Annotated in this window: 44 protein-coding genes, 1 tRNA gene and 2 pseudogenes (1 of these 47 cut by a window edge); 33 read left to right on the forward strand and 14 right to left on the reverse strand. The window is 74.4% G+C overall.

Annotated elements, in window-relative coordinates:
- Positions 1–115 precede the first annotated feature (115 nt).
- The 6 genes from C9F11_RS23045 to C9F11_RS23070 all read left to right on the forward strand — a co-directional run bounded on the left by C9F11_RS23045 (position 116) and on the right by C9F11_RS23070 (position 10885).
- Positions 116–313 carry a hypothetical protein gene (locus C9F11_RS23045; protein ID WP_138961056.1) on the forward strand — a complete coding sequence of 66 codons (198 nt, stop codon included), beginning with the start codon at positions 116–118 and terminating at the stop codon, positions 311–313.
- A gap of 381 nt (positions 314–694) precedes the next feature.
- Complete coding sequence (gene topA / locus C9F11_RS23050; protein WP_138961057.1) at positions 695–3517, forward strand: type I DNA topoisomerase; 2823 nt, start codon at positions 695–697, stop codon at positions 3515–3517.
- A gap of 252 nt (positions 3518–3769) precedes the next feature.
- The gene (tmk, locus tag C9F11_RS23055) at positions 3770–7099 is read left to right on the forward strand and encodes a dTMP kinase (protein WP_138961058.1); all 3330 of its coding nucleotides are present in this window, start codon (positions 3770–3772) and stop codon (positions 7097–7099) included.
- 377 nt (positions 7100–7476) lie between these two features.
- On the forward strand, positions 7477–8682 hold the full coding sequence (locus C9F11_RS23060) for a DNA polymerase III subunit delta' (protein ID WP_138961059.1): 1206 nt from the start codon (positions 7477–7479) through the stop codon (positions 8680–8682).
- A 409-nt stretch (positions 8683–9091) separates the two neighbouring features.
- On the forward strand, positions 9092–10699 hold the full coding sequence (locus C9F11_RS23065; RefSeq protein WP_138961060.1) for an alpha/beta hydrolase: 1608 nt from the start codon (positions 9092–9094) through the stop codon (positions 10697–10699).
- A gap of 109 nt (positions 10700–10808) precedes the next feature.
- Positions 10809–10885: transfer RNA gene (locus C9F11_RS23070), tRNA-Thr, on the forward strand.
- A 44-nt stretch (positions 10886–10929) separates the two neighbouring features.
- Here the strand turns inward: C9F11_RS23070 and C9F11_RS48760 are convergent.
- Positions 10930–11103: pseudogene (locus C9F11_RS48760) on the reverse strand (integrase); the annotation flags it as partial.
- 182 nt (positions 11104–11285) lie between these two features.
- On the opposite strand from C9F11_RS48760, the gene C9F11_RS23080 reads away from it, so the two are divergent.
- Complete coding sequence (locus tag C9F11_RS23080) at positions 11286–12833, forward strand: AMP-binding protein (protein WP_138966877.1); 1548 nt, start codon at positions 11286–11288, stop codon at positions 12831–12833.
- A gap of 81 nt (positions 12834–12914) precedes the next feature.
- On the opposite strand, the gene C9F11_RS23085 is transcribed toward C9F11_RS23080, so the two are convergent.
- Positions 12915–13622, reverse strand: coding sequence for a TetR/AcrR family transcriptional regulator (locus tag C9F11_RS23085; RefSeq protein WP_171075822.1), 708 nt, complete (start codon positions 13620–13622; stop codon positions 12915–12917).
- Between the two features lie 130 nt (positions 13623–13752).
- Between C9F11_RS23085 and C9F11_RS23090 the strand changes: the two genes are divergently transcribed.
- Positions 13753–14517 (forward strand): hypothetical protein, encoded by a 765-nt coding sequence (locus tag C9F11_RS23090; RefSeq protein ID WP_138961062.1) that lies wholly within the window; start codon positions 13753–13755, stop codon positions 14515–14517.
- Between the two features lie 133 nt (positions 14518–14650).
- The gene (locus tag C9F11_RS23095; RefSeq protein ID WP_346347337.1) at positions 14651–15331 is read left to right on the forward strand and encodes a methyltransferase domain-containing protein; all 681 of its coding nucleotides are present in this window, start codon (positions 14651–14653) and stop codon (positions 15329–15331) included.
- Here C9F11_RS23095 and C9F11_RS23100 read toward each other — a convergent pair.
- The 4 genes from C9F11_RS23100 to C9F11_RS23115 all read right to left on the reverse strand — a co-directional run bounded on the left by C9F11_RS23100 (position 15301) and on the right by C9F11_RS23115 (position 19914).
- On the reverse strand, positions 15301–16515 hold the full coding sequence (locus tag C9F11_RS23100) for an RICIN domain-containing protein (RefSeq protein ID WP_138961063.1): 1215 nt from the start codon (positions 16513–16515) through the stop codon (positions 15301–15303). The genes C9F11_RS23095 and C9F11_RS23100 overlap by 31 nt on opposite strands.
- 427 nt (positions 16516–16942) lie before the next feature.
- Positions 16943–17587 carry a response regulator transcription factor gene (locus C9F11_RS23105; RefSeq protein WP_138961064.1) on the reverse strand — a complete coding sequence of 215 codons (645 nt, stop codon included), beginning with the start codon at positions 17585–17587 and terminating at the stop codon, positions 16943–16945.
- Positions 17551–18804, reverse strand: coding sequence for a histidine kinase (locus C9F11_RS23110; RefSeq protein ID WP_249401848.1), 1254 nt, complete (start codon positions 18802–18804; stop codon positions 17551–17553). The genes C9F11_RS23105 and C9F11_RS23110 overlap by 37 nt, the downstream gene beginning before the upstream one ends.
- Before the next feature lie 174 nt (positions 18805–18978).
- Entirely contained in the window at positions 18979–19914 is a 936-nt protein-coding gene (locus tag C9F11_RS23115) for an alpha/beta hydrolase (RefSeq protein WP_138961066.1), read from the reverse strand.
- 213 nt (positions 19915–20127) lie between these two features.
- Between C9F11_RS23115 and C9F11_RS48765 the strand changes: the two are divergent.
- The 6 genes and pseudogenes from C9F11_RS48765 to C9F11_RS23140 all read left to right on the forward strand — a co-directional run.
- Positions 20128–20880 (forward strand): annotated as a pseudogene (locus C9F11_RS48765) (BTAD domain-containing putative transcriptional regulator); the annotation flags it as partial.
- A 48-nt stretch (positions 20881–20928) separates the two neighbouring features.
- The gene (locus tag C9F11_RS23120; protein WP_249402216.1) at positions 20929–24024 is read left to right on the forward strand and encodes an ATP-binding protein; all 3096 of its coding nucleotides are present in this window, start codon (positions 20929–20931) and stop codon (positions 24022–24024) included.
- On the forward strand, positions 24014–24400 hold the full coding sequence (locus tag C9F11_RS23125) for a hypothetical protein (RefSeq protein WP_138961068.1): 387 nt from the start codon (positions 24014–24016) through the stop codon (positions 24398–24400). Before C9F11_RS23120 ends, C9F11_RS23125 begins: the two co-directional genes overlap by 11 nt.
- 92 nt (positions 24401–24492) lie before the next feature.
- Positions 24493–25311, forward strand: a complete 819-nt coding sequence (locus C9F11_RS23130) for a response regulator transcription factor (protein ID WP_138961069.1) — start codon at positions 24493–24495, stop codon at positions 25309–25311.
- A 64-nt stretch (positions 25312–25375) separates the two neighbouring features.
- Positions 25376–27334 (forward strand): HAMP domain-containing sensor histidine kinase, encoded by a 1959-nt coding sequence (locus C9F11_RS23135; protein WP_249401849.1) that lies wholly within the window; start codon positions 25376–25378, stop codon positions 27332–27334.
- A 626-nt stretch (positions 27335–27960) separates the two neighbouring features.
- A complete protein-coding gene (locus tag C9F11_RS23140; protein ID WP_138961071.1) occupies positions 27961–30972 on the forward strand; it encodes a BTAD domain-containing putative transcriptional regulator in 3012 nt (1003 codons plus the stop codon).
- Between the two features lie 53 nt (positions 30973–31025).
- On the opposite strand, the gene C9F11_RS23145 is transcribed toward C9F11_RS23140, so the two are convergent.
- Positions 31026–32732, reverse strand: coding sequence for a bifunctional 3'-5' exonuclease/DNA polymerase (locus C9F11_RS23145; RefSeq protein ID WP_138961072.1), 1707 nt, complete (start codon positions 32730–32732; stop codon positions 31026–31028).
- A 119-nt stretch (positions 32733–32851) separates the two neighbouring features.
- Here C9F11_RS23145 and C9F11_RS23150 point away from each other — a divergent pair, with 119 nt between their 5' ends.
- Positions 32852–33691 carry a nitrilase-related carbon-nitrogen hydrolase gene (locus C9F11_RS23150; RefSeq protein ID WP_138961073.1) on the forward strand — a complete coding sequence of 280 codons (840 nt, stop codon included), beginning with the start codon at positions 32852–32854 and terminating at the stop codon, positions 33689–33691.
- A gap of 162 nt (positions 33692–33853) precedes the next feature.
- On the opposite strand, the gene C9F11_RS23155 is transcribed toward C9F11_RS23150, so the two are convergent.
- Positions 33854–36046, reverse strand: coding sequence for an FtsX-like permease family protein (locus tag C9F11_RS23155; protein WP_138961074.1), 2193 nt, complete (start codon positions 36044–36046; stop codon positions 33854–33856).
- Between the two features lie 84 nt (positions 36047–36130).
- Between C9F11_RS23155 and C9F11_RS23160 the strand changes: the two genes are divergently transcribed.
- The 3 genes from C9F11_RS23160 to C9F11_RS23170 all read left to right on the forward strand — a co-directional run bounded on the left by C9F11_RS23160 (position 36131) and on the right by C9F11_RS23170 (position 40095).
- The gene (locus C9F11_RS23160; RefSeq protein WP_138961075.1) at positions 36131–37387 is read left to right on the forward strand and encodes a DUF2786 domain-containing protein; all 1257 of its coding nucleotides are present in this window, start codon (positions 36131–36133) and stop codon (positions 37385–37387) included.
- Position 37388: 1 nt separating this feature from the next.
- The gene (locus C9F11_RS23165; protein WP_138961076.1) at positions 37389–37766 is read left to right on the forward strand and encodes a MerR family transcriptional regulator; all 378 of its coding nucleotides are present in this window, start codon (positions 37389–37391) and stop codon (positions 37764–37766) included.
- A gap of 196 nt (positions 37767–37962) precedes the next feature.
- A complete protein-coding gene (locus tag C9F11_RS23170) occupies positions 37963–40095 on the forward strand; it encodes an FUSC family protein (protein WP_138961077.1) in 2133 nt (710 codons plus the stop codon).
- A gap of 134 nt (positions 40096–40229) precedes the next feature.
- On the opposite strand, the gene rpsN is transcribed toward C9F11_RS23170, so the two are convergent.
- Both rpsN and rpmB read right to left on the reverse strand, forming a co-directional pair.
- A complete protein-coding gene (gene rpsN / locus C9F11_RS23175; RefSeq protein WP_138961078.1) occupies positions 40230–40535 on the reverse strand; it encodes a 30S ribosomal protein S14 in 306 nt (101 codons plus the stop codon).
- Positions 40535–40771, reverse strand: a complete 237-nt coding sequence (gene rpmB, locus C9F11_RS23180) for a 50S ribosomal protein L28 (protein WP_138961079.1) — start codon at positions 40769–40771, stop codon at positions 40535–40537. The genes rpsN and rpmB overlap by 1 nt, the downstream gene beginning before the upstream one ends.
- Positions 40772–40843: 72 nt before the next feature.
- Between rpmB and rpmG the strand changes: the two genes are divergently transcribed.
- The 5 genes from rpmG to C9F11_RS23205 all read left to right on the forward strand — a co-directional run bounded on the left by rpmG (position 40844) and on the right by C9F11_RS23205 (position 43557).
- Complete coding sequence (gene rpmG, locus C9F11_RS23185; RefSeq protein ID WP_030361075.1) at positions 40844–41008, forward strand: 50S ribosomal protein L33; 165 nt, start codon at positions 40844–40846, stop codon at positions 41006–41008.
- Between the two features lie 5 nt (positions 41009–41013).
- The gene (locus tag C9F11_RS23190; protein ID WP_138961080.1) at positions 41014–41301 is read left to right on the forward strand and encodes a type B 50S ribosomal protein L31; all 288 of its coding nucleotides are present in this window, start codon (positions 41014–41016) and stop codon (positions 41299–41301) included.
- Positions 41301–42443: a GTP-binding protein gene (locus C9F11_RS23195; RefSeq protein WP_138961081.1), complete on the forward strand. Its 1143-nt coding sequence runs from the start codon at positions 41301–41303 to the stop codon at positions 42441–42443. Before C9F11_RS23190 ends, C9F11_RS23195 begins: the two co-directional genes overlap by 1 nt.
- A gap of 196 nt (positions 42444–42639) precedes the next feature.
- Positions 42640–42975: a metalloregulator ArsR/SmtB family transcription factor gene (locus C9F11_RS23200; RefSeq protein ID WP_138961082.1), complete on the forward strand. Its 336-nt coding sequence runs from the start codon at positions 42640–42642 to the stop codon at positions 42973–42975.
- Between the two features lie 342 nt (positions 42976–43317).
- Positions 43318–43557: a DUF397 domain-containing protein gene (locus tag C9F11_RS23205; protein WP_171075823.1), complete on the forward strand. Its 240-nt coding sequence runs from the start codon at positions 43318–43320 to the stop codon at positions 43555–43557.
- A gap of 202 nt (positions 43558–43759) precedes the next feature.
- Here C9F11_RS23205 and C9F11_RS23210 read toward each other — a convergent pair whose 3' ends face one another.
- Positions 43760–44275 carry an ATP-binding protein gene (locus C9F11_RS23210; RefSeq protein ID WP_138961084.1) on the reverse strand — a complete coding sequence of 172 codons (516 nt, stop codon included), beginning with the start codon at positions 44273–44275 and terminating at the stop codon, positions 43760–43762.
- Positions 44276–44591: 316 nt separating this feature from the next.
- On the opposite strand from C9F11_RS23210, the gene C9F11_RS23215 reads away from it, so the two are divergent.
- The 6 genes from C9F11_RS23215 (at position 44592) to C9F11_RS23240 (ending at position 50430) form a co-directional block, all read left to right on the forward strand.
- Positions 44592–45503 (forward strand): helix-turn-helix transcriptional regulator, encoded by a 912-nt coding sequence (locus C9F11_RS23215; protein ID WP_138961085.1) that lies wholly within the window; start codon positions 44592–44594, stop codon positions 45501–45503.
- A 61-nt stretch (positions 45504–45564) separates the two neighbouring features.
- The gene (locus C9F11_RS23220; protein WP_138961086.1) at positions 45565–47022 is read left to right on the forward strand and encodes an aldehyde dehydrogenase family protein; all 1458 of its coding nucleotides are present in this window, start codon (positions 45565–45567) and stop codon (positions 47020–47022) included.
- 149 nt (positions 47023–47171) lie between these two features.
- Positions 47172–47720: a DinB family protein gene (locus tag C9F11_RS23225; RefSeq protein ID WP_138961087.1), complete on the forward strand. Its 549-nt coding sequence runs from the start codon at positions 47172–47174 to the stop codon at positions 47718–47720.
- A gap of 67 nt (positions 47721–47787) precedes the next feature.
- The gene (locus tag C9F11_RS23230; protein ID WP_138961088.1) at positions 47788–48435 is read left to right on the forward strand and encodes a PadR family transcriptional regulator; all 648 of its coding nucleotides are present in this window, start codon (positions 47788–47790) and stop codon (positions 48433–48435) included.
- A 196-nt stretch (positions 48436–48631) separates the two neighbouring features.
- Entirely contained in the window at positions 48632–49594 is a 963-nt protein-coding gene (locus C9F11_RS23235) for an ATP-binding cassette domain-containing protein (protein WP_138961089.1), read from the forward strand.
- Positions 49591–50430 (forward strand): ABC transporter permease, encoded by an 840-nt coding sequence (locus C9F11_RS23240; RefSeq protein WP_138961090.1) that lies wholly within the window; start codon positions 49591–49593, stop codon positions 50428–50430. Before C9F11_RS23235 ends, C9F11_RS23240 begins: the two co-directional genes overlap by 4 nt.
- Before the next feature lie 237 nt (positions 50431–50667).
- Here C9F11_RS23240 and C9F11_RS23245 read toward each other — a convergent pair whose 3' ends face one another.
- Positions 50668–52080: a glutamate decarboxylase gene (locus C9F11_RS23245; protein ID WP_138961091.1), complete on the reverse strand. Its 1413-nt coding sequence runs from the start codon at positions 52078–52080 to the stop codon at positions 50668–50670.
- Between the two features lie 167 nt (positions 52081–52247).
- Between C9F11_RS23245 and C9F11_RS23250 the strand changes: the two genes are divergently transcribed.
- Both C9F11_RS23250 and C9F11_RS23255 read left to right on the forward strand, forming a co-directional pair.
- Positions 52248–53015, forward strand: a complete 768-nt coding sequence (locus C9F11_RS23250; protein WP_138961092.1) for a MerR family transcriptional regulator — start codon at positions 52248–52250, stop codon at positions 53013–53015.
- A gap of 176 nt (positions 53016–53191) precedes the next feature.
- A complete protein-coding gene (locus C9F11_RS23255) occupies positions 53192–54415 on the forward strand; it encodes a VTT domain-containing protein (RefSeq protein WP_138961093.1) in 1224 nt (407 codons plus the stop codon).
- Between the two features lie 14 nt (positions 54416–54429).
- Here the strand turns inward: C9F11_RS23255 and C9F11_RS23260 are convergent, their stop codons facing one another.
- Both C9F11_RS23260 and C9F11_RS23265 read right to left on the reverse strand, forming a co-directional pair.
- Positions 54430–56088, reverse strand: a complete 1659-nt coding sequence (locus tag C9F11_RS23260; protein WP_138961094.1) for a threonine/serine exporter family protein — start codon at positions 56086–56088, stop codon at positions 54430–54432.
- A 183-nt stretch (positions 56089–56271) separates the two neighbouring features.
- On the reverse strand, positions 56272–56763 hold the full coding sequence (locus C9F11_RS23265) for an inorganic diphosphatase (protein ID WP_138966881.1): 492 nt from the start codon (positions 56761–56763) through the stop codon (positions 56272–56274).
- Between the two features lie 85 nt (positions 56764–56848).
- Here C9F11_RS23265 and dacB point away from each other — a divergent pair, with 85 nt between their 5' ends.
- Positions 56849–57671, forward strand: the 5' portion of a protein-coding gene (gene dacB, locus C9F11_RS23270; protein WP_249401850.1) for a D-alanyl-D-alanine carboxypeptidase/D-alanyl-D-alanine-endopeptidase. Its footprint extends 701 nt past the window's final position; the window shows 823 of its 1524 coding nt (coding positions 1–823); the start codon lies at positions 56849–56851; the stop codon falls past the right edge of the window.

Raw genomic sequence — 57671 nt, forward strand, 5'->3', positions numbered from 1 at the left:
GTCCGCCGCCCCTCGTTCACCCGGATTTCGTGGTTCCGCCGCCTGGGCGTGCCAGCGTCCGCAGCCGGGGCACCCGTGAGGTGCCACGTACGGGACGACACGGGGAGGCCAGGCCATGGAGAGCGGACCAGCGATCTTCGCCGGGGCGGTGTTCGCGCTGTTCGGCGCGGCGCTGCTGCTGTGGACCGGCACCCGGGTCGCCCACCGCGCCCCGGTGGCGCACGGCGTCCAGCAGACGGCCGCCGCGACCCTCGCCGCCGTCGCGGGCTTCGGCGCCCTGGCCTTGGCGGTGTGGTCCTTCACACGCGTGTGAGGCCCGCCCGGGGCGCGCCGGGCCCGGGAACCGGGGGCCACGCCCCTGGGATCCCGCCCTCCGTCGGCCTCCGGCCGGACGTGCGGCGCGACGGACGGCCACCGGCCGCGACCGTCCGGGAGACCCGGTCGGCCGAGGGGCCCGGCGAGCCCCGGCGCGGAGCACCGCTCACGGCCCGGGGCCAGCCCAGGCGGCAGGAATGGCGGTAGTCGGGTTACCGTTCGAGTGGCCGTTGCGGGCTTTTCCCGTTTGACACGGGGGCGGGATGTACCGTCACACTCCGCAGCGACAGCGCAACCGCAAGCGCAGTCACGGCGGCCCCCCAGGGGGGCGCCGGGCACCGCACTGCCAACCGAGCGTCGACCGGAGAGAAGAGCGAAGTTGTCCCCGACCAGCGAGACCGCACAGGGCGGCCGCCGACTCGTCATCGTCGAGTCGCCTGCCAAGGCGAAGACGATCAAGGGCTACCTCGGCCCCGGCTACATCGTCGAGGCGAGCGTCGGGCACATCCGTGACCTTCCCAACGGCGCCGCGGAGGTCCCCGAGAAGTACACGGGCGAGGTCCGCCGCCTCGGCGTGGACGTCGAGCACGACTTCCAGCCCATCTATGTCGTCAACGCCGACAAGAAGGCCCAGGTCAAGAAGCTCAAGGACCTCCTCAAGGAGTCCGACGAACTCTTCCTCGCCACCGATGAGGACCGCGAGGGCGAAGCCATCGCGTGGCACCTCCTCGAGGTCCTGAAGCCCAAGGTCCCGGTCAAGCGCATGGTGTTCCACGAGATCACCAAGGACGCGATCCAGGGCGCCGTCCGCAACCCGCGCGAGCTCAACCAGCGCATGGTCGACGCTCAGGAGACCCGCCGCATCCTCGACCGCCTGTACGGCTACGAGGTCTCGCCGGTGCTCTGGAAGAAGGTCATGCCGCGGCTCTCCGCGGGCCGCGTGCAGTCCGTGGCGACCCGGCTCGTCGTCGAGCGCGAGCGCGAGCGCATCGCCTTCCGCTCCGCCGAGTACTGGGACCTGACCGGCACCTTCGGCACCGGCCGCGCCGGTGACCCGAGCGACCCCTCGCAGCTGGTGGCCCGGCTGACGACGGTCGACGGCAAGCGCGTCGCCCAGGGCCGCGACTTCGACTCCCTCGGGCAGCTGAAGAGCCAGAACACGCTGCACCTGGACGAGGCCAACGCCCGTGCCCTCGCCGCCGCCCTGGAGAACACGGACTTCGCGGTCCGCTCCGTCGAGTCCAAGCCCTACCGCCGCTCTCCGTACGCACCGTTCCGTACGACGACGATGCAGCAGGAGGCCTCGCGCAAGCTCGGCTTCGGCGCGAAGGCCACCATGCAGGTGGCCCAGAAGCTGTACGAGAACGGCTTCATCACCTATATGCGTACGGACTCCACGACGCTGTCCGACACGGCGGTCACGGCGGCCCGCGCACAGGTCACGCAGCTGTACGGCGGCGACTACCTGCCGGACAAGCCGCGCACGTACGCCGGGAAGGTCAAGAACGCGCAGGAGGCGCACGAGGCGATCCGCCCGTCGGGTGATCGTTTCCGCACGCCCGCCGAGACCGGTCTGACCGGCGACCAGTTCCGCCTCTACGAGCTGATCTGGAAGCGGACCGTCGCCTCCCAGATGAAGGACGCGACGGGCAACTCGGTCACCGTGAAGATCGGCGGCCGGGCCGCCGACGGCCGGGACGCCGAGTTCAGCGCGTCCGGCAAGACCATCACCTTCCACGGCTTCCTCAAGGCCTACGTAGAGGGCGCCGACGACCCGAACGCCGAGCTTGACGACCGCGAGCGCCGCCTCCCGCAGGTCTCCCAGGGCGACGCGCTGTCCGCCGACGACATGTCCGTCGACGGCCACGCCACCAAGCCCCCGGCCCGCTACACCGAGGCCTCCCTGGTCAAGGAGCTCGAAGAGCGCGAGATCGGCCGCCCGTCGACGTACGCGTCGATCATCGGCACGATCCTCGACCGCGGCTACGTCTTCAAGAAGGGCACGGCCCTGGTGCCGTCCTTCCTGTCCTTCGCCGTGGTGAACCTCCTGGAGAAGCACTTCGGGCGGCTCGTCGACTACGACTTCACCGCCCGTATGGAGGACGACCTCGACCGCATCGCGCGCGGCGAGGCCCAGGCCGTGCCGTGGCTGCGCCGGTTCTACTTCGGTGAGGGCGAGGGCACGGGCGGTGCCGCGGACGCCGGGAACGGCGACGGGGACCACCTCGGCGGCCTCAAGGAGCTCGTCACCGACCTGGGCGCCATCGACGCCCGCGAGGTGTCGTCCTTCCCCGTCGGCAACGGCATCGTGCTGCGCGTCGGCCGCTACGGCCCGTACATCGAGCGCGGCGAGAAGGACTCCGAGAACCACCAGCGCGCCGACATCCCGGACGACCTGGCGCCCGACGAGCTCACCGTCGAGTACGCGGAGGAGCTGCTCGCCAAGCCGAGCGGCGACTTCCAGCTCGGCACCGACCCGGAGACGGGCCGCGAGATCGTCGCCAAGGACGGCCGCTACGGCCCGTACGTCACCGAGGTGCTCCCCGAGGGCACCCCGAAGACCGGCAAGAACGCGGTCAAGCCGCGCACGGCCTCGCTCTTCAAGACGATGTCCCTGGACACGGTGACGCTCGCCGACGCGCTCAAGCTGATGTCGCTGCCGCGCGTCGTCGGCACCGACGCCGAGGGCGTCGAGATCACCGCGCAGAACGGCCGCTACGGCCCGTATCTGAAGAAGGGCACGGACTCGCGCTCCCTGGAGACCGAGGACCAGCTCTTCACCATCACGCTCGACGAGGCCCTGGAGATCTACTCCAAGCCCAAGCAGCGCGGCCGCGCCGCCGCCAAGCCGCCGCTCAAGGAGCTCGGCGAGGACCCGGTCAGCGGCAAGCCGGTCGTCGTCAAGGACGGCCGCTTCGGCCCGTACGTGACGGACGGCGAGACCAACGCGACGCTGCGGGCGGCCGACTCCGTGGAGGACATCACCCCCGAGCGCGGCTTCGAGCTGCTCGCGGAGAAGCGGGCCAAGGGCCCCGCGAAGAAGACCGCCAAGAAGGCCGTGAAGAAGGCCCCCGCCAAGAAGACGGCGGCCAAGAAGACCGCTGCCAAGAAAACGACGGCTAAGAAGACGGCCGCCAAGAAGACGACGACTACGAAGAAGGCCGTCGCCAAGAAGACGGCCGCCGCGGAGGCCACCGACTGACCGGTGCCCTGCCGCCTGACCGGGAGGCCACCGACTGACCGGTGCCCTGCCGCCTGGCCCGGAGGCCACCGGCTGAACGGGAACCCCTTCCCGGCTGACCGGCGATCCACTCCTGCCGAGCCCCTGACCGTTCCCGGTCAGGGGCTCGCGTCGTACCGAGCGCCCCGGCGCCCTTCCGGTACTCCCCGTGGGCGACGCCCGTATGTTCGGGCGTCGCCGCTGTGAGGGCCTGCCTCCAGATAGGCTGGACGGATGACGCGTGCCGAACAGCCACCCGCCATGACCACGGTTCCCGACGACTCCCTGGCCGCGGATTCCCGCGAGCGCGCGGTGCGTGCCCTGCTGCGCGTACCGCAGCTGAAGCGGTTGTGGAGCGCGCACCTCGTCGGGAGCGTCGGCGACGGCCTGGCGCTGCTCGTCCTCGTCGTCCTCGGGCTCCAGTCGGCCATCGCCGAAGGAGCCTTCGGCGGCGGCTACCGCGGCGTCGCGATCGCCGTGACCGCCGTCTTCGGGGCCCGCGTCCTGGCGACGCTGCTCTTCGGGGCGGTCCTGCTCGGCCCGCTGACGACCCTCACCTCGCCCGACGGGCCCCTCGACCGCCGCTGGACCATGATCGGCGCCGACGGCGTGCGGGCCGCGCTCCTCGTCTGCGCGCCCCTGTGGAGCGTCTGGACGCCGGACAACGCGCTCGCGCTGCTCCTGGTCACGTCCTTCGTCGTCGGCGTCAGCGAGCGCTTCTGGACCGTCGCCCGCGAGAGCGCCGCGCCCGCCCTGCTGCCCAACCCGCCGCCGGAGGGCGCCGCCGTGCGCCCGCTGCCCGACCACCTGGACGCGCTGCGCCGCCTGTCGCTGCGCACGGGATTCGCGGCGCTGCCCCTGGCCGCCGTCGCCCTCGTCGCGGTCGGGCTCGTCAGCAACGTGCTCGGCTCGGGCGTCGACTGGTTCGAGCGGCACCAGGCGGGGCTCGCCTCGTTCGTCGCCGCCGGGCTCTTCGCCGCGTCCGCCTCCGTCGTGTACGCCATCCGGCTGCCCGGCACGCAGACGCCGCGCCCGCGCAGCCCCCTGGAGGGCCTGCGCAGGCCCCGTACCGGAAGCGGCACCGACAAGGGCCGCACCGGCGCCATCCCGCTGCTCGTCGCCGCCTGCACCGCCGTCGCCGGGGCTGTCGCCGGGGCTGTCGCGGTCGCCGTGCTGCACGCCAAGGACCTCCAGGGCGGGCCCGTCACGTACGGCCTGTTCGTCTTCGCGCTGACCGGCGGCACGGTCGCGGGCATCCGCCTGGCGCCCGCGCTGCTGCCCTCGCTGTCGCGCCGCCGGCTGTTCGCCCTCGCCATCGCCGTGACCGGCGTCGCCCTCCTTGCCGCCGGGCTCGTGCCGGACCTGACGAGCGTGCTGCTGATCCTGCTGCTCGCGGGTGTCGCCGCGGGCGTCGCCGCCAACACCGGGCACGCGCTCCTCGACCAGGAGGTCGAGGACTACCGCAGGGCCCGCACCACCGAGCACCTCCAGGCGGCCGTACGCCTCTTCGTGGCGCTCGCCGCGCTCGTCGCGCCGCTGCTCGCCGCCGTCATCGGGCCGCACCGCATGGTCAACGGCAAGTTCGTGTTCGACCACGGGGGCGCCTCCTTCACGCTGATGCTGGTCGGCGCGCTGCTCCTGCCGGTGGCCGCGCTCGTCCTCGCCAAGGTCGACGACCGGCAGGGCGTACCGCTCCGGCACGACCTGCGGGACGCGCTGCGCGGCGGCGACGACCCGGTGCAGACGCCCGCCGACTCCGGCTTCTTCATCGCCCTGGAGGGCGGCGACGGCGCCGGGAAGTCCACCCAGGCCGAGGCCCTCGCCGACTGGATCCGGGCCAAGGGCCACGAGGTCGTCGTCACGCGCGAGCCGGGCGCCACGCCCGTCGGCAAGCGGCTGCGGTCGATCCTGCTCGACGTGTCGTCGGCCGGCCTCTCGCACCGCGCCGAGGCGCTCCTGTACGCCGCCGACCGAGCCGAGCACGTCGACACCGTCGTACGGCCCGCCCTCGCCCGCGGAGCCGTGGTGATCTCCGACCGCTACATCGACTCGTCCGTGGCCTACCAGGGCGCGGGCCGCGACCTGTCCCCGACCGAGGTGGCCCGCATCAACCGCTGGGCCACCGGCGGCCTCGTCCCGCACCTCACCGTCCTGCTCGACGTGGCGCCCGAGGCCGCGCGCGAGCGCTTCACCGAGGCGCCCGACCGCCTGGAGTCCGAGCCCGCCGAGTTCCACGCGCGCGTGCGGTCCGGCTTCCTCACGCTGGCCGCCGCCGACCCCGGCCGCTATCTGGTCGTCGACGCCGCCCAGGAGCCGGAGGCCGTCACGACGGTCATCCGGCACCGGCTCGACGTCGTCCTGCCGCTCTCCGAAGCAGAGGTCAAGGCCCAGGAAGAGGCCCGCCGCAAGGCCGAGGAAGAGGCCCGGCGGCGCGCCGAGGAAGAGGCGGCCCGCAAGGCCGAGGAGGAGCGCAAGGAGCGCGAGCGTCAGGAGCAGCTCGCCAAGCTGCGCGCCGAGGAGGAGGAGCGCAAGCGGCGCGAGCTGGAGGAGGCCCAGCGCCGCGAGGCCGAACGCCAGGCGGAGGAGGCCCGGCAGCGCGCCGAGGAGGCCCGCCGCAAGGCCGAGGAGGAGGCCCGGCGGCGCGCGGAGGAAGAGGCGGCGCGCAAGGCCGAGGAGGAAGCGCGGCGGCGCGCCGAGGAGGAGGCCCGGCGCAAGGCCGAGGAAGAGGCCCGGCTGCGCGCCGAGGCGGAGGCCCGGCGCCTGGAGAAGCAGCGCAAGGCGGAGGAGGCGCTGCGGCGTGCCGAGGAGGCACGGCGGCTCGCGGAGGCGGCGGCGTCCGCCGCGGCGTCCGCGACGGTGACGGCCTCGCCGTCGGAGGCACCGCCCGCTCGGGGCCGGGCCCCGGGCCAGGCTGCGGCGGCTCGCTCCGCCGGGGCGGGGGCCTCGCTGGACAAGAAGCCCGCCGGGGCGGGGGAAGCGCCCTCGGCCTCGGCCGGGCAGCCCTCGGACACGCCCTCGGCCGGGCAGTCCTCGGCCGACGACCGGCCGACCTCGCCGGACAACGAGACCACCGTAACGACGCCGGTCGTGGACCCGAAGGCGCTCGGCGCCGCCGACGAGACGGCGAAGCTGCCGCAGGCCACGCAGGGTGCGGCCGATGAGACGACCGTGCTCCCGAAGGTGACCGTGGACGGGGCCGCCGATGAGACGACCGTCCTTCCGCAGGTGACCGTGGACGGCTCGGTGGACGGCTCGGCGGACGAGACGACCGTCCTCCCGGCCGTACGGGACGACGTGGCGGACCGGGTGCCGCCCGGCTACTTCCGCGACGAGCGCGCCCAGCCCGGCACGCAGTCCGCCGCGCAGTCCGCCGCGCATGATGACCTCGGCCCGAACGACCGGACGCGCGAGCTGCCCCAGGTCGACGAGAACGGCACCCCGCGCCGCCAGCGCTCCGAGTGGGCGGAGGAAACGCCGATGGACGACCTGCCGTCGCTCGCGGACGAACTCCTCGGGTCGCACGAGGACGAGCCGGAGGACCGGGGCAGGCGCCGCCGCCGTTGACCGCACGACGCCGCGGAAGCGCAGGTCAGCGGGTGCGCGGTCGGAGTTGTCAGTGCCGTGCCCCACAATGAATTCCGACAGTGCGGCGTGATGTGCGACGTGTGACGTACGACGTGCGTGGTGACGGTGGCGTGTCAGCGGCTGCGGCGGTGACGGTGGTTGCTGACGGACGGTGCCGGTTGCCGCGTACGACGGTGACATGCGTGCGGCAGTGACGGCGTGCGGCGGTAGCGTCCGTAGGCGGTGGCGCCCGCGTGACGGTGGCGTCCGCGCGGCGGTGACGGTGTGCGGCAGTGACGGCGTGCGGCGGTGGCCTCCGTGGGGGCGGCGTCCGTGTGACAACTATCCGTGCGACAGCTAGGCGAAGGCGGTGACCCGTGCCGGTATGGGACGACCTGGTGGGCCAGGAGAAGGTGAGCGTCCAGCTCGCGGCCGCCGCGCGTGACGCCGACACCCTGGTCACCGCGGCCGCCACCGGCGCCCCCGCGCCCGAGGCCTCGAAGATGACGCACGCCTGGCTGTTCACGGGTCCGCCCGGCTCCGGCCGCGCCGACGCCGCGCGCGCCTTCGCCGCCGCCCTGCAGTGCGTGAGCCCCGACCGCGCGCTCGGCGGCGAGCCCGGCTGCGGCTTCTGCGACGGCTGCCACACGAGCCTGATCGGCACCCACGCGGACGTGGAGGTCATCCGCACCGACCTCCTGTCCATCGGCGTCAAGGAGACCCGCGAACTGGTCCGCCGCGCCCAGCTCTCGCCCGCCGGAGGCCGCTGGCAGGTCATCGTCCTGGAGGACGCCGACCGCCTCACCGAAGGCGCGGGCAACGTCCTCCTGAAGGCCGTGGAGGAGCCCGCCCCCCGCACCGTGTGGCTGCTCTGCGCGCCCTCCCTGGAAGACGTGCTGCCCACCATCCGCTCCCGCTGCCGCCACCTGACGCTGCGTACGCCGTCGGTGGACGCGGTCGCCGACATGCTCGTACGCCGCGACGGCATCGAGCCCGCCGCCGCCGCGGCCGCCGCCCGCGCCACCCAGGGGCACATCGGCCGGGCCCGCCGCCTGGCGACGGACGAGCGCGCGCGGCAGCGCCGGGCCGCCGTGCTCAAGCTGCCGCTGCGGGTCGAGGACATCGGCGGCTGTCTGCGGGCCGCGCAGGAGCTGATCGACACGGCCGCCGAGGAGGCCAAGCAGGTCGCCGAGGACGTCGACGCCAAGGAGACCGAGGAGCTGAAGGCGGCGCTCGGCGCGGCGCAGGGCGGCCGGATGCCGCGCGGTACGGCGGGCGCCATGAAGGAGCTGGAGGACAAGCAGAAGCGCCGCAGGACCCGCACGCAGCGCGACAGCCTCGACCTGGCCCTGATCGACCTGACCGGGGTCTATCGGGACGTCCTCGCGCTCCAGTTGGGCTCCCGCGTGCCGCTGGCCAACACGGAGGTGCAGGACATGCTGGAGCGCATGGCGCGCGGCACCACGCCGGAGTCCACGCTGCGCCGCATCGAGGCGATCGGCGCCTGCCGCACGGCGCTGGACCGCAACGTGGCACCGCTGCTCGCGGTGGAGGCGATGACGGTGGCGCTGCGGGCGGGGTGAGCGCGGGAGACGACTGGCGGGGGAGCGGCACGGGTCACTGAGGGGCCACCGACACCGGCCACCGACACGGGGCATCGGTCACCGGTCACCGGCGCAGGCACCGGTCACCGGCGCAGGGCACCGGCCGCCGACACGGGACACCGGCTACCGGCTACCGGCTACCGGCGCGGGACACCGACTACCGGCACGAGGCAGCGGCCACCGGCGGGGCACACGGGATACCGACTACCGGCACGAGGCATCGGCCACCGCGGGGCACACGGGGCGCCGGGCCCCCGGCGCGAGGCAGCGGCCACCACCGCGGGACACCCGCCACCACCACGGCCCACCGGCGCGGGGACTCGTACGGCAAGTCACCCAAAAGGGCACGCATGGTGATCGTGTGACACCGGAGCGTTACTCTCGCCGGATGGGAACCACCAGCCGCGCCCGACACCCCCGTCCCCCAGGCCGCCCCAGAGCGTCCCGCCCCCGCCGGGGCGTCCTCGCGCTGCTGGCCGCCGCGCTGCTCGTCCCCGGCTGCTCGTCGGGCGGTTCGGAGGACCCCTCGGCGAACGTCGCCCTGGCCGCGCTGCCCCGGGCCACTCCGGAGCGTCTGACGTCGTACTACGACCAGAAGCCGCGCTGGCGCGCCTGCGGAGTGCCCGACTTCGAGTGCGCGACGCTGCGCGTGCCGCGCGACTACGCCGCCCCGGACGCGGGTGATCTGCGCCTCGCCGTGTCCCGCAAGCGGGCGACGGGCAAGGCGGGCGACCGCCTCGGCTCGCTCCTGGTCAACCCGGGCGGCCCCGGCGGCTCGGCGATCGACTACCTCCAGTCGTACGCGGCGCTCGGCTACCCCGGCAAGATCCGCGCCCGCTACGACATGGTGGCCGTCGACCCGCGCGGCGTGGCCCGCAGCGAGCCGGTCACGTGCCTGAACGACCGCGAGATGGACACGTACACGCAGACGGACGTGACCCCCGACGACGCGGCCGAGACGAAGGGGCTCACCGCGTCCTACCGGAAGTTCACGGCGGGCTGCGAGCGGCGTGCGGGCGGTCTCCTGAAGCACGTTTCCACGGTCGAGACGGCCCGGGACATGGACGTCCTGCGGGCGGCGCTCGGCGACAAGAAGCTGACGTACGTCGGGGCGTCGTACGGCACGTTCCTCGGCGCGACGTACGCCGGGCTGTTCCCCGACCGGGTGGGCCGCCTGGTCCTGGACGGGGCGATGGACCCGTCGCTCACGGCCCGCCGGATGAACGAGGACCAGACGGCGGGCTTCGAGACGGCCTTCCAGTCGTTCGCGAAGGACTGCGTGCGGCGGGCGGACTGCCCCCTCGGCCGCAAGAGCCCCGCGGACGCGGGCCGCCGCCTGAAGGCCTTCTTCGCGGACCTCGACCGGGCCCCGCTGCCCGCGGGCGACCCGGGCCCGGCCGGTGGCCGCGCGCTCGGCGAGGCGCTCGCCACCACGGGCGTGATCGCCGCGATGTACGACGAGTCGGCCTGGCCCCAGCTGCGCGACGCCCTCGACGCGGCGATGCGCGACCGCGACGGCTCGGCCCTGCTGGCCCTCTCCGACAGCTACTACGAGCGGGACGGCGACGGCGCGTACTCGAACCTCATGTACGCCAACGCCGCCGTGAACTGCTTGGACCTCCCGCCGTCCTTCCGCACCCCCGAGGAGGTGAAGGCCGCGCTCCCCGCCTTCGCCAAGGCCTCGCCCGTCTTCGGCGAGGGCCTCGCGTGGTCGGCCCTGAACTGCGCGTACTGGCCCGTGCGGGCCACCGGCGAGCCCCACCGCATCGAGGCGAAGGGCGCCGCCCCGATCCTCGTCGCCGGCACCACCCGCGACCCCGCCACCCCCTACCGCTGGGCCAAGGCCCTCGCCTCCCAGCTCTCCTCGGGCCGCCTCCTCACCTACGAGGGCGACGGCCACACGGCATACGGCCGGGGCAGCCGCTGCGTCGACGACACGATCAACACCTACCTCCTGGAGGGCCGCGCCCCCCGCACCACCAAGCGCTGCGCGTAACCCCAGCTCACACCCCTCCGCCCGCCCGCCCGGAGGGGTGTACGGAGCACCCCCGGAAACTGTGTAGACTTGCTGACGTTGCTGATCGCACCATAGGTGCGGGACGCGCGCCGCCTTAGCTCAGATGGCCAGAGCAACGCACTCGTAATGCGTAGGTCTCGGGTTCGAATCCCGAAGGCGGCTCCACTGGGACCCCAGGTCAGATTGATTCTGATCTGGGGTTTTCTCGTTCAGCGGATGCGGCGACGTCGGCGCGAGCGGGCCGCGCGTGTGTCGGCGGTCTCAGTTCTGGTCTCAGTGGGGCCCGGATCGGGGGCCGGGGGAGCCGGTACGAAGAACTCGCCCATGCGCCGCATCGCGTCCCTCGACAGGTGAGATCTGCCCTTCACGTACCTGCGGGTCTGACAGTGACTGTCTCGGCCCGGGGCCGTACCGCATGTGTGGGCTGCGGTGGGCTGTGTGTAGTGGACAGATTCGTGGGGGGATCCGTGTGCTGGGGCGTTATGTACGGGGGTGGCGGGGGGCTGCCTACGATGCGCGGACGGTGAGAGGGGTGGGGTGGATGGGTGTCGGTGGGCACGGGGAGATGGGTGCGGGTGGGCGCGGGGAGAGGGAGCCCGTCGGGTTCAGGGCTGTGGCTGCGGCCTGGCCGGAGCGGGTTGCGGTGGTTGAGGCCGACGGGGGTGAGGTGACGTACGCGGAGCTGGCGGGGCGGGTGCATCGGCTGACGCGGGCGCTCGCGCGGCTCGGGGTGCGGTCGGGGGAGTGCGTGGCCGCCATGCTTCCCAACAGCCGGGCCTTCTTCGAACTGCGCCTTGCCACCGGGCAGTCGGGGCTGTACTTCACGCCCTTCAGCCATCACTTCACCACGCCCGAGGCGGAGCATGTGCTCGTCGACAGCGGGGCTCGAGCGGTCGTCGTGGATGTGGGGCTCGTCGAGGTCGCCGGGCCCGCGCTCGACGCCGCGGGGGTGCCGGCCGAGCGGCGCGTCGTGTGGGGCGGCACCGCGCCCGGCTGGGTGGCGTACGAGGAACTGCTCGCCGCCGAGCCCGCCACGCCCCCGGCCGAGCCGCGCGCGGGCGGCGTCATGCTCTACACCTCCGGCACGACCGGGCGGCCCAAGGCCGTCCGCAGGCAGCTGTCGGCGGCGCCCCCCGGGCCGAGCCCGTACGAGCTGGACTTCATGGCCCGGTGCGGCGTCGGTCCCGGGCCCTTCACGCAGCTGTGCGCGGCGCCGCTGTACCACGCGGCGCCCGGCCTGTTCGCGAACATGGCGCTCCAGCTCGGCCACACCGTCGTCCTCGCGGAGCGCCCGCGCACCGAGGACTGGCTGCGGCTCGTCGACCGGCACGCCGTCGACTTCCTGTTCACCGTGCCCACCGTCCTGCACCGGCTGCTGCGGCTGCCCGCCGCCGTCCGTGAGCGGTACGACACCTCGACGCTGCGCGCCGTCGTGCACGGGGCCGCGCCCTGCCCGCCGGACGTGAAGCGGCGCGCCATCGACTGGTTCGGGCCCGTCCTGTACGAGTTCTACGCGGCCACGGAGGGCGGGGTGACCGCCGTGGACAGCGCGGACTGGCTGGCCAGGCCCGGCACGGTCGGCCTGCCGATGGCCGACGTCGACGTCCGCGTCCTCGACGACGACGGGCGGCCGCTGCCCGCGGGCGAGACCGGTGGGGTGTTCTTCCGGCCGGTGATTCCCTTCGAGTACCACCAGGACGTCGAGAAGACCCGACGGGCCATGCGTGAGGGGTACTTCACCGCAGGTGACTACGGGTACCTGGACGGCGACGGCTGGCTCTTCCTGCGCGACCGGCGCACCGACCTCATCGTCTCCGGGGGCGTGAACGTGTACCCGGCCGAGGTCGAGGCCGTGCTGCTCGCGCACCCCGAGGTCGCCGACGCGGCCGTCGTGGGCGTGCCGGACGAGGAGTGGGGGCAGCGGGTCGGCGCCGTCGTGCGGCCCGAGGCGGGCGCGGACGCCGCCGACGGGCTCGCGGAGCGGCTCGTCGCGCACTGCCGGGGCGCGCTCGCGGGGTTCAAGGTGCCGCGGGTGATCGAGCTGCGCGCGGAGGTGCCCCGGTCGGAGGCCGGGAAGGTGCTGCGGCGGGAGATCCGCATCACGGGCGCGTAGTCCTGGATCGGACTCCCTTCGGCGGGAGATCCGTAGCGCGGACCCGTAGTCCCGCATCGGGCCCCCGGCGGGAGCCCCGCGTCAGGCCTCCCTCAACCACGCGGTGACGTCTGCGAGTTCGTCGCGGTACAGCCGTTCCGGATCCGCGATCTGGGGGCGCAGCAGGCCGTCGATCTCCAGGGTGACCAGGCCGTGCAGCCGGCCCCACAGGCGCAGGGAGCGGGCCAGCGTCGCGGGGGCGAGCGCCGGGAAGGCCGCGCGCGCCACCTCCGTGAAGGCCGGGTCGAAGTCGCCCCAGGAGTACGGGGATTCGGCGTCGGGCCGCGCCTTCGCGGATGCCGCCTCCGGCCGCGCCGTCGCCGCGATCTCCACTATGCCCAGGCACAGTTCGTACTCCGCCTCGGTGCTGTCCCGGGTCCGCGCGTGCGGGCTGCGGCCGCTGAAGAGCAGGCGGAACTCCTGCGGGTGCGCGAGGGCCCACGCGCGGTAGGCGAGGCCGTGCGCCAGGGCGCGGTCCACGGGCTCCCGCGCGCCGTCGCGGGCCGTGCGCAGATGCGCGGCGAGGGCGCGGTACGCGTCGGCCGCGAGCGCCGCGAGGAGGGCCTCGCGGGTGTCGAAGTAGCTGTAGAAGGTGCCGGGCGCCATGCCCATGTCCCGCGCGATCCCGCGCAGCGCGACGGCGTCGCTACCGCCCTCCACCAGGTGTTTCAGCGCGGTGGCCTTGATCTCGGCGGTGGTCTGGGCGCGGTGGCGCGCGCGTCTGCTCGCGCCTTCCTTCGGGATGGTCATACACACCATGGTACGGCGGACAAAGATTGAACACTGTTTGGAGTTTGGTCGGTGTTCGGCGTACGGTCGTGGCGTGCGGCGGCGGCGCGACCCGCGCCGGGCGCCACCCACCCCCGCTCCGAGGAGTGTCATGACCACGCATGCGTACGGACCCGGCCCGATCAAGGGCTACGACGTCGGGCCGATCCCCATGGAGGCCGCGTTCACCTCGGACTTCCCGCTCGCGGACGGCGTCGGCGTCCAGGAGATCGTCGACAAGCAGGAGATCGAGCGGCGCGTGATGGACGCGCGGCCCGGCATGTACGCGAAGTACATGCCGAGCCGGTTCGACGCCTTCGGCGGGCAGCACTTCACCGGCGGCCGCTATCTCTTCGAGACGTGGGCCGACGTGCTCGACTACGAGCGGTTCACCAGCCAGGAGCTGGAGTTCGAGCCGGGTGTGAAGTTCTGGAGCCGCCCGTTCTTCCTGAACGTCGAGCGGTACATATGGCGGGTCGCCGGGGCGCACAACTTCACGCCGCTCGACGCGCACCACGTCAGCCGCTTCGAGCGGCTGCGGTACGAGGGCGACGCCGAGGCCGCGCTCGACCGCGCCTGGGCGCGCGTGCGCGACGAGGCCGAGGCGCGGGGCCTGGGCGGCGCCTGGCTCCTGCACCAGCCGGAGCACCGGCTGATCGGCCTGCACACGATCGCCGCGGAGGCCGACGGGCTCGCGGGCGACTCCTGGCTCGCCCCGCTGCTGCCCGCCGCGCTGCGGACCGAGCCCGTCTTCGACCGGACCAGCGCGGTGCTCTCGCTGTGGCTGCCGAGGTCGCGGCGCGCGGGCGGCGCGCCCTCGGCGTACCCGATGTCGCCGCCGCTGCCGCTGCCGACGGTCGCTCCGCAGTGGGTCTAGCGATGTGCTGGATGTGCCGCGTTGTGCCGTCGGTCGCCTGCGGGTTCGTCGTGGCTGGTCGCGCCCACGCGGCGGAGCCGCACAAGGACACAGCCCCGCGCCCCTTCGGGGCACTCCGGTACGGTCCCGTGTCGTGACCGATGTGACTGACATGACTCAAGCCGCGTACCTCGCCAGGACCCGTACCTCCTACGACGCCATCGCCGACGTCGTCCACGAGGAGTGGCGCGACGCGCTGGACTCCTGTCCGCTGTCCCGCGCCATGCTCACCGCGTTCGCCGAGCTGGTGAAGGGGGAGGTCGTCGACGTGGGGTGCGGGACGGGCAAGGTGAGCGCGTACCTGGACGGCCTGGGGGTGGCGACGCGGGGGATCGACCTGTCGCCGGGCATGCTGGCGCTCGCCCGCGCCACCTACCCCCACCTGCGGTTCGACGAGGGCTCGATGACCGCGCTCGACCTGCCGGACGGGGCGGCGGGCGGGGTGGTCGCGTGGTACTCGACGATCCATGTGCCGCCGCGCGAACTGCCCGGCGTCTTCGCCGAGTTCCACCGCGTGCTCGCCCCGGGCGCCCCGCTGCTGCTCGGCTTCCAGGTCGGTGACGAACCCCGCCACTACGACGAGGCGTTCGGGCACGCGGTGGACCTCGACTTCCACCGCTGGCGGCCCGAGCGGATCGCGGACCAGCTGGGGGAGGCCGGTCTCGTCCCGACCGGGCAGCTGGTCCGCGAGCCGTACGAGGGGGAGCGGACCCAGCAGGCGTACGTGCTCGCCGCCCGCGAGCCCTACATCCACACCCCGGTCAGGAAGGCGTAGGCGTCGGTCAGCCTGGCCGGGCCCTGCACGAGCTTGCCCTCGCTCACGACGACGAACTCCTCGCCCCTGACGAGGAAGTAGTGCATCTCGTCTTCGACGGAGACGGCGGTGGCGGTGTCGGGGTCCGTCCGGAAGGCGTCCGGCGCGTGCGGCAGGCGGAGTTCACCGGTGGGGCGCAGGGAGCCGTCGGTGACCACGATCGCGTCGCCGGTGAAGAACGCCACCGTCTCGCCCTTGGCGTCGGCGACGGTGGCCGCCTTCACCGGCAGCTGCTCGCGCAGCTCCCGCGGCAGGATCCGCGGCGTGTCGCTCGCCGACCGCTCGGAGAACTCCAGGAGTTCGTCGCGGATGAGGGCCGCGTGGGTGTGGCCGCTGCCCTTGCGCGCGGTCAGGACGTCCTCGTAGTCGGCGCGGAAGCCCCGGGGCGGCCGGGTGAAGTGCTCGCTGATCTTCTTCGGGCCCGCCTCGATGCCGTGGCGCTGCGAGAAGCGGATGAACTCGTCCCCGCGGAAGCCGTCGAACCGCAGGTACGGCGCCTTGGGGTCGGTCACGACCTTCGCCATCGTCTCGAAGACGCCGCCGCCCGCGTCCAGGACGCCCTTGGCGAGTCCCGTCAGACCGCTGAGGGTGGCGCCGATGGGGCCGCCGTGGCCGGAGACGACCGAGGCGGTCAGGGCGTCGAAGCCCTTCGGCTCGCCGCGCGGGGGCACCCGTTCCAGGCGCCACGCCTGTGTGCCGAGGTCCTCGCCGAGGGCCGGATCGGCCTGCTCCAGGGGCGCGTTCGCCTCGTGGCTGCCGCCCTTCACGGCGAGCGCCTTGTCGCTGTAGCCGTTCGTCAGCGTGTACACGTCCTCGTCGAGCTGCCGGGGGCGCCACAGCTGCGAGGCCAGCAGGTCGTCGCGCGACTCCGCGGCGCACTGCTGCACCGCCGCGCCCGCGCGGCCGCGGCCCGCCATGATGTCCATCAAGTACGTGCTGTGCACGTTCCGCAGCGTCCACGCGCCCTCGCGCGCGCTGTGCGGCCGGGCGTGCCACAGCTGGCCGTGCCGCGCCGGGCCTTCGCCGTGCAGGTCCTCCAGTACGACCTTGGCGCTCTGCTTCGCCCCGGCGCCGGGCTGCACGGTCGCGTACATCCCGCTCGCCTCGTTCTTGATGAGGTAGATGCCCTCGGATAACGCTGCCACGTCGGCCTCCTGGTACGTAGGGCTGGTGCGTCGGGCAGGGTGCGTGGGTCAGCCTAGGAGCGGGGGCCGTGATCCCGATACGGCAGGGTTTCGGACGTTATTGACCCTGCAACGAGGCGCCGCCCGTCCCTCGCGGTGCGCCCCGCTGTGCCCATGAGCGCGCTCCGCGCGCGGGCGCCCCTTCCCGATCCGGGGGCTCCGCCCCCGTGCCCCCGTTTGTCGGCGCTCCGCGCCTCGTCCTCAAACGCCGGACGGGCTGGAAGTTCTCGGTGCGGGCCGCAGACGAGATCCGGTCGGCACCGGCAACCATTCAGCCCGTCCGGCGTTTGAGGACGAGCGCGCCAGCGCGATGAAGGGCGGGGTGCCAGGGGCGGCAGCCCATGGTTCGGGAAGGGGCGGGTCTGGGGCGCACCGTGAGGGTCCCGCGTCAGTGGTTCAGGTAGGCCAGCACGGCCAGGACGCGGCGGTTGGCTGTTTCTGAGGGGGGCAGGGCCAGCTTGGTGAAGATGTTGCCGATGTGCTTGGCGACGGCCTTCTCCGTGATGAACAGGGCCTCCGCGATGCCCGCGTTGGACAGGCCCTGGGCCAGGTGCTCCAGGACCTCGCGTTCGCGCGGGGTGAGCGTGCCGAAGGGCTCGTCGCGGGACCTGCCCGTGACGAGCTCGGCCACGACCTCGGGGTCCATCGCGGTGCCGCCGCCCGCGACGCGTTCGATCGTCGCGACGAACTCGGCGCCGTTGGACACCCGTTCCTTCAGGATGTAGCCGACGCCCTCGGAGCCGGTGGTCAGCAACTCGTGGGCGTACAACGGCTCCACGTACTGGGAGAGGAGGAGGACCGGCAGGCCCGGCACCTCGGTGCGGGCGGCGACGGCGGCCCGCAGGCCCTCGTCGGAGAACGTGGGCGGGAGGCGGACGTCCACCACCGCCACGTCGGGCCGCAGCCCGGTGAGCGCGCCGAGCAGGGCGGGGCCGTTGTCCACGGCGGCGACGACCTCGTGGCCGAAGGCCCGCAGGAGGCGGGCGACGCCGTCCCTCAGCAGGAAGTGGTCTTCGGCGAGGACAACGCGCACGGGACCTCCAGGGTCATCAGGGTGGGGCCGCCGGCGGGGCTGCTCACGGCGAGGACGCCGTCGAAGTGGGCGAGGCGGCGCTCGATGCCGCGCAGGCCGGTGCCGCGGCCGGGGTCCGCGCCGCCGTGGCCGTCGTCGGTGACCGTGACCCGCAGGGAGCCGTCCTCGTACCGCAGGTCGATCCAGGCGCGCCCGGCACCGGAGTGCTTGGCGGCGTTGGTGAGCAGCTCGGAGACCGCGAAGTAGACGGCGGACTCGACCGGGGGTTCGGGGCGGGCGGGCAGGTCGGCCGCCACCTCGGTCCGCAACGGGCTGATCATCGCCAGGGAGCGTACGGCATCGGCGAGGCCCCGGTCGGCGAGGACCGGCGGGTGGATGCCCTTGACCAGGTCGCGCAGCTCCTTGAGGGCGGCCGTGGAGGACTGCCGGGCCTCCGCGAGCAGTGCGCGCACGGCGTCGGGGTCGGACGCCAGGCGGTGCTCGGCGGCGTCGAGGGTCATGCCCATCGCGACCAGGCGGGCCTGCGCGCCGTCGTGGAGGTCCCGCTCGATGCGGCGGATCTCGGCCAGCCGCGTGTCGGCGGCGTCGGACCGGGTCGTCCGCAGGTGCTCGACGCGGGCCGCGAGCAGCGCGGCCTCGTCGGGCGCGAGCAGCACGCGCAGATAGCGGGCGTGCCGCCGGACGACGTACGGGCCCGCCCAGAACAGGGCCAGGGGGAAGGCGAGCGCGGCCAGCACGCCCGCGAGGACCGCCGTGGCCGTGTCGTAGACCGGGATGAAGAGGTACCAGAGGCTGCCCCAGTCGTCGGCGAGACGCGGTCCGAACACGGCGGTGCACATCCCCCACACCCCGCTGAGCAGGAACAGCGTCGGCACGAAGGCCAGCACTCCGCCCACGTACGGGTCCACGGTGACCCAGCGCCAGTCCCGGCGGACCTGGCTGCCCCGGTCGAGCAGCTGGGCACGCAGGTCCGCGGCGGTCTCCGCCCTCGCGTACGCCACGGGCACGTCGACGTCCGACCACTCCTTCGCCAGCGCGCGCTGGCGGTCGGCGAGCGCGCGGGTGGCCCGCACGGCGCCGGGGAGCAGCCGCGGGCCGAGCCCGGTGGTGAGCGCGGCGTACACGACGCCGAGCCACAGCGACAGACAGAAGGCGCGCAGGGACAGGCGCCACAGGGTCAGGGAGCGGCGGAAGCCGGTGAGGCCTATGGGGGTCATGGCGGCCATTATCGAAGGCGGGGCGGCCCGGAGTCGGTGGTGAAAACTCCCCTCTTCGGGGCCGGGGCCGGAGCTGGGGCCGGAGCCTCGGCCGGAGCGGGAGCCGGGCTCGCGTCCTCGGCCCGGGCCGGGCTCGCGTCCTCGGCCGGGGCCCCGGCAGCGGTACGGGACCGCTCAGCGCAGCAGCAGCGCGCGGATCGCCTCCGTGACCGTCGCCGGGGACTCCTCCGCCATGAAGTGGCCGCAGGGCACCGTCCGGTGCACGAGGTCCGGCGCCCACGCGCGCCACAGGCCCGCCGCGTCGAAGCCGAGCGCCGCGCCCCAGTCCTGCTGGAGGACCGTCACCGGCATCCGCAGCCGCCGCCCGGCGGCGCGGTCGGCCGCGTCGTGCTCGACGTCCGCGAAGGACGACGCCCGGAAGTCGGCCACGATGGAGGGGACGGCCTCCCGGCACGCCGACAGATACGCGGCCCGTACGTCGGCGGGCAGCGCCCGCGGGTCCTTGGCCCACAGGTCCAGGAAGTGCCCGAAGAACCCGTCCGGGTCCGCCGCGATCATCCGCTCCGGCAGCCCCGGCGGCTGCGCCATCAGATACAGGTGGAAGCCGACGGCCGCGCTCGTGCCGCGCATCACGTCCCACATGTCGAGCGTCGGCACCACGTCCAGGGACGCGAGGTGCGTGACCGCCTCCGGGTGGTCGAGCCCCGCCCGGATCGCCACGAGGGCGCCCCGGTCGTGGCCCGCGAGCGCGAACCGCTCGTGGCCGAGCGCGCGGGCCAGCGCCACGACGTCCGCCGCCATGGTGCGCTTGGCGTACGTCTGTCCGTCGGCGGCCTCGGCCGGTTTGTCGCTGGCGCCGTAGCCGCGCAGGTCGGGGACGATGACGGCGTGGTCGGCCGCGAGGTCCGCCGCCACGTGGCGCCACATGAGGCGGGTCTGCGGGAAGCCGTGCAGGAGGACGACGGCCGGGCTCGCCGGGTCGCCGCCGACGGCCGCGCTCAGGTGGACGCCGTCGGCCACCGGTACGCGGTGCTCGGCGAAGCCTTCGATGCGGGGTCCGGGCCCGGTGGGTGCGTCGTCGCGGTGGGTGTCGGGGGTGCGGGATGTCATGCGGCCAGCGTGCGGGGCGCGAATCAGCACTGGATCAGCGAGGGATCCGGCGAGGGGCCTGGTTCCGGGGCCGTGCCGGTGCGCGCTGAGCCGTCCGGTTCCTGCGGGTACGTTGAAGGGGTGCCGGAGGAGGAAAGGGCGACGTCGGAGGCGGTGCCGGGGTCCGTGCCGGAGGCGGTGCCGGGGTCCGTACCGGGGTCCGGGCCCGACGCCGTGGCGTTCCAGGTGCTCGGGCCGTTCGGCGCCCGTGACGGCCAGGGGCGCGCCCTCGGCCTGAAGGGCCCGCGGCACCGCGCCGTGCTCGCCCGGCTGATCGTCGCCCGGCGCAGGACCGTCCCCGTGAGCTGGCTCGTCGACGACCTGTGGGACGAGCCGCCGCCGACCGCCGTCGGCACGATCCGCACGTTCGTGGGGGCGCTGCGCAAGGCCCTCGAACCGGGGCGGCCCCGGCGGGCGCCCGCCCGCCTCCTGGTGACGGCGGGACCGGGCTACGCGCTGCTCGCCGCGCCGGACGCGGTGGACGCCTGGCGGTTCGAGACGGCCGTACGGGACGCGGGCCGGCTCCTCGACGGCGGCGGCCCGGTGCCCGTGGCCGCGCTCGCCGCCCTGGACGACGCGCTCGCCCTGTGGCGGGGCCCCGCCTACGCCGAGTGGGCCGAGGCCGACTGGGCCCGCGCGGAGGTGGCCCGCCTGGACGGGCTTCGCCTGCTCGCCGTGGAGCGCCGCGCCCGCCTCGCCCTCGCCGTCGGCCGGGCCGCCGAGGCGGTCCTGGACCTGCAGCCCCACGCCGAGGCCCACCCCTGGCGGGAGGAGGCGTGGGAGCTGCTCGCCCTCGCCCTGTACCGGGCGGGACGCCAGGGGGAGGCCCTCGCCGTGCTGCGCCGGGCGCGCGCGACGCTCGCGGAGGAACTGGGCGTGGACCCGGGGGAGGGGCTGCGGCGCACGGAGGCGGAGATCCTGGCGCAGGCGGCGGCCGGGGCGGGGGCCGGGAGGCCCGGGGGAGGACCGGACGCCATGGCTGGCGGCGTTGGGGAGGTGTCGGCTGCGGCCCTGCGGGATGTGACGGCTCCGGCCGTGCGGGATGTGACGGCCCTGGCCCCGGGGGATGCGTCGACCCTGGCCCTGCGGGATGCGTCGGCCCTGGTCGCACGGGACGCGAAGCCCCTGGCTCTGCGGGATGTGACGGCCCTGGTCGCACGGGACGCGTCGGCTGCGGCCCTGCGGGATGCGGCGGCCCTGGTCGCACGGGACGCGAAGGCCCTGGCTCTGCGGGATGTGACGGCCCTGGTCGCACGGGACGCGTCGGCTGCGGCCCTGCGGGATGCGGCGGCCCTGGTCGCACGGGACGCGAAGCCCCTGGCTCTGCGGGATGCGTCGGCCCAGGCCCCACGGGACGCGACGGCCCCGGTCGTGCCGGATGAGGCGGCTCCGGTCCTGCGGGATGCGTCGGCTCCTGTCGCACGGGACGCGACAGCCCCGGTCGCACGGGATGTGACGGCCCCGGTCGCACGGGATGCGTCGGCCCCGGCCCTACGGGACGCGACAGCCCCGGCCCCACGGGACGTGACGGCTCCGGTCGTGCCGGATGCGGCGGCCCCGGCCCCACGGGACGCGACGGCCCAGGCCCTACGCCACGTGACGCCCCCGGACACGCAGGGCGCGACCGCCCCGCGTGCGGCGGACGGTGTCGTCCTGCTCGGCCGGGGCGTCGAGACCGCCGCCCTCGAAGCCGCCGCGCACGCCGCCCTGCGCGCGGGCCGGTTCACCCTCGCCCTGCTCTCCGGCGAGGCGGGCGCGGGAAAGACCGCGCTGGCCGGGGACCTCGCGGGACGCCTCGGCGCGGCGGGCTGGACGACGGCCCGGGGGCGGGTGCCGGAGGGGGCGGCCGCCCCGGCGGGGTGGCCCTGGACGGAGGCCCTGGCGGAACTCGGCCTTCCGGTAGGGGAGTTGGGTGCCGCCCCCGGCGGGCCCGGCGGCGGCGACCCCGTCGCGCTCCGGCTGCGGCGGCGCCGGTGGGTGGGTGACCGGCTCGCCGCCCTGGCCGCGGGCGGCCGGCCGCTGCTGCTCGTCCTCGACGATCTGCACTGGGCCGACGAGGAGTCCCTCGACCTGCTGGCCGGGCTCGCGACGGCGCCGCCCGCCGCGCCCGTGCTCGTCGTCGGAACGTACCGCGACACCGAAGTCCCGCCCCTGCTCGGCGAGTTCCTGGGGCGAGCGGCACGGGCCGAACCGGTGCGGGTGCGCGTGGGCGGGCTCGCCGAGGGCCCCGTACGGGACCTGGTGGCGGCCGTGTCCGGGCGGGACGTCGACGCCGCGACCGCCCGCGCCGTGTGCCGCCGCAGCGGCGGCAACCCCTTCTTCGTCCGCGAACTGGCCCGGCTCTACGCCGCCGACGGCGCCGCGGCCCTCTCCGGGGTGCCCGTCGGCGTACGGGACCTCGTCCGCGCCCGCCTCGGCACGCTCGGGCAGGAGGCACGCACGGTGCTGCGCCTCGCCGCCGTCGTCGGGGCGGAGGCCGACCTGGACCTGCTGTGCGCGCTCGCCGGTGACGAGGAGGTCGTCCTGGACGCGGTGGAGGCGGCGACCTCGGCCGGGTTCCTCGCCGCGTCCGAAGAGGCCGCCGAACAGGTGCGGTTCGCCCACGCGCTGGTCCACGAGACGGTGTACGACGACCTGTCGCGGCCGCGCCGCGCCCGGCTGCACACGGCGGTCGCCGAGACCCTGGAGCGGCTGCGCCCCGACGCCGTCGCCACCGACGACGCTCTCGCCCACCACTACCTCAGCGCGGGCACGCGCGCCACGGCTGCCCGCGCCGTCACCCACGCGAGCCGCGCGGCCCGCCGCGCCGAGGCCGCGGGGGCGCCGCACCGGGCCCGGCGGCTGTGGGGCGCGGCCCTCGACGCGTACGACCGCGGGGCGGCGGAGCGGGACCCCGCCGAGCGCCTCACCCTGCTCATGGGCCTCGTCCGCGGCCTCGCCGTCACCGGCGGCCTCGCTCAGGCCCGGCGGTACCGGGCCGAGGCGCTCGCCGCCGCCGAGGGCGACCCGGCCCTCACGGCACGCGTCATCGGCGCCTTCGACGTGCCCGGCATCTGGGCCCGCAACGACGACGAGGAGCTGTCCCGCCGCGTCGTGGCCGCCGCCCGGCGGGCCCTCGACGCGCTGCCCGACGACGGGACGCGGGCCCGCCGGGTCACCCGCTGCCGCCTCCTGAGCGCCATCGCCATGGAGACGCGCGGGGACACCACGGGGGCGGGCGCCGCCGCGGCCCGCGCGGCGGAGGCGCTCGCGCGGGACCTGGCCACCGGGGCCGGAGCCGGGGCCGGGGCCGACGGTGAACGCCCGGAGCAGGGCGCCGCGTTGCTCGCGTACGCCCTCAACGGGCGCTTCCTGCACACCTTCCACCGCCCCGGACTCGCCCGCGAGCGCGCCCGCATCGGGGCGGAGCTGGTCGCCCTCTCCGCCCGCCACGGGCTCGCCGGCTTCGAGGTCCTCGGCCACCTCATGCTGATCCAGGCGCACGCCGCCCGCGCCGAGTTCGCCCGCGCCGACGCCGCCGCGGCCGCCGCGGACCGGCTCGCCGAGCGGTACGGCCTGCCGCTCGTGGGCGTGTTCACGTCCTGGTACGCCGCCCTGCGCGCCGCCGTCGCCGGGCGCGCGGAGGAGGCGGAGGCCGCGTACCGCACCGCCGCAGGGCGGCTGCGCGGCAGCGGGATGAGCGGCATGCCGGAGGACGAGCTGCTGCGCCTCGCCCTGCGGTGCCTGGGCTTGACGGAAGATGCCGAGGTGCCCGGCGCGGGACAGCTCCTCGACGTGCGGCTGTGCCTGGACGCCCGTGCCGCCGTGCGCTCCGGGGACAGGGCGGCCATGGCGGACGCGTACCGCCGGTTGCTGCCCGCCGGGGACGAGCTGGCGGGCGCGGGCAGCGGCCTCCTCGCGCTCGGGCCCGTCGCCCAGGAGCTCGGGGACCTGGCCGCGGCCCTGGGACGCCCCGCCGCCGCCCACTACCGCACCGCCCTCGCCGTCGCCGAACGCGCCGGGGCCCCGCACTGGGCGGCCATCGCCCGGACCGCGCTCGCGGCGGTGCGAGGATGCGGCGGTGAACTCTGAAGAGACGTACGCGTACGTACGCTTCGAATCGCCGCGGCGCCACGAACGCGGCCACTTCCCCGGCGTGTTCGCCCTCGCCAACGGGCTCGCGCGGGCCGGGCGCCTGACCGAGGCGCAGCAGCGCTTCTGGCGCGCGGGCAACGACTGGTACGACGCCGCGTACCCGACGCCCGACGCGTCCTTCTACGACCCCGAGCGGTACCCCGGCGCCGTCTCCTGGTTCAAGACCACCGCCACCCACCTCATCGAGCGGCTCCCCGGATACCTGGAGCTCCTCGCCGCGCACGGAGTGCCGTGCCGCGAGGTGCGCTCCGCCGATCCGGGTCGGGTGATCTACGAGGACGACGTCCAGGTCGTCGTCGTACCGCACGGCTGAGCCGTCGTACCGCGCGGCTGCGGGTTATGAGGATCCTGTCAGCGCGCGGACGCGGCGACCGGAATCGTGCGGCGGCCACCTATGCTCGGCGCATGTGCGCATTTGTCCTGGTCGCGGAGGACGACGAGAAGCAGGCCGACCTCATCCGCCGCTATCTGGAGCGTGAGGGGCACACCGTCGGCGTGGCCCACGACGGGCGCACCGCCCTGGAGCGGGTCCGGCTGCACGACCCCGACCTGCTGATCCTCGACGTGATGATGCCGGAGATCGACGGGCTCGGCGTGACCCGCGTCCTGCGCGCGGAACCCGCGCCCGGCACCGAGGCGGCCGGGCGCGGCACCGGCACGCTGCCCATCCTCATGCTCACCGCCCGCTCCACCGAGGACGACCTGCTGCTCGGCCTCGACCTCGGCGCCGACGACTACCTCACCAAGCCGTACAGCCCCCGCGAGCTGATGGCCCGCGTCCGCACCCTGCTGCGCCGCGCCAGCGGGGCCGCGCACAGCCCGGCGCCCGAGGCGGACGCGCGGGTGCTGCGCGCGGGCGGCCTCGTCGTGGACGCGCTGCGGCACGAGGTGACCGTGGACGGGCAGCGCGTGGAGTGCACGCCCGGCGAGTTCGAGCTGCTCGCGGCCATGGCGGCGGAGCCGGAGCGGGTGTTCACGCGCCCGCAGCTGCTCGACCGGATCCACGGCTCGTCGGGGTACATATCCGTCCGCACCGTGGACGTCCACATACTGAACCTGCGCAAGAAGATCGAGGCCAGTCCGCGCACCCCGCGCCGTCTCGTCACCGTCTTCGGGGTGGGATACAAGCTCGTCGCGTACCGGGACCCGGGCGCGGCCCCCTCCGGCCGGACGGCTCCGCCGGGCCGGGGCGGCGACGGGGCGGCAGGCCGTCGTGAGGCGTAGGGCCGGGGCCGGGGAGCGCGGGGCGAGGCCGCCGGGCGACGCCCCGGTCCGTACCCGCGTACCGGTGCGCAAGAGCCTGCTCACGCGGCTGCTCGCGGTGTCCGCCCTCGTCTCCGTGCTGTCCATCGCCGCCACCGCCTGGCTCGCCGCGCAGACCACGTCCGGGGCCATCCGGCAGGAACAGGGCCAGGTGCTCGCCGACGACGCGCGGATCTACGACCGGCTCCTCGGCCTCGCCGCGGGCACCCCCAACTGGCGCGGCGCGGGCCGCACGGTGCGCGAGCTCTCCCAGGAGACGGGGCGGCGCATCGCCCTGACCACCCAGGACCGCGAGGTCATCGCCGACTCGGCGGCGGGCGACAAGGGCGGCGTGCCCGGCGCCCGGCTGCCCGCGCGGGCGTCGGCGGTCGTCGACCCGCTGGCCGTGAACTCGACGCTGGCCGCGGGGCGCGACGCCGACACGGCGGTCGGCCTCGGCGGCGACGCCGGCATCGACACCGGCACGGGCGCCGTCGACCGCATCGACCCGCGCGCCGTGGGCCCCTTCCGGCTCCCCGCGAACGAGCGGGCCGACCTGCGCGCCCTCGCGGAGAAGGTCGTCGGGTGCGCCCAGGACGCCGGTACGACGGTGAAGAGCGTGGAGGGGCCGAGCGGCCGCCCGTACCTGGAGATGGCGGGCGAGAACAGCGAATTCATGGAATACCGGTGCGGCGCCATCGCCCTGAACGAGCCGACGGCCACCGAGCGCAAGGCCCTCGACAAGGTCAGCAAGCTGGCCGGCGCGTGCATGCGCCGCAAGGGCACCAAGCCCGTGAAGCTCGGCCTGACCGTGTCGCGCGGCGGCTCCCCCTGGCTGTACGCGACCGAGCCCTCGCGCGGCAGCGTGAAGTCGCCGGTCGGGCCCCCCAAGGAGGCCGCCGCCGGCGGTGTGGTCCCGGCCCCCGCGCCGTCCGTCACCGGGCCCGACTCGGCCGCCCACGACCCCGTCGCCGCGCTCGCCGCCAACTGCGTGGACAGCGCGCGCCGCGAGCAGCTCGGCCCGTACGTCTCCTCGCCCGCGCTGCTCTTCATCACCAGCCCCGACGGCAGCCGCCCCTCCGCGAGCGGCTTCCGGCTCTCCGGCGCCAACACCACGCGGCTCGTCGGGCTCGCCGCGGCCGTGCTCGCCCTGACCGTCGCCGTCACCGCCTTCGCCGCGACCCGGCTCACCCGGCCGCTGCGCGCGCTCACCATGGCCACGCAGCGCATGAAGACCGGCGAGGCCACCGAGCCGGTGCCCGCTCGCTCGGCGGGCGAGATCAGCCAGCTCGCGGCCGCCTTCAACGACATGGCGGCGCACCGCAAAGCCCTGGAGGAGCAGCGCAAGGCCATGGTCAGCGACGTCGCCCACGAGCTGCGTACCCCCCTTTCGAACATCCGGGGGTGGCTGGAGGCCGCCGAGGACGGGGTCGTCGCCACCGACCCCGAGCTCGTCACCTCGCTCCTGGAGGAGGCGCTGCTGCTCCAGCACATCGTCAACGACCTCCAGGACCTCGCCGCCGCCGACGCCGGGACGCTGCGGCTGCACCGGGAGCCCGCCTGCGCCGCCGACCTCGCCGAGCAGGTCGTGGCCGCGCACCAGGCGCGGGCGGACGCCGCGGGCGTACGTCTCCTCGCCCGAGCGGAGGGCGACCCGTGGCTGACCGCCGACCCGCTGCGGCTGCGGCAGGCCATCGGGAACCTCGTCTCCAACGCGGTACGGCACACGCCCGCCGGGGGCAGCGTCACCGTCACCTCCCGGGTCGTCTCCGGGCGGGTGGCCATCGAGGTCGCGGACACGGGGACCGGGATCTCCGCGGCGGATCTTCCGCACGTCTTCGACCGGTTCTGGCGCGCCGACAAGTCGCGTACGCGGGCCACGGGGGGCAGTGGGCTGGGGCTCGCCATCGTCCGTGACCTGGTGCGGGCGCACGGCGGTACGGTCTCCGCCGCCAGCACCCCCGGCCGGGGCACCACCTTCACCCTCCACTTCCCCATCACCTGACCCCACCCCGCCCCACCGCTACCACGGCGGTCTCTCCCACCCACCCACCCGTTCCTGCCCCGGCGACCGGGCCGGGCCCCGTCCTAGCGGCTTTCCCGCCGCCGTCCCCCCCCCCCAAAAAAAAGGGGGGGCGGGTGGGTGGGGAAAACCAGCCAGTGAGCGGCAGGCGACACCACCGGGTAGGCCGCGAGCACACGCAGCGTGCGGACGAGTGCGGCAGTGCGGCCCATCAAGCCCGTCCGGCGATTGAGGACAAGCGCGTTAGCGCGGTGGTTTGACCTGGGCCGGTGGCGGAGCCCGTCCGGCGATTGAGGACGAGCGCGTTAGCGCGGGGCGTTGAGCCGGGGCCAAGGGGGGAGGGGAGGAGCTGGGGCGGCTGCGCTGCCGGGAGGGGGGGCTCGGCCCCGGCGTGCGGGGCCGGGGCGGCCCAGGTTTGGGCGGACCCGGCCGCGGCGGCGACACTCCCCCGAGCCACGCGCCAAGCGCATGCACCGTCGGGGCCAGGTCCGATGCAGGGATCAGATCAGGCCTCGCCAACAGATGGCTAACATGTGCCCAACGGCCCCCGTTTTGGCGTGGCCGTGACAGCCAACGGGGGCTGCGGGCACTGGGGGAGTAGGGCACGCATGGCAGGCGAGCTGCGGTTCGGGCTCCTCGGCGTGCCCGCCGTGTACGACGCCGCGGGCGAACCCCGCCCGCTCCGCAGCCCCAAGGCCCGCGCCCTGCTGACCGCGCTGCTGCTCGCACCGGGCCGCGCGGTCTCCGCCGACGCGCTCACCCAGGCGCTGTGGGGCGACGCGCCGCCCGCCTCCGCCCGCGCCTCGCTGCAGAACCACGTCACCCGGCTGCGCCGCCTCCTCGACGACCCGGCCCGGCTGCACGCCGTACCGCCGGGCTACCGGCTGCTCGTGGCCGACGGCGAACTCGACGTCCGCGTCTTCGAACGGCACGCCGCCGCGGCCCGCGCGGCCCATGCCGCCCGCGACTGGGACACCGCCGAGGCCGCGGCCGCGGCGGCCCTGTGCCTGTGGCGCGGCGCCCCGCTCTCCGGGCTCTCCACGACCACCGCGGGTGACGCCCTGGTCCAGCGCCTGGAGGAGGCCCGCCTGCTCGTCCTGGAGTGGCGCTACGACGCGGCCCTGGAGCGCGCCCCCGAGCGGGGGGCCGAACTCGCGGCCCTCGTGCCGGAGTTGGCGTCCCTCGTCACCGAACATCCGCTCCGCGAGGCGTTCCACCGCCAGCTCATGCTCCTGCTGCACCGCACCGGCCGCCAGGCGGAGGCCCTGGCCGTGCACCGCGCACTGCGCCGCAGGCTGGTCGAGGAGCTCGGCGTCGAGCCGGGCGACGGCGTCCGCGCGGCCCACCGGGAGATCCTCAGCAGCCCCGGAGCCCCCGCCACCCCCACCGCCCCCGCCGCGCGGCCGGCCCGCGCCGTCCTCGCCGGGGGCCGCCCCACCACGTCGCCACCGGGCCGCGCGCCCCGCCCCGCCCAGCTCCCGCCCGCGCCCTCGCACTTCACCGGCCGCGAGGACACGGCCCGTGAGCTGCGCGAACGGCTCACGGACGGCGGTGCGGGCGCCCCGCCCGTGGTGGTGCTCTCGGGCATGGCGGGCGTGGGCAAGAGCGCTCTCGCCCTGCACGTCGCGCACGGCCTGCGGGAGCGCTTCCCCGACGGCCAGCTCTACGTCAACCTGCACGGCGCCACCCCCGGCGTCGCCCCGCTCACCCCGGGCCAGGCCCTCGCCGCGCTGCTCCGCGACCTCGGCGCCGAGGCCCGGCACGCCTCCGACGACCCGGACGCGGCGGCCGCGCTGCTGCGCTCGCTCCTCGCCCCCACCCGTACGCTCCTCGTCCTCGACGGAGCCGCGAGCGCCGCGCAGGTACGGCCGCTGCTGCCCGGCGGCGCGGGCTGCGGCACCCTCGTGACCAGCCGCTCCCCGCTCACCGCGCTCGACGGCGCCGCCCGCTTCCCGCTGCCCCCGCTGTCCGCCGAGGCCAGCACCGCGCTGCTGCGCGCCGCGTCGGGGCGGGACGACCTCGGCGCGGGGCACCCGCTGGTGCGGCTCACGGGCCGCCTCCCGCTCGCGCTGCGGATCGTCGCAGCCCGGCTCGCCGCCCGCCGCGCGCTCACCCCGGACGCCCTCGCGGGCCTCCTGACGGACTGCGAGGGCCGCCTCCGGCACCTGGAGTACGACGACTTGAGCGTGCGGCGCTCCCTCGACGTCGCCCTGGAGGCACTGCGCACCTCCGACCGCGAGAGCGACCGCGACGCCGCCCGCGCCCTCGGCGTCATCGGCGCGCTCGACCTGCCCGCGTACGGCGCGCCGCTCCTCGCCCGGCTGCTCGGCGCGCCGCGCTGGCGCGCCCAGGCCGCCCTGGACCGCCTCGTCGACGTCGCCCTCCTCGAAGAGACCGCGTACGGCCGCTACGCCCCGCACGACCTCGTACGGGACTTCGCCCGCGCCCACCGCGAGCCCCGCCCCGCGGACGCCGTCGGCACGACGGCCCTGCGCTGGTACGGCGACACCGCCCGCGCGGCGCTGCTCGCGATCGCCCCGGAGAGCCGGGACCGCGAGGACCGCCTCGCCGTCCCCGCGCCCGACGACCCGGCGCCCGCCGCCTCCGCGCCCGACGGCCCGGAGGGCTTCGGCTCCCTCGACGCCGCGTTCGCCTGGGCCGACGAGGAGCTGGACAACGTCGTCGCCCTCGCCGAACGGCACACCGGCGACGCCTCCGGGCTCGTACCGGCCCTGGTGCGGCACCTCTTCCCGTACCTCCAGCGCCGCGGCCGCCTCACCGAGTGGGGCACCCTCGCCGCGATCGCCGTTGACACCGCGCGGCTGCACGGCGACCCGGCCGTGACGGCGCAGGCCCTCACCGACCTCGCGGGCCACCGCTTCATGACGGGCCGCGCGGGCGAGGCCCTGGCCCTGAACGACGAGGCGCTCGCCCTGTGGCGCGGCATCGGCCGCGCGTCCTGCGTGCGCCGCGGCCTGAACCACCGGGGCCTGCTGCTCGACGGCCTCGGCCGCCGCGCGGAGGCCGTGGACGCCCTGACCCGGGCCCTGGACCTCGCCCGCTCCCTGGACGACCCGCTGAGCGAGGCCATCACGTTCAGCCACCTCGGCAACCTCTACGAGCACAGCGACGCCCGGCTCGCCATCGTCCACCACGAGCGCAGCCTCGCCATCGGCGAACGCATCGGCCACGCCGTCGTCCGCCAGTCCGCGCACTGCAACATCGGCTACGCCCACCTCGCCCTCGGCGAACCGGCCGCCGCCCTCGGCCACTTCGAGGTCAGCCTGCGCGTGCACGGCGAGTACGAGGACTGGCACGGCGAGTCCCACACCCGCCTCGGCCTGGTCCGCGCCCTGCGCGCCCTCGGCCGTACCGCGGAGGCGGACCGCGCCTGCGCCCTCCTCCTGGAGCGCGCCGCCCACCGCGGCGACACCCACATGAGCGGCCTGGCCCGCCACCAGCACGGCCTCCTCCTGCACGCCCAGGGCCACCCCCACCAGGCCCAGGAGCAGTGGCGCTCGGCCCTCACCGCCCTGGAGTCCCTGGACGGGGTGAGCCCGAAAGTGGTGGCCGAGCTGCGCGAGCTCACGGGCGGAGCATCGAGCCCGTCCGGCGTTTGAGGACGAGCGCGCAGCGCGAAAAGGAGGCCCGGTCCGAAGCGTGGCCGCACGCGTCACTTGGCATCGGCGTAGCACCGTACGACCCGAGTGGTGAAGGGAAACCGCACCGGGGTCTCGCCGAACGCGATCCGCCCCGCCAGGTCCCCGGCCTCCCGCACGGCCGCCGCGACCTCCTCCGCCTCCTCGGCCGGGCAGTGCACGATCACCTCGTCGTGCTGGAAGAAGACCAGCTCGGCGCGGAGGTGCGCGGTGGCCCCGCGCAGCGCGGCGAGCATGAGCAGGGCCCATTCGGAGGCGCTGCCCTGCACCACGAAGTTCCGTGTGAAGCGGCCGCGGGCACGGGCGTTGGTGGAGGCGTACCCGGGGGTGAAACCGCCCTCCCGGGGGGTGTCATCGGGCTCGGCGGCGGCGTCCTCCTGCGGCAGGCCCGCCTCGCCGAGGGCGTCCTCGCCCGAGCCGGCCGCGGGCGGGCTGGTCCGGCCCAGCCAGGTCCGGACGAGACGGCCCTCCTCGCCCGCGCGCGCCGCGTCGTCGACGTACGCGACGGCCTGCGGGAAGCGGCGGCGCAGCGCCGCCAGGTTCTTCAGGCCGTCGCCGGAGGTCTGGCCGTAGACCGCGCCGAGCAGCGCCAGCTTGGCGTGCTCGCGGTCGCCGGAGAACGCCCGGTCCGACAGGCGCGTGTACAGGTCGTCGGGGCTGCCCGCCACGTCCATCAGGCCCCGGTCGCGCGAGATGGCGGCAAGCACGCGCGGCTCCAGCTGGTCGGCGTCGGCGACGACGAGCCGCCAGCCCGGGTCCGCGACCACCGCGCGGCGGATGACCTTGGGGATCTGCAGGGCGCCGCCGCCGTTCGTGGTCCAGCGGCCGGTGACGGTGCCGCCCGGCGTGTACTCGGGGCGGAAGCGGCCGTCGCGCACCCAGTCCTGGAGCCAGGACCAGCCGTGGGCGGTCCACACGCGGTACAGCGACTTGTACTCCAGGAGCGGGCGCACGGCGGGGTGGTCGATCTCCTCCAGCTCCCAGCGCCGGGTCGAGCGGACCTTGACACCCGCCCGCGCGAACGCCTTGACCACGTCCGCGGGCAGGTCCGGGCGGACCCGGTGCCCGAAGGCCGCCGACACCTCGTCGGCCAGCTCGGCCAGGCGCCGGGGCTCGCCCCCGCCGCCGTACCGCTCGCCGAGCAGCTCGGTGAGGACCTCGCGGTGGACGTCCGCGCGCCACGGCAGCCCGGCCCCGTTCATCTCCGCGGCCACGAGCATGCCCGCCGACTCGGCGGCCGTGAGCAGCCGCATCCGCCCCGGGTGCGCGGTCGCCGCATGCCGCCGGAGCTGCTCCGCGTACACCTCCAGGAGGGCGTCGAAGGGCAGCGGCGCGGACGCGGACGGTTCGAAGAGGGAGTCCTGCGCGCCGGGCACCGCGGCGCGGGGCGGGGGGTCCGGGGGCACGGGTCTTCGTCTGCCGCGCGCCCAGGCGGCCGCCGCCGAACGGGGCTCGCCGAGCCGCCCCTCGTGCCCGAGCAGCAGCGCCTCCGCGGCCTCCACGTCATAGCAGCGCTCGACCCGGACGCCCGCCGCGAGCAGCCGGGGATAGACGTCGGCGGTGGACCGCCACACCCAGCGTCCGACATCGGGGCGCCGCCGCACCGCCCCGGCGAGGTCGTCCTCCCGCACGGCGGGCCCGACGGGCAGCCCGTCGTCCCCGAGCCGTGCCACGAGCACCCCCGGCCCGTCCTCCGCGATGGCCCACCGTTGCGCTTCCACGCCTCGACGATCGCACCCGCCACTGACAATCGGGCCCCGGACCTGGGCGGCCGCCCGGCCGCACCCCGCATGGCCCACCCCGCGTGCCGCCCCCGGCCGCCCCTGCCACGCTCGGTGCCATGCGCGTCGCCCTGGCCCAGACCGACTGCGTGCTCGGCGAGGTGGACGAGAACCTGGAGGTCGCCCGCGAGTGCGTGGCCCAGGCACGGGCCCAGTCCGCCGACCTCGTGGTCTTCCCCGAACTGAGCCTGCACGGCTACCACCTGGGCGCCCTGAAGCGGGACACCTCGCTGCCCGCCGACGACCCGCGCCTGCTCGGCCTGTCCCTGCTCGGCCCGGACGTCCTGGTGGGCCTGCACGAGCACACCAGCCTGCGCGCGTACAACACGTCGGGCTACTACGCGGCGGGCGCCCTGCGGCACGCGCACCGCAAGCTGTACCTGCCGAACTACCTGGCCTGGGAGGAGCGCAAGCACGTCAGCCCGGGCCAGCATCTGCGCGCCTACGACCTGCCCGGCGGCCACGGTCGCGCGGCCACCCTGATCTGCAACGACGCCTGGCAGCCGGTGCTTCCGTGGCTCGCGGTGCAGGACGGCGCCGAGGTCATCGTCGTCCCCACGAACAGCGCGGCGAGCCTCGACCCGGAGGCGATGGACACGGGCCTGTACTGGGACACCCTGCTGTCGTACACGGCCCGCATGCTCCAGTGCTGGGTGGTGTTCGTGAACCGCGTCGGCAACGAGAACGGGGCCACGTTCTGGGGCGGTTCACGGGTCGTGGACCCGCGCGGCACGGTGGTCGCGCAGGCACCCAAGTGGGAGCCGGGCCTGGTCACCGTCGACATCGACCTGCACGAGGCCCGGCGCCAGCGCCGCGCGGTCCCCCTCGTGGCGGAGGCCCGCCTCGGGCTCGTCGACCGCGAGGTCCGCCGCCTCATCGACGAGGGCGGCGACTCCTAGGCAGGGGCCCCGCGGTCATCGCCGCTCCGCGCCCCGTCCTCGAACACCGGAAGGGCTGAAATCCTCCGGCTCGGGCCGTGGGCAGCGGCCCGCCCGGCGTTCGGGCCTTTCCACTGCGGGCAGCCGCCGTCCGCCCGCTGTGGGCAGGTGCCCCGCGGCGATTCAGCCGTCCGGGGCCCGGGTCACCCGCCACGCCCCCGCCACCCCCGTCACCACGGCCACCACCCCGCACACCCCCGCGCACCAGCCCATCGCCGACCAGGGAACCACCACCCCCAGGGGCCCGGGGCCCGGCACCGAAAGGCGCGCGAGGGCCAGCGCGAGGCCGCCCAGGCCGACGGCGGTCACCGCCAGGCCGAGCACCGTGCCCACCGCCACCGCGAGCGCCGCCTCCCCGGCCGCGACGAGCCGCAGCTGGACGGGCGTCGCCCCCGCCAGGCGCAGGGACCGCAGCTCGGGGGCACGTACCGGCGCGGTCATCAGCAGCGTGGAGACCAGGGAGATCGCCGCGTACGTGAGGCAGAGCCCGAGCAGCACGAGCAGCCCGAGCCGGGTCTGGCGCCGCATCCCCGGGTACGTGGCGGCGAGCCAGTCGTCGACCGGCCGCACCTCGCCGCCGCTCGCGCGCAGCGCCCGTGCCACGGCGGCGCGGTCGGCCCCGGCCCCGAGCCGGACGTCGAGGCGGTCCACGGGGGCGGCCGCCGCGTTCGCGGCGGTCACGTACGCGCCGTTGTCGCCGGTGCCGCGCGCGAGGACCGCCACGATCCGCAGCCGGGCCCGCCGCCCGTCGCCGAGCCACACCGGCACCCGCTCGCCGACGCGGTGCCGCTGCCACTCCTCGTCGACGACGATCGAACGGTCGTCGAGGTCGCGCACGTCGCCCGCCACCACCGGCAGCCGGGACACCGCCGCGAACGCCGCCGGGTCGGCCACCGCCCGCGCCCCGGCCCTGACCACCGCCGAGCCGTCGTCCTCGGGCACGAACACGGCGGTGGCGGCGGACGCCGCGACGACGGCGCCCGCGACCGGGCCCACGGGCCGCAGCCCCGCACCGGTGACGACGAGGTCGGCGGCGGTGCGCTGCCGGGCCTCCGCCGCCTTCGCCGCGCCGACCGTCCCCGCCGAGCCGAACAGACAGCCCGCCAGCGCGACCGTGACGAGGACGGGCGCGGCGACGGCGGCCGTGCGGCGCACCCCTGCACCGCAGTTGGCGCGGACGATCCGGGCGAGGGCGGCCGCCCGGCGGACCCGCCCGCTCCGCGCGGCGGCGGGACAGGGGAAGAGGGCCACGACGCGCCGTACGAGCAGCGGCGCGAGCGCGGCGACCGCCGTGGCGAGGAGCATCGGCAAGGTGGTGTACGTCTTGCGCTTGAGCAGGTCCGCGGGGTCCGACCACAGCGTCCACAGGAGCAGCCCGAGCGCCCCCGTGAGCAGCGCGGCGCCCGCGGCGCGGCGGCCCGGCGGCAGCACCACGGTGTCGAGCGACGCCTCGCGCAGCGCCTCCACGGGGCTGACCCGGGCCGCGCGCCGCGCCGCGCTCCAGGACCCCGCCAGAGCGACGAGCAGCCCGGTCCAGAAGGCGAGTTGGTACGGCCACCAGGTCCAGCGCGGGCCTTCGGTCACCGCGAACCACGGCGGTGCGACCTCCGCGTCCACCAGGGCCCGCGCGAGGTGCGGGGCGCCCCAGGCCCCGAGCCCGCAGCCGGTGGCGGCGGCCAGGGCCCCGACCACCAGGGCCTCGCCGAGCAGCCAGCGCCGCACCTGGCCCCGGCTCGCCCCGGCCGCCCGCAGCAGCCCCAGCTCACGGCGGCGCAGCGCCACCACGAACGCGCACGTGGACGCGGTCACGAACGCCGAGACGAACACGGCGACGCCGCCCGCCGTGCCGAGGAACGCGTTCACGGCCACCAGCGCCCGCCCGTCCCGCTCCGCGCCCGGGTCGACGCGGGCGCGGTCCGCGCCGGTGAGCACCCGGGCCCCGGTGCGGGACGCGGCGACGGCGGCCCGCACCGCGCCGACCGGCGCGCTCACGCCGACGGCGTCCGGCCCGCCGCTGACCCGCACCGGGCCGAGCCGCCGCAGGTCCGCGAGCAGTTCCCTGTCCACAGGGTGTGGATGAGTGAGCCGCTGGTCGACGCGCTCGGTCCGCGGCCCCCGCCGCACCGGCACGCTCAGCGTGTCCCGCCCCGCCACGACCACGGGCGACCCCGCGAACCGCCGCGGCTCCCGCTCCGCGCCCCCCGCGCTCGCGGCGAGCCCCACCCCCATCGCGGCGGTCAGGGCCACCCCGAGGGCGACGGCGACGAAGGCCCCGAGGAACCCGGCCCAGCGAGCACGGAGCGAAGCAAAGATCATGCCCCAAGCGAACCGCCCCCGGCCTCCCGCCTCACGCCCCCTGGCGGGCGGATCGGAGGTAGGGCCAGACCTACCCTTAGGGGTATGGACTCGGTGATCGACAAGGCGTTCGCGGCGGCCCTGTACGCGCACACGCCCCCTTACGGAACCACCGGGCCCGACGACGGCACGGACGGACGCGGCCGCCGGGGGCGGCGCGGCCGTGGCCCCGCCGCCGCGCGCCACGTCGACGACGCCCTCGACACCGCCGCCTCCCTGCTCGCCGCCGCCCCCTCCGCCGACGCCGAAGTGGCCCGCCGAGGCGAGGAGTTCGTCCGCCGCGCCTGGGAGCGCGGCTGGCAGCCCGCCGACGTCGTCCGGCTCGTGCGCCGCGACCTCGACGAGGACCACGTACGCCTCGCCGCCGAGCTGATCCGCGCCGAGAACCGCCGCTACGCCCCCGAGGAGCTGCCCGCCCGCTGGCCGGGCCAGCTCGCCGACCTCGACGCGCTCGCCCCGTGGCGCGCCCCGGACCGCTTCACGCGCGCCACCGCCCTGCTCACCCTCTACCGCCTCCTCCTGCGCCTGCCCGCCATCGAGCCGGTCGGCCCGCCCCCGGGCGCCCGCGGCCCGCTCGCCGCCCCGCCCGCGCACGGCGAGCCGCGCGCCCTGACCCGGATCCGCGCCCTGCTCGCCAAGGCCGAGGCCACCACGTACCCGGAGGAGGCCGAGGCCCTGACCGCGAAGGCGCAGGAGCTGACGGCCCGGTACAGCGTCGACGAGGCGCTGCTCGCCGCGCGCACGCACGCCACCGGCACGCCCGGCGCCTGCCGCGTCGGCGTCGACGCCCCGTACGAGACCGCGAAGGCGATCCTCCTCGACGCCGTCGCCACCGCGAACCGCTGCCGCGCCGTGTGGAACGAGGCCTTCGCCTTCTCCACCGTCGTCGGCTTCGAACCCGACCTGGACGTCGTCGCGTTGCTGTACGCCTCCCTCCTGGTCCAGGGCACGGCGGCCATGACCACCGCCGAGGCGGGCCAGCGCGCGGGCGGCCGCAACCGCACCAAGACCTTCCGCCAGGCCTTCTGGATGGCGTACGCCCACCGCGTCGGCGCCCGCCTGGAGGCCGCGGCCGCGCCCGTCACGCACGAGGCCGGGGACGGCGCGCTGCTCCCGGTGCTCGCGGCCCGGGACGTCTCCGTCACCGACCGCACGGAGCGGATGTTCCCCGAGACCACCACGACCCGCGTACGGGGCGTGCACGACGGCGCGGGCTGGGCCGAGGGCGCGGCCGCGGCGGCGGGCGCTAACCTTCACGCACGTGTGAGGCTTCCGGACACCCCTGCGGACGAGAGGGACTGACATGCGCATCGGAGAACTGGCGGAACGCACCGACACGTCCCGCCGACTGCTGCGCTACTACGAGGAACAGGGCCTGATCGTCGCCGATCGGACCCCCAACGGCTACCGCGACTACGACGAGTTCTACGTCGACCGCGTCCTGCAGATCCGCGGCCTCCTGGAGGCCGGGCTGCCCACCCGCATCATCAAGCAGATCCTGCCCTGCCTGAACAAGCCCCGGATCATCCACTTCCCCGACGCGACGCCGGAGATGCTCGCCACCCTGGAGCACGAACGCGACCGCATGACGGAACGCGTCGAATGCCTGACCCGCAACCGGGACGCGATCGCGGAATACCTGGCAGCGGTAACCCAAACCCGGGCCGAACAGCCGGCCTGACCCCATCCCCGCCCCGGGGCCGCCCCGCCCTGTGGCCGCCCCCCGCCCTGTGGGCGGCTGGTCCGCCCAGGGGGCGGAACGGGCGGGCACAGGGGCGGAGCGCCGCCGCCACCTGCTTCCCGCCTTGACCCGCACCACAGCGCCCCCTTCCCGAGCCCACCCCCAAAACCCCCAAACCCCTGCGTACCATCACGGAGTGACCTGGTGGCGAGCCCTGAGACAGACCGCCCACACGGGCCTGTCCGTGGAGCGCCGCCGCCTGGAACCCCTCGTGGCCCTCCGCGGAGCCACCGGCCTCGCCCTCGTCATCGGCGCGAGCCTCACCCTCTTCGGCCCCGCCGTCGCCGCCAGCTCCGCGTTCGGCGCGTACCAGGCGGCCATCGCCACCTTCCAGCGCAGCTGGCGCCCGCGCCCCGAGCTCGCCATCGCCTCCGGCACGAGCCTCGCCGTCTCCACCTTCCTCGGCTACGTGACGGGCTCCCACCAGCCGCTGTTCCTCGCCCTGCTCGCCCTGTGGACCTTCCTCGCGGGCCTGAGCTGGGCCGCGGGCCCCACGATCGGCCTCATCGCCACGTCCAACGTCGCGATCATGCTGGTGACCATCACCCTCCCCACCTCGATCGCGGCGGCCGCGGGCCACGCGGCGATGATGGTCGTCGGCGGCCTCGTCCAGGCGGCCCTGGTGGTCGTCTTCCCCGTACGCCGCTGGGGCGCCCACCGCGACGCCCTGGCCGACGCCCTGGCCGCGGAGGCCGACTACGCCCGCCGCCTGCGCCACGACCCGGCGGCCCCCTTCGACCCGGTCCCGCTGATGGCGGCCCGCGACGCCGCGACGATCACTCCGCGCCAGGCCCGCACCCGCCCCGCCGAGCTCCACGGCGCCCGTGGCCTCGCCGAACGCATCCGACCGGTGCTCGCCTCGCTCGCCGACCCGGCGATGGGCGTCCCCGAGGAGGGCCCCGAACGGGCCCGCGCCCGGGAACTCCTCGCCGCCGCGGCCGACATCCTCGACGCCGCCGCCCGAGCCATCCGCCACGGCACCCCCGTCCGCCTCCCGGCCCCGGCCGTCGCCGCCTTCCGGACCCCCGACACGGGCGCCATCCTCCAGGGCCCGCCCCACCGGGCGGCGACCCGTCTGGGAGCCCTGCTCAAGGACGTGGTGGAAGTGGCGGGCGGCCGCGCGGGCGCTGCCGCCGTGCCCGAGGCGCCGGGCGGCCGTGACACCAGGGCGACCGCCAAGAACCTCCTCCGCCCGGGCCTGGCCGCCCTGGCCCCCGCGGCGGCCAGGGCCATGCGCACGGAACTGCGCAAGCGCGACTCCCCCGTCACCCGCCACGCCCTCCGCGTCACCACGGTCACCGCCGTCGGCTACGCGCTGGGCACCCACCTCCCCCTGGGCCACGCCTACTGGGCCCCCATGGCCTCGGTCATGGTGATGCGCCCGGACTTCTCCCAGACGTACTCCCGCGCCGTCGCCCGCTTCGCGGGCACCCTCGTCGGCGTGGCCCTGGCCACCGGCCTGGTCCAGCTCACCCACCCCGGCGTCCGCCTCTCCGCCGTCCTCGCCGTCGCGTCCGCGGGACTCATGTACCTGCTGATGCGCACGGGCCAGTTCGCCGCCCAGGCCTGCGTCGCCGCGTACGTGGTGTTCCTGCTCGGCATGGGCGGCGAGGAGTGGACGCAGACGGTCCCGGAGCGCGTCTTCCTGACGCTGCTCGGCGGCGCCCTCGCGATGCTCGCGTACGCCTGCTACCCGGCCTGGGAGACCCCGCGCCTGCGCACCCGCCTCGCGGACTGGCTGGCGGCGGACGGCCGGTACGCCGCCGCCGTCGTCGGCCACTACGCCGAACCCGCGGGCAAGTCCTGCCCGGACGTCCGCGAGGCCCTGCTCGCCGCCCGCGACGCCCGCGTCGCCTGGCAGGAGGCGGCCGAGCGCGCCCAGCGGGAGCCCGTGCGCCACCGCGGCCTGTCCCGCGCCGCCGCCCAGGACGCCGAGCTGGCCCTGGTGCAGATCGGCCGCGTCGCCATGCTGATGGAGGCGCACCTGCCGGAGCGCGGCGCGCCCCCGGTCCCGGCCGCCGCCCGCTTCGCCGACGCCCTGCGCACCGCGACCGCCCAGGGCGCGCGGGCCGTGCGCGAGCGCCGCGTCCCCGACTGGGGCCCGGTGCGCGAGGCCCTGGACGCCTGGGACGGCGAGGGCGTCCCGGACCGCGTCGTGCGCCGCGGCGCGGGCCTGCTCCTCCAGGCCCTCGACGACCTCTCCGACGCCCTGGACACCGCGCCCCCGCCGATGCTGGTGGACGGTACGGACAGCGGCGGCGGGCGCTGAGCGGTCTTGTGCAAGTGTGGTGCGGTTCGGCAGCGCCCCGAAGGGGCGCGGGGAACTGCGCGATCAGCCACGACGGTCCCGCAGGCGGTCGACGGCCTATCGGGGCAATTCCAGCGAAGCGCTTGGCGGCCGGGCTACCAGGAGGACTTGCGCACGCCGGGCAGGAATCCGGCGTGCGCCTGCTCCCGCAGCCGCACCCGGGAGAGCCCGAACGCCCGCACGTACCCGCGCGGCCGCCCGTCCACGCTGTCGCGGTTGCGGACGCGCGTGGCGCTGGCGTCGCGCGGCTGGCGCGCCAGTTCCCGCCGGGCCGCGAGCCGTTCGGCGTCCGGCGTGGACGGGCTGCGCAGCAGCTCCTTCAACTCGGCCCGCCGCGCGGCGTACCGGGCGACGACCGCGCGCCGCTCCTCGTTCTTCGCGACCTTGCTCTTCTTGGCCATCAGACCTTCACCCCGCGCGCCCGGATCCTGGCGACGGCGGCCTCGACGCCGATCACGTCGACGGTCTTGATGCCCCTGGCGCTGAGCCGCAGGCGCACGTACCGGCTCTCGCTCGGCAGCCAGTAGCGCTTGCTCTGGACGTTCGGGTCGAAGCGGCGCGACGTGCGCCGGTGGGAGTGGGAGACGTTCTTGCCGAAGCCGGGCTTCGCGCCGGTCAGCTGGCAGTGGGCGGACAAGGTGACGCACCTCTCGTTCGGTCGCGGTCCCGGCCATTTGGAAACGGGAACCATTTTCATATACTAGCCCTCATGGCTCGCAACGAACTCCGCCCCGTCATCAAGCTCCGGTCCACCGCCGGCACTGGCTACACGTACGTGACCCGCAAGAACCGCCGTAACGACCCCGACCGCCTGACCCTGCGCAAGTACGACCCCGTGGCAGGCCGCCACGTCGACTTCCGAGAGGAGCGCTGATCCGCGTGCGACCCGGAATCCACCCCCCGTACGGGCCCGTCGTCTTCCGCGACAAGGCCGCGGGCTTCGCCTTCCTCACCCGCTCGACGGCCACCAGCGACAAGACGGTCGACTGGGAGGACGGCCGCACCTACCCCGTCATCGACGTCGAGGTCTCCTCCGCGAGCCACCCCTTCTACACCGGCCAGCAGCGCGTCCTCGACACGGCGGGCCGCGTGGAACGCTTCGAGCGGCGCTACGGGGCCGCCCGCCCGTCCCCGGCGCCCGGCACCCCTGACACCGGGGACCGTTGATGACCGCCACCATGGCCGTCGCCCTCGTCGGGGGCCTGCACGCGCAGGCCCGGGCCGCGGCCGTGGCGCGGCTCCTGGCCACCGTCCCCGACAGCGTGGCCCTGCACCACGACCTCTCCACCGCCACCACCGGCCGGGTCGTACGGACCGTGCGCGACGCCACCGGCGTCCTCTCCACCGGCGAGACGCCCCTCGTCAACGACTGCGCCTGCTGCGCCCTGCGCGAGGACCTCGTACCGGAGCTGGAGCGGCTCGCCGCGGACGGGCGCACCCGGCTCGCGGTCGTCGAGCTGTGGGACTCCGTCGAACCGAAGGCGATGGCCGAGGTCATCGCCGGGTACGGCTCGCGGGCGCTGCGCCTGAGCGGCGTCATCACGGCCGTCGACCCGGCCCTGCTCCTGCCCTGCCTCGCCAACGGCGACGACCTGGCGGACGCGGGGCTCGCCGCGGCCCCCGGCGACCGGCGCACCGTCGCCGACACCTGGGCGCGCCAGCTGGAGTACCCGCCGGTCCTCGCCGTCCTGGACGCGGCGGGCGCCGACGCCGAGGACCGCGCGCTCCTCGCCCAGCTCCACCCGACGGCCCGCCAGGTGCCCATCGGCCACGGCGACCTGGCGGGCGCCGCGCTCGCGGGCTTCGACGTGGAGGCGGCCGCCGCCGCGCAGCACCCGGCGTGCGCGCTGCTGCCCGCCGAGGCCGACGACAGCGGCGTCGCCACGCTCGTGTGGCACCGCCGCAGGCCCTTCCACCCCGAGCGCCTGTACGCGGCCCTGGAGGACCTCACCTGCGCGGCCGCCCGCAGCCGGGGCCGGTTCTGGCTCGCGGACCGGCCGGACACGCTGCTCGCCTGGGACGCGGCGGGCGGCGCGCTGTGCGTCGAGAGCGCGGGGCCGTGGCTGGCGTCCCTGCCGGACGCCGCCTGGGACCTGGTCCCGCCGGTGCGCCGCGCGGCCGCCGCGCTCGACTGGCACCCGGAGCACGGCGACTGCTGCCAGCACCTCGTGTTCACCTCGCCGGGCCTCGACCGCGACGCCCTCACCCACGTCCTGGAGTCCTGCCTCCTCACGGACGAGGAGTACGCGGCGGGCCGCACGGCCTGGAAGTCCCTGCCCCCGGCGTTCGACGCCTTCTTGGAGATCTAGAACGCGCTGTGGGCGATCGTCCCGCGGGGCGCCCGAAGCCACCAGGGGGGCGCACGTGCAGCGCCCGCGCTTCCGCCCGGCCAGGGCCCCGCCCCCACCGGGAACCCCGGGGCGGATCTTGTTCGTCCCCCCGGACGGCCCCCCTGCCACCGGGCAGACCCGCGGGCCCCGAGGTCGAGGAGAGGCGGCGCCCACCATGGTCAGCACCGGCGAACGCGAGGACCGGCTGTTCGCCGCGCTGGCCAACGGCACCCGCCGCGAGGTCCTGCGCCTGCTGCGCGACCGGGGCCCGCAGCCCGTACAGGCCCTCGCTTCGCACTTCGACATGCGCAGGCCCAGCCTCTCGGAGCACCTGAAGGTGCTGCGGGAGGCCGGTCTCGTCTCCGGGGAGCGCGCGGGCCGCCAGCGCATCTACCGGATCGAGGCGTTCCGCCTCGCCGAGGTGCGCGACTGGCTGGGACCGTACGAACGCCTCTGGCACGAACGCACGTGTCAACGCACGTGCGAGCGCACGACTGGGGCCCCGGAGTAGTCGCACCGCGCCCGGCCGCGCGCCGCCGGAGCAGCCGTACCGCCGCCCGCCGCGCGCCGCCGGAAAATTCACCTGCCACCAGAAGGCCTCCGCGCGCGTCTGTTCCTCATGTACGAGGTCATCGGATTCGGCCAACCCCGCGCGGAAGGGGGCGCGGAAGATCATGGACGGGGGCTGGCGTTCGCATGTCATGCGGGGTTCGACGTGGTGGCGAGGGAGCTGTAACCAGCTCACCACGCCGCGTGCACGTGCATCTGCCCATGCATCGGCACATGAACACAGCTATGATCCGGGACAGTTGACGGCTACAACAACAGCCACGGCACCACCGGGGAGCGACCTGTGCACCACGTGTTCAACGGCATGGCGGCCACGGATCTTCACGGGGTGGTCTGGCAGAAGAGCAGGCACAGCAACTCGCAGGGTTCCTGCGTGGAGTTCGCGAAGCTGCCGGGCGGCGACGTCGCCGTCCGCAACTCGCGCTTTCCGGACGGGCCCGCGCTCGTCTACACGCGCGCCGAGATCGAGGCCATGCTGCTCGGCATGAAGGACGGCGAGTTCGACCATCTGCTCGGCGGCTGACCACTTCGATCCGACGGGTCGACGAGGAGCGCGCAAGCGGGAGCAAGGCAAGCAGGGCCGGCAGAAACGATCGTCCGTGGGGGAAACCGCGACGGAAGGCGATCGTTCACGGGGACGCGGGGAGTGAACACCCGCGGGAAACGGGGGGCAGGGCTGTTCCGGCCGGCCGACGGGCCGCCCGGCCCACGGCGGGGCCGGGCCGTCAGGCGAGCTGGAACAGCGCCCACACCACCTTGCCGCTCAGCGCGCCGGCGAGCGGGTGCCAGCCCCAGCCGTCGCTGAACGAGTCCACCAGGAAGAGCCCGCGGCCCGACTCCGACGCGAAGTCGTCGATGGCGTCACCGGCCTCGCGCGCGACCGGACCGTCGTCGCTGGGATCCCGTACCGCGCACACCAGGCGTGAGGTCCACCGCATCATGTGCAGCCGCACCGGCGAGTCCTCGCCGACGACGCAGTGCACCTCGGCGTGCGTCCGGTCACCGGGAAGCGCGTGTCTCAGGGCGTTGGTGACGAGTTCGGAGACGACGAGCGCGATGTCGTCGAAGCGGTCGTCGAGCTCCCACGACGCGAGCGTCTTCCGGGTGAACTGGCGTGCGCTGCCCACGGCTTCGTAGCGGGCGGGGAGGGCGCAGGAGGCGGCGCTGGAGACCGCGGAGGGGTCGAGCGGAGGAAGGCCCTGCCGTAATGGCTCGAGCATGGTTGATCCATTCGTCCCCATGCGAGGCACTCCCCGGTTTTCGCGGCTCGCGGTACAAAGCGATCGAACGGTGGCGCGGTCGGTACAGCTGGTCGGTGGAGCAGCGGCACAGAAGTGGCGCGCCGACCATGGTTCCGAATGCGTACAGCAGATGCAAGGGCAGATGCACGTGCACGCGCCGGACTTGACCGCTCCTAGGTCGCTTCTTGCCTATTTCTTCCTACGGTTTCTTGCGGAGACCTGCCTTACGCTTTCCCTTTCCGTAACCGAACGAGTACCGCCCGAAGCGTTTAATGGCAGACTGCGAGTCTCAACACCTTGGGGAGGACTGAGCGAAGTGACCGCTGGGGAGTCGAGCGGCTCGGTGGTACGGCGCATCCTGCTGGGCTCGCAACTGAGGCGCCTGAGGGAGGCACGCGGCATCACCCGCGAAGCGGCCGGTTACTCGATCCGCGCGTCCGAATCGAAGATCAGCCGCATGGAGTTGGGCAGGGTGAGCTTCAAGTCCAGGGACGTGGAAGACCTCCTCACGCTCTACGGCGTCATCGACGAGGCCGAGCGCTCCGCGCTCCTCTCGCTCGCCAAGGAGGCCAACCTGACCGGCTGGTGGCACAGTTACTCCGACGTCCTGCCGGGCTGGTTCCAGACATATATCGGCCTGGAGGGCGCCGCGTCCCTCATCCGCGTCTACGAAGTCCAGTTCATCAACGGTCTGTTGCAGACGGAGGCGTACGCCCACGCCGTCGTCGAGCGCGGCATGAAGGTCGCCGCGGGCAAGGCCGCAGGCCCGGGACGCACCGGGCGCCCGGCCAAGGTGAGCCAGGCCGACGTCGACCGCAGGGTGGCCCTGCGTCTTGAGCGGCAGAAGCTCCTCGTGTCCGAGCGCGCACCGCAGTTCAAGTGCGTCCTCGACGAGGCCGCGCTGCGGCGGCCGTACGGCGACCGGGAAGTGATGCGCGGTCAGATCCAGCACCTGATCGACATCTCCGAGCGGCCGAACGTGACGCTGCAGGTCATGCCCTTCACCTTCGGCGGCCACGCGGGCGAGAGCGGCGCGTTCACGATGTTGAGCTTCCCGGAGTCCGATCTCTCGGACGTCGTCTATCTGGAGCAGCTGACCGGCGCCCTCTATCTGGACAAGCGGGAGGAAGTGGCCCAGTACGAGCGGGCGATGGCCGAGCTCCAGGAGGACTGTCCGAATCCGGCCGACAGCCGCGACCTTCTCCGTGGTCTACTCCAACTGACCTGAATCGTCAGTAGTATGACTGGAAATCAGGTGTCTGCTCATCCGCGGCAAGGGGTCCCGACTCATGTCCTTCTTCACCGATCTGGCTCACCAGTACATCGACGGTGAGTGGAAGGCCGGCTCAGGTTCCTGGGACATCATCGACTTCAACCCGTACGACGGGGAGAAGCTCGCGTCGATCACGGTCGCCACGGCCGACGAGATCGACCAGGCCTACCGCGCCGCCCAGCGCGCGCAGGAGTCCTGGGGCGCGACCAACCCCTACACACGCCGCACGGTCTTCGAGCGCGCCCTGCGCATAGTCGAGGAGCGCGAGGCCGAGATCACCGAGGCGATCGTCGCCGAACTCGGCGGCACCCTCGTCAAGGCGGGCTTCGAGCTGCACCTGGCCAAGGAGTTCCTGCGCGAGGCGGTGCACCTGGCGCTCGCCCCGCAGGGCCGGATACTCCCCTCGCCGGACGACACCAAGGAGAACCGCCTCTACCGCGTCCCGGTCGGCGTCGTCGGCGTCATCAGCCCCTTCAACTTCCCCTTCCTGCTCTCGCTGAAGTCGGTCGCCCCGGCCATCGCGCTCGGCAACGCCGTCGTCCTCAAGCCGCACCAGAACGCGCCGGTGCTCGGCGGCAGCCTCGTCGCCAAGATCTTCGAGGAGGCCGGGCTCCCGCCGGGCGTCCTGAACGTGGTGATCACGGACATCGCCGAGATCGGCGACGCCCTGCTCGAACACCCGGTGCCCGGCGTCATCTCCTTCACCGGCTCGGACGCCGTGGGCCGCCACGTCGCCACGGTCTGCGCCCAGACCTTCAAGCGCTGCATCCTCGAACTGGGCGGCAACAGCGCGCTGGTCGTCCTGGACGACGCGGACGTCGACTACGCGGTGGACGCCGCCGTGTTCAGCCGCTTCGTGCACCAGGGGCAGGTGTGCATGGCCGCGAACCGCATCCTGGTGGACCGCTCGCTGCGGGACGAGTTCACCGAGAAGTTCGTCGCCAAGGTCAAGACCCTGAAGGTCGGCGACCCCGCGGACCCGTCGACGCACATCGGTCCGCTCATCAACTCCTCGCAGGCGGAAGGCGTTTCCTCGCTGGTCGCGCAGACCGTCCAGGCGGGCGCCACGGCCCTGCTGCACGGCACCACCGACGGCAACCTCGTGTCCCCCTCCGTCCTCACGGACCTCCCCGACGACTCCCCGGTGCTGCGCCAGGAGGTCTTCGGCCCGGTCGCGATCATCCTGCCGTTCGACGGCGAGGAGGAGGCCGTCCGCATCGCCAACGAGACGCCGTACGGCCTGAGCGGCGCGATCCACACCGGCGACACCGAGCGCGGCGTCCGCATCGCCCAGCGCATCCGCACCGGCATGATCCACATCAACGACGGCACCGTCCACGACGAGCCGATCGTGCCGTTCGGCGGCGAGAAGCACTCGGGCGTCGGGCGCCTGAACGGCGAGTCGACCGTCGAGGCCTTCACCGCGCTGAAGTGGATCTCGGTCCAGCACGGCCGCTCGCGCTTCCCCTTCTGAGGCGCGTTCCGGCGTCTCCCGCCGCTCTGCGGGGCGCGTTCCGACACCTGAAGCTCGCGGACCCTTGAGGACAGAAGTTGTCCGCAAGGGTCCGTAGCGTATGAGGTGTCGGAAAGCCCGGCGAGCACCCTTCGGGAGAGGCGGACCCCATGCCCACTCACGTCAACGCGGAAGCCCACGGCGACGAGCGCGGCGCACTCCTGGCCTTCGTCGAGGCCCAGCGCGGCGGTCTGCGCCGCTCGGTGCTCGGCCTGGACGACACGCAGGCGGCCAGCCGCCCGAGCGCCAGTGAGCTGACCCTCGGAGGCCTGGTCAAGCACGTCGCCGAGACCGAGCTGAACTGGCTGCGCATGGCCCAGCAGAAGCCCAACGAGCGCCAGCGGACCCAGGAGACCTGGGGCGAGAGCTTCCGGCTCGTCGAGGGCGAGACGCTGGCCGGCACCCTCGCCTTCTGGGCCGAAGTGGCCGCGGAGACCGAGGAGTTCATCCGGTCCGTGCCGAGCCTGAACGACACCTTCCCGCTGCCCGAGGCGCCGTGGTTCCCCGAGGACGGCGCGGTGTCGATGCGCTGGCTGCTGCTGCACCTCGTCGAGGAGATCGGCCGTCACGCGGGCCACGCGGACATCATCCGCGAGAGCCTGGACGGCAAGACCGCCTTCGAGCTGGTGGCGCTGGAGTCGGGCCAGTCCTGGGGCTGAGACGTCATGGGCCTCTCGGGCCGTACCCTAGTCAAAGTTGATGACTGCAAGCCGAAGGGTGCGGTGAATGTCGGCGATCCGGATGCTCGTCCTCGGGGCGGTCCGCCAGCACGGACGGGCGCACGGCTACCAGGTGCGCAACGACCTGGAGTACTGGGGTGCCCACGAGTGGTCCAACGCCAAGCCCGGGTCGATCTACCACGCGCTGCGGCAGCTGACCAAGCAGGGACTGCTGCACGAGCACGAGACCGCGCCGTCCACGGCGGGCGGCCCGCCCCGCACCGAGTACGAGATCACGGAGAAGGGCACCGAGGAGTTCCTGGCCCTTCTCCGCGAGGCTCTGACCGCCGTCGCGCACGACCAGAAGTCCGACGTGCTCTCGGCGGCCGTCGGCTTCATGGTCTTCCTGCCGCGCGAGGAGGTCGTCTCGCTCCTCAAGGAGCGGGTGCGCGCCATCGAGGACTGGCGCCACGGCGTCACGGAGTACTACACGCCCGAGGACGGCCCCGGGCAGCTCGGCCACATCGGCGAGATCATGAACCTCTGGGTCCACTCGGCCGACGCGGGCGCGGAGTGGACCAAGGGCCTCATCGAGCGGATCGAGAACGGCGCGTACGCCTTCGCGGGCGAGGGCGAGCCGTTCGTCGGAGTGCTCGCGGAGGGTGAGGAGAACCCGTTCGCGACGGGGGAGAAGCACCCCGGAGACCGCCGCTAGCGGGAGCGGCCTGGAGTGGCCCGGAGCGGCCCGGACTGAACCGCAGCGGCCCGCAGCGGCCTGTACCGGCCCGTAATGCCCTCCCTCTCGACCGAGTAATCAAGTTTGACTAAACCGACTCCAGGGGGGTAGTTTCCTCTGCCTCGACCTAGTCAAACTTGACTAGGTCGAGCGAGCTGAGCCCGGAAGGAGTCGGATGACGGACGCGATCGTCCTGGACGGCGTACGGAAGCGGTACGGCGAGAAGCGGGCCCTGGACGGGCTCGACCTGGTGGCGGGGCGCGGCACGGTGCACGGCGTGCTCGGCCCCAACGGCGCGGGCAAGACCACGGCGGTGCGCATCATGTCCACGCTGCTCACGGCCGACGAGGGCCGCGTGGAGATCGCCGGGTGCGACGCGCGGCGCGAGGCCGGGGAGGTGCGCCGCCGCATCGGCCTGCTCGGCCAGCACGCGGCGCTCGACGAGGAGCTGAGCGGCCGGCAGAACCTGGAGATGTTCGGGCGGCTCCACCACCTGGGGGTGCGGCGCGCGGGCGTGCGGGCCGACGAACTCCTCGTCCGCTTCGGCCTCGACGGCACGGGCGGCAAGGCGGTCAAGCGGTACAGCGGCGGCATGCGGCGCCGCCTCGACCTCGCGGCGTCGCTGATCACCGAGCCGGAGGTGCTGTTCCTCGACGAGCCGACGACGGGCCTGGACCCGCGCGGCCGCGCGGAGGTCTGGGACGCGGTGCGCTCCCTGGTGGGCGGCGGCACGACGGTGCTCCTGACGACCCAGTACCTGGAGGAGGCCGACCAGCTCGCCGACCGCATCTCCCTGATCGACAGCGGCACGGTGATCGCCGAGGGCACGGCGGACGAGCTGAAGGCGCGCCTGGGCGGCGACCGCATCGACGTCGTCGTCCGCGACGGCGCCCAGCTGGTGCGCGCTGCCCGGCTGCTCCCCGGCGACCCGGGGGACGTCACGGTCGACGCCGACCGCCGCCTGGCCAGCGCGCCCGTCGCGGACCGCATGGAGGCCCTGACACGGGTCGTACGGGCGCTCCAGGAGGCGGGCATCGAGGCGGAGGACATCGCGGTGCGCAGGCCGACCCTGGACGAGGTGTTCCTGCGCCTGACGGGGCGCTCCGAGGCCGACGACCGCGCGAAGGAGACCGTATGAGCACGAGCACGAGCACGAGCACGAGCACGGGCGCGCGGCTGGGCGCGGGCACGGCCGTCGGCTGGGCCGTCGCCGACTCCTGGACCATGACCCGGCGCGAGCTCGCCCACTGGGCGCGCCAGCCCGTGCAGGTCGTCGTCGGGCTGGCCTTCCCGGTCATGCTGCTGCTGATGTTCAACTACCTGATCGGCGGCGGGAAGGGCGTCGAAGGGGACTACGTCGAGTTCCTCGTCCCCGGCATGTTCGCGCTGACCATGGTGTTCGGCCTGGACGCCACGATGGTCGCGGTCACCGGAGACCTCAACAAGGGCGTGGTGGACCGCTTCCGCTCCATGCCGATGACCAACGGCGCGGTCCTGGTGGGCCGTTCCGTCGCGGACATGCTCCAGTCCTTCGCCTCCCTGCTCGTCATGATGGGCGTCGGCCTCGCGATCGGCTGGCGCTGGCACGGGTCCCTCGGCGGGGCGGCGGGCGCGGTGGGGCTGCTGCTCCTGCTGCGGTTCGCGATGCTGTGGCTCGGCATCTACCTGGCGATGGTCGCGGGCAGGCCGGAGCTGGTGGTGGCGGTGCAGATCCTGGTCTGGCCGGTGGGGTTCTTCTCCAACGCGTTCACCGTGCCGGGGTCCATGCCGGACTGGCTGGGCGCGGCGGTGGAGTGGAACCCGATGTCGGCGACCGCCACGGCGGTCCGTGACCTGTTCGGCAACACCCCCGCCGCCACCGCCCCCTCCTGGGCCACCACCCACGCCGAACTCCTGGCGTTCCTCTCCCCACTGGCCCTGGTGGCGGTGTTCCTCCCCCTGGCGGTACGCCGCTTCGGAGCGCTGAGCCGCTGATCGCGTGCCCTCGCGGGGGCGCCCCTGACCCGCCCCTTCCCGATTCCTGGGGGCTCCGCCCCCAGACCCCCGCTCCTCAAACGCCGGAGAGGCTGAAAACCCTGCCTCGACCGGCGACAGTTCCAGCCCGTCCGGCGTTTGAGGACGAGGCGCGGAGCGCCGATACGGGGGTCCAAGGGGGCGGAGCCCCCATGTTCGGGAAGGGGCGGGCCTGGGGCGCCCCCGCGAGGGCCCGCCTCAGTGGTGGAACCCCGTGGCCCCCCTCCGGTCCCGCGTCAGCGGCCCGGGCTGGCGGCGCAGCTCCGGCAGCAAACGCCCCAGGTCCTCCAGGAACAGCCCCGCCAGGTCCGCGGAGAACCCGTTGCGGCACACCACCCGCAGCACCGCCAGATCCTCCCGGTGCGCGGGAAAGGTGTAGGCGGGCACCAGCCACCCCCGCTCCCGCAACCGCCGGGCCACGTCGAAGACGTCGTACGCGCGCACGTCGTCCGAGGTCGTGAAGGCGAACACCGGCAGCTCGTCCCCGCGCGTGAGGAGCCGGAAGTCCCCGAGGCCCTCGATCCTTCCGGCGAGCCCCCGGGCCACGTCCCGCGAGGCCTGCTGCACCGCCCGGTACCCGGCACGCCCGAGCCGCAGGAACGTGTAGTACTGCGCGACGACCTGCGCCCCGGGCCGGGAGAAGTTCAGCGCGAAGGTCGGCATGTCACCGCCCAGGTAGTTCACGCGGAAGACCAGCTCCTCCGGCAGCTCCGCGGGCGTGCGCCACAGCGCCCAGCCGACCCCGGGGTAGACGAGCCCGTACTTGTGCCCGGAGGTGTTGATCGACGCCACGCGCGGCAGCCGGAAGTCCCACACCAGGTCCTCGTCGAGGAAGGGCGCGACCATCGCCCCGGAGGCCCCGTCCACGTGCACGGGGACGTCGAGCCCGGTGCGTTCCTGAAGCGCGTCGAGGGCCGCGCAGACGTCCGCCACGGGCTCGTACGAGCCGTCGAACGTGGAGCCCATGACGGCGACGACCCCGATCGTGTTCTCGTCGCAGAGCGCGGCCGCGGCCTCGGGGGAGAGGTGGTAGCGGTCGCCCTCCATGGGGACCTGCCGCGCCTCCACCTCCCAGAAGGTGCAGAACTTCTCCCAGCACACCTGCACGTTCACGCCCATGACGAGGTTGGGCCGGGCCTCCCGGGACGGGTACCGGTCGGCGTTGCGCCGCGTCCAGCGCCGCTTGAGCGCCATGCCCGCGAGCATGCACGCCTCGCTGGACCCGGTCGTCGAACAGCCCACGGCGGCGGCCGGGTCCGGCGCGTTCCACAGGTCGGCGAGCATCGCCACGCAGCGCCGCTCCAGCTCGGCGGTGCGCGGGTACTCGTCCTTGTCGATCATGTTCTTGTCCCGGCACTCCGCCATGAGCACGCTGGCCTGCGGCTCCATCCAGGTGGTGACGAAGGTGGCGAGGTTGAGCCGCGAGTTGCCGTCGAGCATCAGCTCGTCGTGGACCAGCTGGTACGCCGTGGAGGGCGGCAGCGGGTCCTGGGGGAGGCGGTGCTTGGGCGGGGCCTCGGTCATGCCCCCCACGGGGTTCGCCTCGCCGAAGAACGGGTTCACGGACAGCGGGCGCGCGTCGCCCTCGTCGGCGCCACGGTGCAGCGACATGGCGGTGCCTCCCGGAGGTCGGCTTCCGGGCCCCTCCACGCCCACCCCGGCCCTTGCGGTCACTGTAAGCGGACAGAACGGGCGCAACATCCGGAGGCATCCTGGGCTTGCACCTCACGCGACGTGAGGACCCAGGCTGGTCGGTGTCAGAAGGAAAGGAGACAGCGGTGAGCTACTCCGTCGGACAGGTGGCGGCCGTCGCCAAGGTCACGGTGCGCACCCTGCACCACTACGACGAGATCGGCCTCCTCGTGCCCGGAGGGCGCAGCCACGCGGGCCACCGGCGCTACAGCGACGCCGACCTCGACCGGCTCCAGCAGATCCGGTTCTACCGCGAGCTGGGCTTCCCCCTGGACGAGGTCGCCGCGCTGCTCGACGACCCCGACGCCGACCCGCAGGAACAGCTGCGGCGCCAGCACGGGCTGCTCACCGAGCGCATCACCAAGCTCCAGGAGATGGCCGCCGCTGTCGAGACCGCCATGGAGGCGAGACGCATGGGGATCAACCTCACGCCCGAGGAGAAGTTCGAGGTCTTCGGAGACTTCGATCCCGACCAGTACGAGGACGAGGTCCAGCAGCGCTGGGGCGCCACGGAGGCGTACGCCGAGTCGCGCCGCCGCACGGCCGCGTACACGAAGGAGGACTGGAAGCGGATCAACGACGGCATGGACGCCCTGCACGCGCGCATGGCGGACCTGCTCGGCGCCGGCACCCCCGCCGCGTCCACGGAGGCCATGGACGCGGCCGAGGCCCACCGGCTGCTGATCAGCGACAGCTACTACGACTGCTCGCACGAGATGCACGCGTGCCTGGGCGCCATGTACGTGGACGACCCGCGCTTCACGGCCACGTACGAGGCGATCCGGCCGGGTCTCGCGATCTACCTGCGCGACGCGATCGCGGCGAACACGGAGCGGCACGGACAGCGCTCCTGAGGGGCGCGGGGGCCGAGGAGGGTGCGGGCCGTGCGCCCAGCGGGATTCGAGCGGTGGAACCTGTCGCTCCCGGCCCGCGTTGATAGCTTTGAGCGGCGTGGCCGAAGCCATCACTACGCACGGCCCGCCCCGCACCCCCTCCTCCATACGCCTCACACCCACAGGAGCCCGGAACCGTGCAGACGCTTGCGCTCGGACCAACCTGGTTGGATCCGGACTACCTGCTGAACCAGTTCGGTCTGTGGGGCCTGCTCCTCATCGTGTTCGCCGAGTCGGGGCTGCTCATCGGCTTCTTCCTGCCGGGCGACTCGCTCCTGTTCACCACGGGCCTGCTGATCACGACGGGCAAGCTGGACACTCCGCTGTGGCTGGCCTGCATCCTGATCTGCATCGCCGCGATCGCCGGTGACCAGGCGGGCTATCTCTTCGGCAAGAAGGTCGGCCCGTCCCTGTTCAACCGCCCGGACTCCAAGCTCTTCAAACAGGAGAACGTGGTCAAGGCCCACGAGTTCTTCGAAAAGCACGGCCCGAAGTCCCTGGTCCTGGCCCGCTTCGTGCCGATCGTGCGCACGTTCACGCCGATCATCGCGGGCGTCAGCGGCATGCGCTACCGCTCGTTCATCACGTTCAACGTCATCGGCGGCATCCTGTGGGGCGCGGGGGTCACGCTGCTCGGCGCGTGGCTGGGCAAGCACGAGTTCGTGCACAAGAACATCGAGGCGATCCTGATCCTGATCGTCCTCATCTCGGTGGTCCCGATCATCATCGAGTTCCTGCGGGCCCGTTCGCAGAAGAAGAAGGCGGCCGCCCAGGCCCCGGCGGCGGCCCCGGCCTCCCCGGCGGCCCAGGACGACACCGCCGCGAGCACCCCCGAGGCCGCGCGCCAGTACCAGCCGCAGCAGCCGCAGTACCCGGGCCAGCAGCACCAGGAGCACCAGCACCAGCAGCAGTACCCGGGCCAGTACCCCGACCAGTCCCAGTACCAGGCCCAGCAGCCGCAGTACCCCGGCGGCCAGTACCAGCAGCAGTACCAGCACCCCGACCAGCAGCCCCAGCACCAGCAGTACGGCGGCCAGGGAGACCACCAGCAGTACGCCGCTCCGTACGAGGGCCAGCAGCAGTACCAGCCCCAGCAGCCGTACCCCTACGACAACCAGTACGGCAACCAGTACGGCAACCAGCACGAGGGCCAGTACGAGGGCCAGCACGGCGGCCAGTACGCCGCCCCCGCGGACGGCCAGCAGTACCAGGCCCAGCAGCCCTACCCCCACCAGCAGGCCCCGCAGCAGGGCCAGCAGCACCAGCAGCACCAGCAGCACCAGCAGCACCAGCAGGGCCAGTACCCGGGTCGGCAGCCGCAGCACCCCGAAGAGCCCCAGCAGGGCCACCCCCGGTACTGACCGGGCAGGACGGACTAGAAGCCGCGCGTCCGCTTGGCCGCGCGGCGCCCCTGCGCCTCCTGCGGCGGCCGCGGTCCCTTGAGGAAGAGCCGCGACAGCTCCCCGCCCAGGTTCACCCCTATCGCGATGGCGAGGGCGAGCGCCGCCGCCTTGGACAGCGAGGCGAGTCCCGGGTTGAGGTTGTTGCGGGCGATCTCCAGAAGCCCGAAGTACGTGGCGCTACCGGGCAGCAGCGGACCGATCGCCGCCGTCACGAACGGCAGCGCGGACGCGAACCGGTAGCGCGAGAGCAACTGCCCGAACAGGCCCACCAGACCCGCCGCGACGGCCGTCGCCGCCACCGGAGAGATGTCCCCGGCGCGGGCGAGCGCGCCGAACACGACCCAGGCCACGCCGCCGTTCAGCGTCACGAGCAGCACGGTGGATCGTTCCTGCTGGAGCAGGATCGCGAAGGCGCAGCTCAGCGCCATGGACGCGAGGATCTGGACCAGCGGCCGGTCGGTGGAGTGGATCGACGTCTCCGGGTTGAGCCCCGCGTCCAGCTGCACGCCCAGATAGAGCACGAGCAGGACGCCGCAGACGATCCCGACGATCAGATACCCGACCTCCAGGAGCCGGGCCGCGGCGGTGATGTAGTAGCCGGTCAGGCCGTCCTGCACGCCCGCGACCAGCGCCCGCCCCGGGATCAGCGCGAACAGACCACCGGTGATCACCGCGGAGGCCCGTACGTCCGGCAGGTCGAGGAGGCTGATCGCCACGCCCATCGCGGCGGGCGGCATCGCCGCCACCACGAACTGGTAGAACTCCGGAAGCCCGCGCCCGGCGCACAGCCACGCAAGGCGGTCGCCCAGCATCGCGCCGATCGCCGCCGCGACGAACACCACGACCCCGCCGCCCACGAGCACGGACGCGGCGCCCGCGAGCACCCCGCCCGCCGCCGTCAGGGCCCACCCCGGGTAGGGGTGGCGGTTGCGCCGGATCTCGGCGAGGCGCCGGTAGGCCTCCTCCGGGGAGACGTCGACCTCTTCGGAGCTGATGTCGTCGACGAGCCGGAAGACGGCCTGCAGCCGCGTGTAGTCGGTGCCCCGGCGGCGTACCGTACGCGACGCCGTGACGGGGTCGTCGACGAGCGAGGGCTGGTGCGAGATGGCGATGAGCGTGAACGTCACGTTCGGCTCGCAGCGGTCCAGGCCGTACGCGCGCGTGACGGCGAACATCGCCGCCTCCACGTCCTCGGCGCCCTCGCCGCCCGCCAGCAGCAGCTCCCCGATGCGCAGCGTCAGGTCGAGCACGCGCGGCACGGCGGGCCCGGACTCGTCCTCGTGCCGCTGCGTGGCCTCGGGGGCCGGGCGCTCGGCGACCGGGGTGCGCAGCATCGTGCGCATCCGGTCCTGCCAGGGCGCCTCCTTGGTGAGCCGGACCACCGGCACACCGCCCGGCGGCGTGAAGGCGGGCGGCGTCTGCCGTCCGTCGTACGCCTGCGGCGTGGTGAAGGCCGAGGACTCCTTGTCCTCGGGCGCGACGGGGATTCTCAGCCCCGTGGGGATCGTGAACTCCGAGGACGGATGATCCTCCTCCGGCGCCGCCGTCTGCTCGACCCCGCCCACCGGGGCGAAGGCGCTGCGCGCCTCGTCCGACTGCGGCTTGCGGTCCTCGTCCTCCGGGTCAGCCACCGCTTCCCCTCGCTCCCTTCCATGCGCCTGAACCGGCGCGCCGCTCTCGCGGACGTCGTCACCCGCCGTGGGGGTTCCTCAATTGATCATTGCCGTTTTCGCTCGTCTCAGTATGCGTCCGGGCACACAAACGGGCCGTGCGACCCCAGGAGGGGTCGCACGGCCCGTCGGTGTACGTGAGGCTCAGTGGCCGCCGTTGCTCTGGAAGCGCTTGTACGAGGCCTCGATCTCGGCCTCGGCGTCGGCGCGGCCGACCCAGTCGGCGCCCTCGACGGACTTGCCCGGCTCCAGGTCCTTGTAGACCTCGAAGAAGTGCTGGATCTCCAGGCGGTCGAACTCGGACACGTGGTGGATGTCGCGCAGGTGCTCGACGCGCGGGTCGGAGGCAGGAACGCACAGCAGCTTGTCGTCGCCGCCCGCCTCGTCGGTCATCCGGAACATGCCGATCGCGCGGCACTTGATGAGGCAACCGGGGAAGGTCGGCTCGTCCAGGATCACCAGGGCGTCCAGCGGGTCGCCGTCCTCGCCCAGGGTGTTCTCGACGAAGCCGTAGTCCGCCGGGTAGCTGGTGGACGTGAAGAGTCGACGGTCCAGGCGGATGCGGCCGGTCTCGTGGTCGACCTCGTACTTGTTCCGCGAACCCTTCGGAATCTCGATGGTGACGTCGAACTCCACGGGTGGCTCCTCCATGATCAGCACATACTTCGGGTGGTTAAGTGTCCCTCACGCAGATGTGTGATCGCGAAAGGGGCAGGTCGTCGTGGACGAGCGCATGACTTGGCGGTGGCTTCGGCGGCCGCTGCCGCTGCTGCGGCGGCTTGCCGTCGGGCCTGCCGGACAGCTCCGGACAGCCAAGACGTGGCAGGTCACGACGGGCTCCGCCGCCGTGGGCCTCGCCGTCGCGGCCGTGGCGGTCACCGCGGCCGGGCCCTGGGACTCCTCCGGTCAGCGTACGGCGGAGCGTCGCTCCGCCGCCTCTCAGGAAGCCGGGGGTGGCGCAGATCACCTCGGCTTTCCGGGAATGCGGGGCCCGCAGGCCGCTCCGAGCGCCCCGGCCGTGCTCGCCGGGCTCGGCGCCCCGGCCCGCGCGAAGCCGGGCGGCAAGGCGCTCTCCGACGTCCTGGACCCGGTCCTGAAGGACCGGGCGCTCGGCCCCGAGCGGGCCGCGGTCGTCGTCGACGTCACCACCGGCAAGCGCCTGTACGGCGAGCGCGCGGGCGACGCCCTGACACCCGCCTCCACCACGAAGATCGCCACGGCGGTGGCCACGCTCTCCGCCGTCGGCCCCGACCACCGGCTCACCACGCGGACCGTCCTCGAACCCGGCTCCCGCAAGGTCGTCCTCGTCGGCGGCGGCGACCCCACGCTCACCGCGCGCAAGGAGGGCCGGTACGTGACGGGCTTCGCCAGCCTGCGCGCCCTGGCCGACGACACGGCCCGCGCCCTGAAGAAGCGCGGCACCAAGGGCCGGGTGACGCTCGCCTACGACACCTCCCGGTACGCGGGCCCGGCGCAGCACCCCATCGGGCCGAACGAGAACATCACGCCGGTCAGCCCTCTCATGGTCGACGAGGGCCGCCTCG

Source organism: Streptomyces sp. YIM 121038, from assembly GCF_006088715.1.
GTDB lineage: Bacteria > Actinomycetota > Actinomycetes > Streptomycetales > Streptomycetaceae > Streptomyces.

Coding starts and splice junctions, on each gene's coding strand:
- C9F11_RS23090 (WP_138961062.1), top strand. CDS start 13,753: ATGACCACGCATGCGTACGGACCCGGCCCGATCAAGGGCTACGACGTC.
- tmk (WP_138961058.1), top strand. CDS start 3,770: ATGACGCGTGCCGAACAGCCACCCGCCATGACCACGGTTCCCGACGAC.
- C9F11_RS23120 (WP_249402216.1), top strand. CDS start 20,929: ATGGCTGGCGGCGTTGGGGAGGTGTCGGCTGCGGCCCTGCGGGATGTG.
- C9F11_RS23115 (WP_138961066.1), bottom strand. CDS start 19,914: ATGACATCCCGCACCCCCGACACCCACCGCGACGACGCACCCACCGGG.
- C9F11_RS23150 (WP_138961073.1), top strand. CDS start 32,852: ATGCGCGTCGCCCTGGCCCAGACCGACTGCGTGCTCGGCGAGGTGGAC.
- C9F11_RS23235 (WP_138961089.1), top strand. CDS start 48,632: ATGACGGACGCGATCGTCCTGGACGGCGTACGGAAGCGGTACGGCGAG.
- C9F11_RS23200 (WP_138961082.1), top strand. CDS start 42,640: ATGGTCAGCACCGGCGAACGCGAGGACCGGCTGTTCGCCGCGCTGGCC.
- rpmG (WP_030361075.1), top strand. CDS start 40,844: ATGGCTCGCAACGAACTCCGCCCCGTCATCAAGCTCCGGTCCACCGCC.
- C9F11_RS23160 (WP_138961075.1), top strand. CDS start 36,131: ATGGACTCGGTGATCGACAAGGCGTTCGCGGCGGCCCTGTACGCGCAC.
- C9F11_RS23225 (WP_138961087.1), top strand. CDS start 47,172: ATGCCCACTCACGTCAACGCGGAAGCCCACGGCGACGAGCGCGGCGCA.
- C9F11_RS23245 (WP_138961091.1), bottom strand. CDS start 52,080: ATGTCGCTGCACCGTGGCGCCGACGAGGGCGACGCGCGCCCGCTGTCC.
- C9F11_RS23085 (WP_171075822.1), bottom strand. CDS start 13,622: ATGACCATCCCGAAGGAAGGCGCGAGCAGACGCGCGCGCCACCGCGCC.
- C9F11_RS23195 (WP_138961081.1), top strand. CDS start 41,301: ATGACCGCCACCATGGCCGTCGCCCTCGTCGGGGGCCTGCACGCGCAG.
- C9F11_RS23110 (WP_249401848.1), bottom strand. CDS start 18,804: ATGACCCCCATAGGCCTCACCGGCTTCCGCCGCTCCCTGACCCTGTGG.
- C9F11_RS23130 (WP_138961069.1), top strand. CDS start 24,493: ATGTGCGCATTTGTCCTGGTCGCGGAGGACGACGAGAAGCAGGCCGAC.
- C9F11_RS23240 (WP_138961090.1), top strand. CDS start 49,591: ATGAGCACGAGCACGAGCACGAGCACGAGCACGGGCGCGCGGCTGGGC.
- C9F11_RS23165 (WP_138961076.1), top strand. CDS start 37,389: ATGCGCATCGGAGAACTGGCGGAACGCACCGACACGTCCCGCCGACTG.
- C9F11_RS23220 (WP_138961086.1), top strand. CDS start 45,565: ATGTCCTTCTTCACCGATCTGGCTCACCAGTACATCGACGGTGAGTGG.
- C9F11_RS23210 (WP_138961084.1), bottom strand. CDS start 44,275: ATGGGGACGAATGGATCAACCATGCTCGAGCCATTACGGCAGGGCCTT.
- C9F11_RS23140 (WP_138961071.1), top strand. CDS start 27,961: ATGGCAGGCGAGCTGCGGTTCGGGCTCCTCGGCGTGCCCGCCGTGTAC.
- C9F11_RS23230 (WP_138961088.1), top strand. CDS start 47,788: ATGTCGGCGATCCGGATGCTCGTCCTCGGGGCGGTCCGCCAGCACGGA.
- C9F11_RS23065 (WP_138961060.1), top strand. CDS start 9,092: ATGGGAACCACCAGCCGCGCCCGACACCCCCGTCCCCCAGGCCGCCCC.
- rpsN (WP_138961078.1), bottom strand. CDS start 40,535: ATGGCCAAGAAGAGCAAGGTCGCGAAGAACGAGGAGCGGCGCGCGGTC.
- C9F11_RS23155 (WP_138961074.1), bottom strand. CDS start 36,046: ATGATCTTTGCTTCGCTCCGTGCTCGCTGGGCCGGGTTCCTCGGGGCC.
- C9F11_RS23045 (WP_138961056.1), top strand. CDS start 116: ATGGAGAGCGGACCAGCGATCTTCGCCGGGGCGGTGTTCGCGCTGTTC.
- C9F11_RS23080 (WP_138966877.1), top strand. CDS start 11,286: ATGGGTGCGGGTGGGCGCGGGGAGAGGGAGCCCGTCGGGTTCAGGGCT.